The organism is Leisingera sp. ANG-Vp (assembly GCF_000813725.1).
Classification (GTDB): Bacteria; Pseudomonadota; Alphaproteobacteria; order Rhodobacterales; family Rhodobacteraceae; genus Leisingera.
The window spans coordinates 56,017-109,318 of record NZ_JWLD01000008.1 but is presented as its reverse complement, the minus strand read 5'-3'; the positions used below and the strand labels follow the sequence as shown (position 1 = coordinate 109,318).

At 64.0% G+C, this 53,302-nt stretch carries 62 protein-coding genes, 1 tRNA gene and 1 pseudogene (1 of these 64 cut by a window edge); 24 read left to right on the top strand and 40 right to left on the bottom strand.

The window, feature by feature from the left end; genetic code table 11:
- The first annotated feature begins 63 nt into the window (after window positions 1-63).
- Window positions 64-1,182 (top strand): alanine dehydrogenase, encoded by a 1,119-nt coding sequence (gene ald, locus RA20_RS04255; protein ID WP_039124938.1) that lies wholly within the window; start codon window positions 64-66, stop codon window positions 1,180-1,182.
- A gap of 104 nt (window positions 1,183-1,286) precedes the next feature.
- On the opposite strand, the gene RA20_RS04250 is transcribed toward ald, so the two are convergent.
- Window positions 1,287-1,664, bottom strand: a complete 378-nt coding sequence (locus RA20_RS04250; protein WP_039124936.1) for a VOC family protein — start codon at window positions 1,662-1,664, stop codon at window positions 1,287-1,289.
- Window positions 1,665-1,703: 39 nt separating this feature from the next.
- On the opposite strand from RA20_RS04250, the gene RA20_RS04245 reads away from it, so the two are divergent.
- Window positions 1,704-2,249 (top strand): winged helix-turn-helix transcriptional regulator, encoded by a 546-nt coding sequence (locus tag RA20_RS04245; RefSeq protein WP_039124934.1) that lies wholly within the window; start codon window positions 1,704-1,706, stop codon window positions 2,247-2,249.
- Window positions 2,250-2,413: 164 nt separating this feature from the next.
- A complete protein-coding gene (locus RA20_RS04240; protein WP_039124932.1) occupies window positions 2,414-3,220 on the top strand; it encodes a mechanosensitive ion channel family protein in 807 nt (268 codons plus the stop codon).
- Window positions 3,221-3,316: 96 nt separating this feature from the next.
- Here RA20_RS04240 and RA20_RS04235 read toward each other — a convergent pair whose 3' ends face one another.
- The 5 genes from RA20_RS04235 to RA20_RS04215 all read right to left on the bottom strand — a co-directional run bounded on the left by RA20_RS04235 (window position 3,317) and on the right by RA20_RS04215 (window position 6,441).
- The gene (locus RA20_RS04235; RefSeq protein WP_052248819.1) at window positions 3,317-3,853 is read right to left on the bottom strand and encodes a hypothetical protein; all 537 of its coding nucleotides are present in this window, start codon (window positions 3,851-3,853) and stop codon (window positions 3,317-3,319) included.
- A gap of 273 nt (window positions 3,854-4,126) precedes the next feature.
- Entirely contained in the window at window positions 4,127-4,657 is a 531-nt protein-coding gene (locus RA20_RS04230) for a GNAT family N-acetyltransferase (RefSeq protein WP_039124930.1), read from the bottom strand.
- On the bottom strand, window positions 4,654-5,103 hold the full coding sequence (locus RA20_RS04225; protein WP_039124928.1) for a YtoQ family protein: 450 nt from the start codon (window positions 5,101-5,103) through the stop codon (window positions 4,654-4,656). The genes RA20_RS04230 and RA20_RS04225 overlap by 4 nt, the downstream gene beginning before the upstream one ends.
- Window positions 5,094-5,756: a phosphoribosyltransferase gene (locus RA20_RS04220; protein WP_039124926.1), complete on the bottom strand. Its 663-nt coding sequence runs from the start codon at window positions 5,754-5,756 to the stop codon at window positions 5,094-5,096. Before RA20_RS04220 ends, RA20_RS04225 begins: the two co-directional genes overlap by 10 nt.
- Before the next feature lie 49 nt (window positions 5,757-5,805).
- Window positions 5,806-6,441 (bottom strand): class I SAM-dependent methyltransferase, encoded by a 636-nt coding sequence (locus RA20_RS04215; RefSeq protein ID WP_039124925.1) that lies wholly within the window; start codon window positions 6,439-6,441, stop codon window positions 5,806-5,808.
- Window positions 6,442-6,528: 87 nt separating this feature from the next.
- On the opposite strand from RA20_RS04215, the gene RA20_RS04210 reads away from it, so the two are divergent.
- Entirely contained in the window at window positions 6,529-7,407 is an 879-nt protein-coding gene (locus RA20_RS04210) for a LysR family transcriptional regulator (protein ID WP_039124923.1), read from the top strand.
- 93 nt (window positions 7,408-7,500) lie between these two features.
- Here RA20_RS04210 and pheT read toward each other — a convergent pair whose 3' ends face one another.
- The 7 genes from pheT to RA20_RS04175 all read right to left on the bottom strand — a co-directional run bounded on the left by pheT (window position 7,501) and on the right by RA20_RS04175 (window position 15,190).
- Entirely contained in the window at window positions 7,501-9,897 is a 2,397-nt protein-coding gene (gene pheT, locus RA20_RS04205; RefSeq protein WP_039124922.1) for a phenylalanine--tRNA ligase subunit beta, read from the bottom strand.
- 92 nt (window positions 9,898-9,989) lie between these two features.
- Window positions 9,990-10,763: a type 1 glutamine amidotransferase gene (locus tag RA20_RS04200; protein WP_052248817.1), complete on the bottom strand. Its 774-nt coding sequence runs from the start codon at window positions 10,761-10,763 to the stop codon at window positions 9,990-9,992.
- Window positions 10,764-10,843: 80 nt separating this feature from the next.
- Entirely contained in the window at window positions 10,844-11,659 is an 816-nt protein-coding gene (locus RA20_RS04195; protein ID WP_039124920.1) for an alpha/beta hydrolase family esterase, read from the bottom strand.
- 332 nt (window positions 11,660-11,991) lie between these two features.
- Window positions 11,992-12,291: a hypothetical protein gene (locus RA20_RS04190; protein WP_152618432.1), complete on the bottom strand. Its 300-nt coding sequence runs from the start codon at window positions 12,289-12,291 to the stop codon at window positions 11,992-11,994.
- Window positions 12,292-13,365 carry a phenylalanine--tRNA ligase subunit alpha gene (gene pheS, locus RA20_RS04185; protein ID WP_039124917.1) on the bottom strand — a complete coding sequence of 358 codons (1,074 nt, stop codon included), beginning with the start codon at window positions 13,363-13,365 and terminating at the stop codon, window positions 12,292-12,294.
- A 152-nt stretch (window positions 13,366-13,517) separates the two neighbouring features.
- Window positions 13,518-14,159 carry a hypothetical protein gene (locus tag RA20_RS04180; protein ID WP_039124915.1) on the bottom strand — a complete coding sequence of 214 codons (642 nt, stop codon included), beginning with the start codon at window positions 14,157-14,159 and terminating at the stop codon, window positions 13,518-13,520.
- A gap of 107 nt (window positions 14,160-14,266) precedes the next feature.
- Window positions 14,267-15,190, bottom strand: coding sequence for a GlxA family transcriptional regulator (locus RA20_RS04175; RefSeq protein ID WP_039124912.1), 924 nt, complete (start codon window positions 15,188-15,190; stop codon window positions 14,267-14,269).
- A 97-nt stretch (window positions 15,191-15,287) separates the two neighbouring features.
- Here RA20_RS04175 and RA20_RS04170 point away from each other — a divergent pair, with 97 nt between their 5' ends.
- The 4 genes from RA20_RS04170 (at window position 15,288) to RA20_RS04155 (ending at window position 17,427) form a co-directional block, all read left to right on the top strand.
- Complete coding sequence (locus RA20_RS04170) at window positions 15,288-15,836, top strand: cysteine hydrolase family protein (protein ID WP_039124911.1); 549 nt, start codon at window positions 15,288-15,290, stop codon at window positions 15,834-15,836.
- A gap of 287 nt (window positions 15,837-16,123) precedes the next feature.
- On the top strand, window positions 16,124-16,381 hold the full coding sequence (locus RA20_RS24895) for a YjhX family toxin (RefSeq protein WP_082017909.1): 258 nt from the start codon (window positions 16,124-16,126) through the stop codon (window positions 16,379-16,381).
- 13 nt (window positions 16,382-16,394) lie between these two features.
- Window positions 16,395-16,841, top strand: a complete 447-nt coding sequence (locus RA20_RS04160; protein WP_039124907.1) for a GNAT family N-acetyltransferase — start codon at window positions 16,395-16,397, stop codon at window positions 16,839-16,841.
- A gap of 64 nt (window positions 16,842-16,905) precedes the next feature.
- Window positions 16,906-17,427, top strand: a complete 522-nt coding sequence (locus RA20_RS04155) for a GNAT family N-acetyltransferase (protein WP_052248816.1) — start codon at window positions 16,906-16,908, stop codon at window positions 17,425-17,427.
- A gap of 67 nt (window positions 17,428-17,494) precedes the next feature.
- Here the strand turns inward: RA20_RS04155 and RA20_RS04150 are convergent, their stop codons facing one another.
- Complete coding sequence (locus RA20_RS04150; protein ID WP_193748765.1) at window positions 17,495-18,388, bottom strand: LysR family transcriptional regulator; 894 nt, start codon at window positions 18,386-18,388, stop codon at window positions 17,495-17,497.
- A 102-nt stretch (window positions 18,389-18,490) separates the two neighbouring features.
- On the opposite strand from RA20_RS04150, the gene RA20_RS04145 reads away from it, so the two are divergent.
- The 3 genes from RA20_RS04145 (at window position 18,491) to RA20_RS04135 (ending at window position 20,126) form a co-directional block, all read left to right on the top strand.
- Window positions 18,491-18,943, top strand: a complete 453-nt coding sequence (locus RA20_RS04145) for a PACE efflux transporter (RefSeq protein WP_082017908.1) — start codon at window positions 18,491-18,493, stop codon at window positions 18,941-18,943.
- Between the two features lie 88 nt (window positions 18,944-19,031).
- Entirely contained in the window at window positions 19,032-19,667 is a 636-nt protein-coding gene (locus RA20_RS04140; protein WP_039124903.1) for a DUF1326 domain-containing protein, read from the top strand.
- 105 nt (window positions 19,668-19,772) lie between these two features.
- On the top strand, window positions 19,773-20,126 hold the full coding sequence (locus RA20_RS04135) for a GFA family protein (RefSeq protein ID WP_039124901.1): 354 nt from the start codon (window positions 19,773-19,775) through the stop codon (window positions 20,124-20,126).
- A gap of 32 nt (window positions 20,127-20,158) precedes the next feature.
- Here the strand turns inward: RA20_RS04135 and RA20_RS04130 are convergent, their stop codons facing one another.
- On the bottom strand, window positions 20,159-20,926 hold the full coding sequence (locus tag RA20_RS04130; RefSeq protein ID WP_052248815.1) for an AraC family transcriptional regulator: 768 nt from the start codon (window positions 20,924-20,926) through the stop codon (window positions 20,159-20,161).
- Window positions 20,927-20,992: 66 nt separating this feature from the next.
- On the opposite strand from RA20_RS04130, the gene RA20_RS04125 reads away from it, so the two are divergent.
- On the top strand, window positions 20,993-21,595 hold the full coding sequence (locus RA20_RS04125; RefSeq protein ID WP_039124899.1) for a pyridoxamine 5'-phosphate oxidase family protein: 603 nt from the start codon (window positions 20,993-20,995) through the stop codon (window positions 21,593-21,595).
- A 77-nt stretch (window positions 21,596-21,672) separates the two neighbouring features.
- Here the strand turns inward: RA20_RS04125 and RA20_RS04120 are convergent, their stop codons facing one another.
- Window positions 21,673-22,626: a catalase gene (locus tag RA20_RS04120; RefSeq protein WP_039124897.1), complete on the bottom strand. Its 954-nt coding sequence runs from the start codon at window positions 22,624-22,626 to the stop codon at window positions 21,673-21,675.
- 118 nt (window positions 22,627-22,744) lie between these two features.
- Between RA20_RS04120 and RA20_RS04115 the strand changes: the two genes are divergently transcribed.
- On the top strand, window positions 22,745-23,200 hold the full coding sequence (locus RA20_RS04115) for a MarR family winged helix-turn-helix transcriptional regulator (RefSeq protein WP_052248814.1): 456 nt from the start codon (window positions 22,745-22,747) through the stop codon (window positions 23,198-23,200).
- 237 nt (window positions 23,201-23,437) lie between these two features.
- Here RA20_RS04115 and rplT read toward each other — a convergent pair whose 3' ends face one another.
- The 4 genes from rplT to pyk all read right to left on the bottom strand — a co-directional run bounded on the left by rplT (window position 23,438) and on the right by pyk (window position 25,913).
- Window positions 23,438-23,803 carry a 50S ribosomal protein L20 gene (rplT, locus tag RA20_RS04110; protein ID WP_008206278.1) on the bottom strand — a complete coding sequence of 122 codons (366 nt, stop codon included), beginning with the start codon at window positions 23,801-23,803 and terminating at the stop codon, window positions 23,438-23,440.
- Window positions 23,804-23,818: 15 nt separating this feature from the next.
- Window positions 23,819-24,019, bottom strand: coding sequence for a 50S ribosomal protein L35 (gene rpmI, locus RA20_RS04105; RefSeq protein ID WP_039124893.1), 201 nt, complete (start codon window positions 24,017-24,019; stop codon window positions 23,819-23,821).
- A gap of 116 nt (window positions 24,020-24,135) precedes the next feature.
- Complete coding sequence (locus tag RA20_RS04100) at window positions 24,136-24,357, bottom strand: hypothetical protein (RefSeq protein WP_039124890.1); 222 nt, start codon at window positions 24,355-24,357, stop codon at window positions 24,136-24,138.
- A 110-nt stretch (window positions 24,358-24,467) separates the two neighbouring features.
- Window positions 24,468-25,913 carry a pyruvate kinase gene (pyk, locus tag RA20_RS04095; RefSeq protein ID WP_039124889.1) on the bottom strand — a complete coding sequence of 482 codons (1,446 nt, stop codon included), beginning with the start codon at window positions 25,911-25,913 and terminating at the stop codon, window positions 24,468-24,470.
- Between the two features lie 120 nt (window positions 25,914-26,033).
- On the opposite strand from pyk, the gene RA20_RS04090 reads away from it, so the two are divergent.
- On the top strand, window positions 26,034-26,771 hold the full coding sequence (locus tag RA20_RS04090) for an N-formylglutamate amidohydrolase (RefSeq protein ID WP_039124887.1): 738 nt from the start codon (window positions 26,034-26,036) through the stop codon (window positions 26,769-26,771).
- 51 nt (window positions 26,772-26,822) lie between these two features.
- Here the strand turns inward: RA20_RS04090 and RA20_RS24535 are convergent, their stop codons facing one another.
- Both RA20_RS24535 and RA20_RS04080 read right to left on the bottom strand, forming a co-directional pair.
- Window positions 26,823-28,082 (bottom strand): glycosyltransferase family 2 protein, encoded by a 1,260-nt coding sequence (locus tag RA20_RS24535; protein ID WP_052248813.1) that lies wholly within the window; start codon window positions 28,080-28,082, stop codon window positions 26,823-26,825.
- Between the two features lie 2 nt (window positions 28,083-28,084).
- On the bottom strand, window positions 28,085-28,612 hold the full coding sequence (locus RA20_RS04080) for a dTDP-4-dehydrorhamnose 3,5-epimerase family protein (protein ID WP_039124885.1): 528 nt from the start codon (window positions 28,610-28,612) through the stop codon (window positions 28,085-28,087).
- Between the two features lie 219 nt (window positions 28,613-28,831).
- Here RA20_RS04080 and RA20_RS04075 point away from each other — a divergent pair, with 219 nt between their 5' ends.
- Window positions 28,832-29,071, top strand: a complete 240-nt coding sequence (locus RA20_RS04075; protein WP_039124883.1) for a DUF6868 family protein — start codon at window positions 28,832-28,834, stop codon at window positions 29,069-29,071.
- Between the two features lie 82 nt (window positions 29,072-29,153).
- Window positions 29,154-29,468: a DUF1244 domain-containing protein gene (locus RA20_RS04070; RefSeq protein ID WP_039124882.1), complete on the top strand. Its 315-nt coding sequence runs from the start codon at window positions 29,154-29,156 to the stop codon at window positions 29,466-29,468.
- On the opposite strand, the gene RA20_RS04065 is transcribed toward RA20_RS04070, so the two are convergent.
- A complete protein-coding gene (locus tag RA20_RS04065; RefSeq protein WP_039124880.1) occupies window positions 29,452-30,327 on the bottom strand; it encodes a DMT family transporter in 876 nt (291 codons plus the stop codon). The two genes, RA20_RS04070 and RA20_RS04065, sit on opposite strands and share 17 nt — an antisense overlap.
- Window positions 30,328-30,590: 263 nt before the next feature.
- Between RA20_RS04065 and RA20_RS04060 the strand changes: the two genes are divergently transcribed.
- On the top strand, window positions 30,591-31,433 hold the full coding sequence (locus tag RA20_RS04060) for a calcium-binding protein (protein WP_082017907.1): 843 nt from the start codon (window positions 30,591-30,593) through the stop codon (window positions 31,431-31,433).
- A 70-nt stretch (window positions 31,434-31,503) separates the two neighbouring features.
- Here the strand turns inward: RA20_RS04060 and RA20_RS04055 are convergent, their stop codons facing one another.
- The 7 genes from RA20_RS04055 to RA20_RS04025 form a co-directional block, all read right to left on the bottom strand.
- Window positions 31,504-32,685, bottom strand: coding sequence for a CaiB/BaiF CoA transferase family protein (locus RA20_RS04055; RefSeq protein WP_039124878.1), 1,182 nt, complete (start codon window positions 32,683-32,685; stop codon window positions 31,504-31,506).
- A gap of 245 nt (window positions 32,686-32,930) precedes the next feature.
- Window positions 32,931-33,695 carry a hypothetical protein gene (locus RA20_RS04050; RefSeq protein WP_152618431.1) on the bottom strand — a complete coding sequence of 255 codons (765 nt, stop codon included), beginning with the start codon at window positions 33,693-33,695 and terminating at the stop codon, window positions 32,931-32,933.
- A 185-nt stretch (window positions 33,696-33,880) separates the two neighbouring features.
- Window positions 33,881-34,741, bottom strand: coding sequence for a D-amino-acid transaminase (locus RA20_RS04045; RefSeq protein WP_039124875.1), 861 nt, complete (start codon window positions 34,739-34,741; stop codon window positions 33,881-33,883).
- Window positions 34,742-34,751: 10 nt separating this feature from the next.
- Window positions 34,752-35,717, bottom strand: coding sequence for an N-acetyl-D-Glu racemase DgcA (dgcA, locus tag RA20_RS04040; RefSeq protein WP_039125017.1), 966 nt, complete (start codon window positions 35,715-35,717; stop codon window positions 34,752-34,754).
- Window positions 35,718-35,771: 54 nt separating this feature from the next.
- Window positions 35,772-36,773: an N-acetyltransferase DgcN gene (gene dgcN / locus RA20_RS04035; RefSeq protein WP_039125015.1), complete on the bottom strand. Its 1,002-nt coding sequence runs from the start codon at window positions 36,771-36,773 to the stop codon at window positions 35,772-35,774.
- Window positions 36,774-36,887: 114 nt separating this feature from the next.
- Entirely contained in the window at window positions 36,888-38,159 is a 1,272-nt protein-coding gene (locus RA20_RS04030) for an MFS transporter (protein ID WP_039124873.1), read from the bottom strand.
- A 94-nt stretch (window positions 38,160-38,253) separates the two neighbouring features.
- A complete protein-coding gene (locus tag RA20_RS04025) occupies window positions 38,254-38,631 on the bottom strand; it encodes a hypothetical protein (RefSeq protein WP_039124871.1) in 378 nt (125 codons plus the stop codon).
- Between the two features lie 177 nt (window positions 38,632-38,808).
- Between RA20_RS04025 and RA20_RS04020 the strand changes: the two genes are divergently transcribed.
- A complete protein-coding gene (locus RA20_RS04020) occupies window positions 38,809-39,768 on the top strand; it encodes an L-malyl-CoA/beta-methylmalyl-CoA lyase (RefSeq protein ID WP_039124869.1) in 960 nt (319 codons plus the stop codon).
- Window positions 39,769-39,841: 73 nt separating this feature from the next.
- Window positions 39,842-40,444 (top strand): hypothetical protein, encoded by a 603-nt coding sequence (locus RA20_RS04015; RefSeq protein WP_039124867.1) that lies wholly within the window; start codon window positions 39,842-39,844, stop codon window positions 40,442-40,444.
- A 401-nt stretch (window positions 40,445-40,845) separates the two neighbouring features.
- Here RA20_RS04015 and RA20_RS04010 read toward each other — a convergent pair whose 3' ends face one another.
- Complete coding sequence (locus RA20_RS04010) at window positions 40,846-41,298, bottom strand: Lrp/AsnC family transcriptional regulator (RefSeq protein ID WP_039124865.1); 453 nt, start codon at window positions 41,296-41,298, stop codon at window positions 40,846-40,848.
- Between the two features lie 73 nt (window positions 41,299-41,371).
- Here RA20_RS04010 and RA20_RS04005 point away from each other — a divergent pair, with 73 nt between their 5' ends.
- A complete protein-coding gene (locus RA20_RS04005; RefSeq protein ID WP_039125013.1) occupies window positions 41,372-41,968 on the top strand; it encodes a LysE family translocator in 597 nt (198 codons plus the stop codon).
- 100 nt (window positions 41,969-42,068) lie between these two features.
- Here RA20_RS04005 and RA20_RS04000 read toward each other — a convergent pair whose 3' ends face one another.
- Complete coding sequence (locus RA20_RS04000; RefSeq protein ID WP_039124864.1) at window positions 42,069-42,902, bottom strand: AraC family transcriptional regulator; 834 nt, start codon at window positions 42,900-42,902, stop codon at window positions 42,069-42,071.
- Window positions 42,903-42,956: 54 nt separating this feature from the next.
- A complete protein-coding gene (locus RA20_RS25295; RefSeq protein ID WP_152618430.1) occupies window positions 42,957-43,796 on the bottom strand; it encodes a hypothetical protein in 840 nt (279 codons plus the stop codon).
- Between the two features lie 95 nt (window positions 43,797-43,891).
- Between RA20_RS25295 and RA20_RS03990 the strand changes: the two genes are divergently transcribed.
- Window positions 43,892-44,854, top strand: coding sequence for an acetyl-CoA carboxylase carboxyltransferase subunit alpha (locus tag RA20_RS03990; protein ID WP_039124860.1), 963 nt, complete (start codon window positions 43,892-43,894; stop codon window positions 44,852-44,854).
- Between the two features lie 158 nt (window positions 44,855-45,012).
- Here the strand turns inward: RA20_RS03990 and RA20_RS03985 are convergent, their stop codons facing one another.
- From RA20_RS03985 to RA20_RS03970, 4 genes are all read right to left on the bottom strand, one after another.
- Window positions 45,013-45,909: a hypothetical protein gene (locus tag RA20_RS03985; protein WP_039124858.1), complete on the bottom strand. Its 897-nt coding sequence runs from the start codon at window positions 45,907-45,909 to the stop codon at window positions 45,013-45,015.
- 273 nt (window positions 45,910-46,182) lie between these two features.
- On the bottom strand, window positions 46,183-46,836 hold the full coding sequence (locus tag RA20_RS03980; RefSeq protein ID WP_039124856.1) for a GntR family transcriptional regulator: 654 nt from the start codon (window positions 46,834-46,836) through the stop codon (window positions 46,183-46,185).
- Window positions 46,837-46,926: 90 nt separating this feature from the next.
- Complete coding sequence (locus tag RA20_RS03975) at window positions 46,927-48,765, bottom strand: adenylate/guanylate cyclase domain-containing protein (protein WP_039124854.1); 1,839 nt, start codon at window positions 48,763-48,765, stop codon at window positions 46,927-46,929.
- Between the two features lie 86 nt (window positions 48,766-48,851).
- On the bottom strand, window positions 48,852-49,538 hold the full coding sequence (locus tag RA20_RS03970; protein ID WP_039124852.1) for a M48 family metallopeptidase: 687 nt from the start codon (window positions 49,536-49,538) through the stop codon (window positions 48,852-48,854).
- A 101-nt stretch (window positions 49,539-49,639) separates the two neighbouring features.
- Between RA20_RS03970 and RA20_RS03965 the strand changes: the two genes are divergently transcribed.
- Complete coding sequence (locus RA20_RS03965; RefSeq protein ID WP_039124850.1) at window positions 49,640-49,966, top strand: TIGR02300 family protein; 327 nt, start codon at window positions 49,640-49,642, stop codon at window positions 49,964-49,966.
- A gap of 184 nt (window positions 49,967-50,150) precedes the next feature.
- Window positions 50,151-50,226: transfer RNA gene (locus RA20_RS03960), tRNA-Ala, on the top strand.
- Between the two features lie 265 nt (window positions 50,227-50,491).
- On the opposite strand, the pseudogene RA20_RS03955 reads toward RA20_RS03960, so the two are convergent.
- Window positions 50,492-50,927: pseudogene (locus tag RA20_RS03955) on the bottom strand ((2Fe-2S)-binding protein).
- On the opposite strand from RA20_RS03955, the gene RA20_RS03950 reads away from it, so the two are divergent.
- Window positions 50,898-51,392, top strand: a complete 495-nt coding sequence (locus RA20_RS03950) for a TetR/AcrR family transcriptional regulator C-terminal domain-containing protein (protein WP_152618429.1) — start codon at window positions 50,898-50,900, stop codon at window positions 51,390-51,392. The pseudogene RA20_RS03955 and the gene RA20_RS03950 overlap by 30 nt on opposite strands.
- A gap of 130 nt (window positions 51,393-51,522) precedes the next feature.
- Here RA20_RS03950 and RA20_RS03945 read toward each other — a convergent pair whose 3' ends face one another.
- A complete protein-coding gene (locus tag RA20_RS03945; protein ID WP_039124846.1) occupies window positions 51,523-52,629 on the bottom strand; it encodes a dimethylsulfoniopropionate demethylase in 1,107 nt (368 codons plus the stop codon).
- Window positions 52,630-53,302, bottom strand: the end of a protein-coding gene (locus tag RA20_RS03940; protein WP_152618428.1) for an AMP-binding protein. It continues 947 nt past the right edge of the window; only the last 673 of its 1,620 coding nucleotides appear in the window; its start codon lies beyond the right edge, outside the window; the stop codon is at window positions 52,630-52,632. It abuts the gene before it with no gap.

Genomic DNA, 53,302 nt, shown 5'->3' with positions numbered 1-53,302 from the left:
AGCAGCACATTTTGTCGCAGCTCCCCCAGACTCGCAGGCAGAGAGTTTTGAGGAGATACTCACATGAAAATCGGCTGCCCCACCGAAATCAAACCCCAGGAATTCCGCGTCGGCATGACCCCGGATGCGGCCCGTGAAGCCGTCAACTGCGGCCACGACGTCGTCATCCAGAAAGGCGCCGGCATGGGCGCTGGCTTCACCGACGAAGACTACGCCGCCGCCGGCGCTGTCATCCTGGACACCGCAGAAGAGATCTTTGCCACCGCCGACATGATCGTGAAGGTGAAAGAGCCCCAGGCGGTTGAGCGCAAGATGCTGCGTGAAAACCAGCTGCTGTTCACCTACCTGCACCTGGCACCCGATCCGGAGCAGACCCACGACCTGCTGGACTCCGGCTGCACCGCCATCGCTTATGAAACCGTCACCGATGACCGCGGCGGCCTGCCGCTGCTGGCGCCGATGTCGGAAGTTGCCGGCCGCCTGGCACCGCAGGTCGGCGCCTACACCCTGCAGAAGGCCAACGGCGGCCGCGGCGTGCTGATGGGCGGCGTCCCCGGCGTTGCTCCGGCCAAGGTTGTTGTGATCGGCGGCGGTGTTGTTGGCACCCACGCAGCCAAAGTGGCTGCAGGCATGGGCGCAGACGTCACCATCCTGGACCGTTCGCTGACCCGTCTGAAGTACCTGGACGACGTCTTTGGCCGCGAGTTCAAGAATCAGTACTCCACCGCCGGCGCCACCGCCGAGCTGGTCCGTGAAGCCGACATGGTGATCGGTGCGGTTCTGATCCCGGGCGCCGCAGCACCGAAGCTGGTATCCCGCGCACAACTGTCCGAAATGAAGCCTGGCGCAGTGCTGGTGGACGTCGCAATCGACCAGGGCGGCTGCTTCGAGACCTCCCGCGCCACCACCCACGCCGAGCCGATCTACGAAGTCGACGGTATCATGCACTACTGCGTGGCCAACATGCCGGGCGCCGTGGCGCGCACCTCGACCCAGGCTCTGGGCAACGCCACCCTGCCCTTCATGCTGAACCTGGCCAACAAAGGCTGGCGCCAGGCGTGCGAGGACGATGCGCACCTGCTGAACGGCCTGAACGTGCACGCCGGCAAGCTGACCTACTACGCCGTCGGCGAAGCTCTGGGCCTCGACGTTCTGTCGCCGAAACTGGCGCTGAAAGCCTAAGCTGCCTCCAGCACTGTAAATTGCAAAGCCCCGCCTCTCCGGCGGGGCTTTCGCGTTTCCGGGCAGCGGTAGGGGGCTAGGAACCCAGCCGGCTTTGCCTGCTGTCAGCTGCCGCCGGTCAGATCTTCGGCAAGCATCAGCGCATTGCCATCCGGGTCGAAGAACGTGGCGGTCTTGACCATGCCCTCGATAACCTCCGTCGGTCCGTCAAACCCAACTCCCGCCTGCTCCAGCACGCGCCTGGCGCTGTCCAGATCGCCAATCCCAAAGACCGGCACGCAGTTTCCGGGAGCTGGTTTCGCCTGTTCCGCTAGCCCCAGCGTCACACCCGCCGTCCGGGTTTGCAGCTCAGTCCAGCCGGCCTCGTCCGCATGGTACAGCGTCTCAAACCCCAGCGTGTCTTCATACCACCGCGCGCTGGCGTGACGGTCGGTGGCGGAAAGGGCGATTGTAATGGTGTCTTCAAGCGGAATCAGCGGCATGGTCTTTTCCCATATCTAAAAATATACTAACTATACTTTATGTACATAGGATCTCTTGTCAACATCACCGCCCGCGCCTGGGCCTTGCCCATTCTGGCCGCCATGCACGACGGCGCGGCCGGTCGGCAGGCCCCGTTGCTGGCAGCCACCGGCGCAGGCCGGACGGCATTTGCCCAAAGCATGGACCACCTGATCGCAATGGGACTGGTGCAGCGCAATCCCGGCTACGGCCACCCTCTCAGGCCCGAGTTCCGCCTCACATCAGCGGGAGCCGGCGCCGCCCGCTTCGCCTGCCTGGTGCAAGGGGTGGTTCCGGACGGGGACCGCGACCTGCTGCGCCGCTCCTGGACGCTGCCGGTGCTCGCCGCCCTGCAAGCGCCCGGGCACTTCAATGGCATCAAACGCAGCCTGGGAACGATTACGGACCGTGCCTTGTCGCACTCTTTGCAGCACATGGAGAACCGCAATTGGGTACAGCGCGATGTAGACAGCGCCTTGCGCCCGCCAAGGCCGCTTTATTGCGCCATCAATGCTGGCGGCCGGATCAGCAGGCTGGCGGCTGCAGAGATTACCTTTGCCGAATGAATGCGCTGAACCAGCCAGGCCGGCTGCAGAACGGCCATGCAGCGCCCCGGCTCCCCTGAAAGTTGAGCCTCTGCCGCCAGAACTTTCCCCTACGCGGCCTATTGCCACAGCGGCTCAGTTCCGGGACAGTCAATCCAGCAAACAAAGCGACAGGGACAGCGCATATGCAACAGATGATTGACCAAGCGGGCGCCTATTGGCCCTTGATGGTAAGCGGCGCCAAGGCACTGGCAGTCTTGATCCTCGGCTGGATTGCCACCGGCTGGATCAGCGGCGCGGTGCGGCGGCGCATCAACAAGACTCCGCAGATTGATCCGACACTGGGCAATTTCGCAGCCAGCGTCATCCGCTGGGTGCTGCTTTTGGTGGTTCTGGTTGCGGTACTGGGCATCTTCGGCATTCAGGCCACCAGCCTGGTCGCCATGCTCGGCGCCGCTACCCTGGCGATCGGCCTGGCGCTGCAGGGCACGCTCAGCGACCTGGCCGCGGGCTTTATGCTGATCCTGTTCCGCCCCTACAAGATCGGCCAGTATGTGGACATCGGCGGCACCGCGGGCACCGTCAAGGACCTGAATCTTTTTGTGACCGAACTGGCAACGCCGGACAATGTGCAGATCATCGTGCCCAACGGCCAGGCCTGGGGCTCGATCATCACCAATTTCTCGCACCACCCCACCCGCCGCGTCGACATGGTGTTCGGCATCGACTACGGCGACAGCGCCGACGCCGCCAAGGAGATCATCCTGGCCCAGGCCAAAGCGGATGAGCGCGTGCTGCAGGATCCCGAGCCCTGGGTGCGGGTCACCAACCTGGGCGACAGCTCGGTGGATCTGACCGCGCGCGTCTGGTGTGATGCAGCAGATTACTGGGAAGTGAAATTCGCTCTGACGCAAGGCGTGAAAGAAGCGTTTGACGCCAAGGGCATCTCGATCCCCTATCCGCATTCGGTGGAAATCAAAAAAGAGGGCTGAGGCCCTCCCGCCCGTCTTCGGCCCTGACGGGCCTCATCCCGTTGGGCCCGGCGCCCCGCCTGCGGCGGGGCGATTGCGCTCTCAGCCGATGGCGGCTCAGCGGCTCCGGGCAGCCTGCATTGCACGCACTGCCGCATTGCGCGCCCGCGCCTCCCGTGCGCGATCCAATGCCCGGTCCTGCGAAACTTCCGGAGGGTGCCCGGACAGCACCGTATTTCCATCCAGATCGGTGAATGCCCATTGCGCGGCCAGCAATTGATAGGTCTTGAGATCCCAGCCCGACTCATCCGCAATGAAGCGCAGACGCCAGGTCCCGCGGATCTTGACCGGCAGCCGCAGGCGCCGGACCTGCGCCATGGCTTCATGCCCGGTCACCGCCGTCCGCACCCCCTGGGCCCGGAGATGCTTCATCCGCTCCACCAGCGCCGCGGCCTCCCGTGTGCGGCGGCCGGCAAAGACCACCTCGACCTCGGCCTCAGGCTTGACGATCCCCTTCACTACCAGATCGCCGCGGTTGTTGCGGCTGAACACGGGCACCAATTGCACATCCACATCCCGCACCTCGCGTTTGAACAGCCCCGCATCCTCGGAAAGCGGTGTGATTTGCGATGCAGGTCTGCGCCGGTTTGCCATGTAAAATCCCAGGCCCGCTGCCAGCAGCAAGGGCCGTTGCCTTAATTCGTGCGTTATCTGCCAGTTAGCCCGCCTGCCGTTAACGAAGCGTTGAAGCCGCCCCCGTCCGCAAAATTTCGACAAAACCGGACCGCGCAAAACCGTTAAAAACGCCGCGGCCAGCCCGTCCGCGGCTGCCTGGCCCGCGCCGCGCGGCAGCGCGGCGCCACGCCCAACGCTGCAATGCGCTTCGCCAGAAGCGCCTTCAGGGGCGGGAGAGCCCCGGGCGCAGCGTCACCGCCCGCCGATGGGACGCATATGCACGGCAGAGGTACCGCCCCGGTATTGCACGTCCTGGCGGAACACATAGCCTGCCTTCCGGGCCAGTTTCAGCGAAGCGGCATTTTCCGGGTTGAGCAGGCAGAGCGTCTCAGGCCAAAGCCGCATCTCATCCGCCCAGGCGTGCGTCCGCAACACGGCCTCTGCAGCGTATCCTTGCCCCTGCGCCTCCGGCGCCAGCACCCAGCTGGCTTCCACCGCATCCCCTAGCGCAGGCGCGCATTGCCGCGGTGTCACAAAGAACCCGGTCTCACCCAGGTAACGTCCGCTCTGCCGTTCGGTGATCACCCAGACCCCGAACCCCAGAGCCTGCCAATGGCCATGATGGAACAGCAGCTTGGCCCAGGCCCCCTCGGGCGTTTCCACCCGCGGCTGGATATAGCGCACGGTTCCAGGCTCTGCCCACAGGGCCGCCACATCCGCAAAATCCTGCACCCGGTGCGGGCGCAGGATCAGCCGTTCCGTCTCCAGAACCGGAGGCGTCATCCCGGCAGCTTGCCGGTCAGCACGTAGTTGAGAATCTCCACCACCTGGCGCGGCTCTTCCGCCACCGCCAGCGCCGCCGCATGCACCTCTTTCAGCGCATGCTGATGCTCCGGCGGGCTGAGAACAATGATCGATTTGCCCAGCGCCGCCGCATAGCCCGCATCAAAGGCCGCGTTCCACTGCTTGTACTTGTCGCCAAAGCGCACAACCACCACATCCGCGTCCGCAATCCCCTTGCGGGTGCGGATCGCATTGACCATCGCGCCCTTGTGGTCGTGCCAGTACTTGTTCTCTTCCGCGCCCAGCACGGCAACGCCGCAATCATCGCTGGCATCATGATCGGTGACCGGCGCGCTGAAGCTCACCTCCAGCCCCTTGGATCCTTCGATAATCTGCTCCCGCCAATCGGTGTGAATTTCGCCCGAGAGGTAAACTTTCAATGCCACGTCGTGTCCTTTCCTGCGCCAGCCTCCGGGGCGGCCGCCAGGGCGGCGGCAACCTCTTCGTCGCTGGTTTGCGTAAAATCCCTGTAATGCGCGCCGACCGCCCAGAACTCCCTGGGGCTCAGCAGGCAGACCAGAGTATCTACCAGCGGGCGCAATTCGTCCACCGCTTCCGGCGGCGCCACCGGCACCGCCAGCACCACCTGCGCGGGCTTGCGCTCCTTCAGCCAGAAATGCGCCGCCATGAAGGTGGCCCCGGTGGCAATCCCGTCATCCACCACAATGGCCGTGCGCCCTTCCAGCGCAATCTGCGGGCGCCCGCGCAGATACAGTTCGCGGCGGGCAGCGTTCTCCTCCCGCGCCTGGGCCACCAGCGGCGCAAAATCACCGGGCTTCATACCGGTCGCCTCCAGCAGAGCACCGTTGAAAATGGGGTTGCTGCCCTCGGCCAAGGCGCCTGCTGCCAGTTCGGGATTGGAGGGCATGCCGATCTTGCGCACCAGAAGCAGATCCATCGGCGCCTGCAAGGCCTGGGCAATGGGCAGTGCCACAGGCGCCCCGCCCCGTGGCAGCGCCAGCACCACAGGGTCCTTCAGCGGCATCTCAGCCAGTTGCGCGGCCAGCTGAAGCCCGGCGGTGATCCGGTCCTCGAACATCTGCAGCCTCCACCCCGTTACCTAGCGCGGCCCGGGCAAAGGCAAAGGATCAAACGCGGCGCGCCACCAGATAGCGGCTGGGCGCTGCGGCCGGAAAATTGCCGGCCTCGATGATCTTGAACCCGGCCCGCTCAACCGCAGCTTCCAAGGTGCGGATACCGATGAACTCCACATGGCTGGGCGCCTGTCCCGCCAGCCGCATCAGCGGGATGGCCGCCTTGAACAGCCAGTACTTCCAGCTGCCCCGCTTTTCTCCCAAACAGGGGGTTTTCGAGATGAACAGCCCGCCGGGCTTCACCCGTGCCGCCGCACCCTCAAGAACCGCCACCAGATCCGGCAGCAAATGCAGCAAGTTATGCGCCAGCACTGCATCGTACGGCCCCTCCGGCGCCGCGCCGGCGCTGCAGCAGCGGAACTCAATATTGTCTGCGCCCGCATCCCAGGCACGCTCCCGGCCGACCTCCAGCATGGCCTCCGACAAATCGGTTGCGGTGATCCTGCCGGCACTGCGCGCCAGCTCAATCGCGGTGGAGCCGGTGCCGCAGCCCAGCTCAAGCACACTGTCCCCACCCCCCAGATACGAGCGGGTCCGCTCCAGCGTATAGCGGTAGGCCTCTTCATCGCGGATCTTCGATTTGGCGTATTTGGGGGCAATTCTGTTCCAGAAACGGGCGTCAGCACTCATCACAGCTCTCCTTGGATGCGCCGACCCTACCCATGCAGGAACCGCTGATAAATTGCCGAAATCCGCAAGGTCGTTATACATATTTGCATGAATGATCCCGACTGGAACCACATCCGCGCCTTTCTTGCCACCGCTGAAACCGGCTCGCTCTCTGCTGCAGCCCGGCAGCTTGGCCTGACCCAGCCAACCCTCTCGCGCCAGGTCGCCGCCCTGGAGGCGCAGCTCGGCGTTCTCCTGTTCGAACGCCTGGGCCGCGCCCTGGCACTGACTGAGGCGGGACATGAGCTGCTGGCGCACAGCCGCAAGATGGGCGAGGCAGCCCAAGGGCTCAGCATCGCGGCCACCGGCCAGGCGCAATCCATCGAGGGCACGGTGCGGATTACCGCCTCGGACATGACGTCAGCCTACATACTGCCGCCTGTGCTGCAGCAGCTGCGGCAAAGGGCGCCAAAGCTCACCGTCGACGTGGTGGCCGCCAATGACATCCGCGACCTGATGCGGCGCGAGGCCGATATTGCCATCCGCCATGTCCGCCCCGAACAGCCGGAGCTGATCGCCCGCCTGGTGCAGGAAGCCACCGGGCATTTCTATGCCGCCAAGACCTACCTGGAGCGGCGCGGGCGCCCGTCTTCGCTGGCGGAACTTGCAGATCATGATTTTGTCAGCTTCGGCGACGCAGAGCGGATGATCGGCTACCTGGTGCCCTTGGGCATTCCGGTCACCCCCGGGAACTTCCGCATCGGCTCCAACAGCGGTCTGGTCGCCTGGGAGCTGGTGCGGCAGGGGTTTGGCGTCACCCCGATGTCGGATGAAGTGGCCGCCGCCGCGCCGGAAGTGGAGCGGCTGGTGCCGGGCAGCGATGCCATCACCTTCCCGGTCTGGCTGACCACCCACCGGGAGCTGCACACCAGCCGCCGCATCCGGCTGGTATTCGATCTGCTGGCAGAGTTTTTCGCCGAAAGGTGAAGAATGATAAAGGCAGCGCTCCGCAAGGAGCGCTGCCCAAAAGTTTTCCAAAAACTTTTGCCAAGACTTTTCAGGAAAAGTCTTGGTCCCGCCTCACCCGCGTAGGGTGCCGCCGGTGGCCTTGGTCACCTTGGCGATGATCTTTTCGCTCACCGCTTCGATGTCCTTTTCCTTCAGCGTCTTGTCGCTGGGCTGCAGCCGCACGGTGATCGCCAGCGACTTTTTGCCCTCCCCCAGGGAACCTCCGATGAATTCATCAAAGACGCGCACGTCCTCGATCAGCACCTTGTCGGCACCGGCTGCGGCATTGACCACAGTCAGTGCCTCAACGCTGTCGTCCACCACAAAGGCAAAGTCCCGCTCCACCGCCTGCAGGTCGCTGATGTTCAGCGCCGGACGGGTGGCGCCGGATTTGCGCGGCAGCGGCACTTCGTCAGGCCAGATGGTGAAGGCCACGGCTGCGCCCTTGATGCCCATCTCTTTCAGAACCTTGGGGTGCAGCTCGCCAAAGACGCCCAGCACTTTCTTCGGGCCAAGGCAGATCTTGCCGTGACGGCCCGGGTGCCACCAGGATTGCGCGCCGCGCAGGATCTGCACCTTGGCCGGCGCGCCGATGGCCGCCAGAACCGCCTCGATATCCGCCTTGGCGTCATAAAGATCCACCGCACGCGAGGCGCCATGCACGTCCTTGGGACCGGTGCGGCCGACCAGCAGGCCGGAGATCAGGTTGTGCTGCTCGCCCGGCTCGCCGCCGTGGAAGGCAGGACCTGCCTCAAACAGCGCCAGATCCATATAGCCGCGCGCCTGGTTGCGGGCGGCGGCCTGCAGCAGGCCCGGCAGCAGCGCGGGGCGCATATGCGACATCTCGGACGAGATCGGGTTCGCCAGCATAGTTGCATCGTCACCGCCGCCGAACAGCGTGGCAGAGGCTTTGTCGATGAAAGTGTAGCTGACCACCTCGTTGTAGCCGAGGCTGGCGCAGGTGCGGCGGGCCATCTGCTGGCGGCGCTGCTGCGGCGTCATCACCGGCTTGGGGATGCCATCGGTCAGCCGCGGCAGCGGCTTGCCCTGCAGCTTGGTCAGCGAGGCAATCCGCGCGACCTCTTCCACCAGGTCGGCTTCCCCCTGCACATCCGGGCGCCAGCTGGGGACATGCGCCATATTGCCTTCCAGGCGGAATCCCAGGCGGGTCAGGGTCTGGCGCTGGTCGCTTTCCGGGATCTCCATCCCCACCAGCGACTGCACCCGGTCAGCATCCAGCTTGTAGGCGCGGGAATGATCCGGCACATCGCCCGCGATCACCACCTCGGACGGCTCGCCGCCGCACAAATCCAGGATCATCTGGGTCGCGCGGTGCAGGCCCTCGATGGTGTACTCCGGATCCACACCGCGCTCAAAGCGGTAGCGTGCGTCCGAGTTGATCTTGAGCGCGCGGCCCGCCATGGCGATCTGAACGTGATCCCAGAACGCGCTCTCCAGGAACACATCCACGGTTTCCTCGGTGCAGCCGGTTTCCTCGCCGCCCATGATGCCGCCGATGCTCTCGGGGCCATTGGCATCGGAAATCACCATCTGGCCTGCGCCAAAGGTGTATTCCTTCTCGTCCAGCGCCTTCAGGGTCTCGCCGCCAGCCGCGCGGTGCACCCGCAAATCGCCCGAGACCTTCGCCGCATCGAACACATGCAGCGGCCGGTTCTGATCGAAGGTGAAGAAATTGGTGACATCCACCAGCGCCGAAATCGGGCGCAGGCCGATGGCCTTAAGCCGGTCCTGCAGCCACTGCGGGCTGGGGCCGTTCTTCACACCCTTGATCAGGCGGCCGGCAAACAGCGGGCAGCCGTCCAGAGTATCTTCGTCGATGGTGACCTTGACGGGGCTTTCGAAATCGCCCGGGATCGCCTCAAACGCGCGGGTCTTCAGCGTGCCCAGGCCGCGCGCCGCCAGATCGCGGGCGATGCCGTAGACGCCCAGCGCATCGGGGCGGTTCGGAGTGATGGCAATCTCGATGACCGGGTCGACCTTGGCCGGGTCGTTCTCGGCCAGCCAATCGACAAAGCTGTCGCCGACATTGCCCGAAGGCAGCTCAATGATGCCGTCATGCTCTTCCGACAGCTCCAGCTCGCGCTCAGACGCCATCATGCCAAAGCTTTCCACGCCGCGGATCTTGCCGACGCCGATGGTGATGTCGAGGCCGGGGATATACATGCCCGGCTTGCAGACCACCACGGTGATGCCTTCGCGCGCGTTCGGCGCGCCGCAGATGATCTGCAGCTCACCCTCGTCGGTGTCCACCTTGCAGACCCGCAGCTTGTCGGCATCCGGGTGCTTTTCGGCGTGTTTCACATAGCCGAGCTTGAAATCCTTCAGCGCATCCGCAGGGTTCACGACCCCTTCAACCTCAAGGCCCAGGTCGGTCAGGGCATCGGTGATTTCCTCGACGCTTGCGTCGGTGTCGAGGTGGTCTTTCAGCCAGGAAAGCGTGAATTTCATCGGTCAGAATCCGCCTGTAATCTCGGGTCCATTGGCGTGTAGCGGATTATCCCGCGGGGTGGAAGAGGCCGCTTGCCGCGCCAGGCCCGGCGTTAGCCGGGCGTTACCAGAGCAACCCAGCTGGCCAGTTCCCGCAGCCGGTTTTCCGGCGCCAGTTCCTCCGGCGCGGTACCCAGCCGCGCCGCAGCCGCCGCATCACGGTCCGCCACTGCGCAATCCTCGGCCATCCCGGCGTGGCCTGCAAAAATCCCGCGGGCTGAAACATAGCCGCCAACGTCGCTGATTCTGAGCTCCGGGTGGTACTGCGCGCCCCAGAACCGCACCCCGCCCTGCTCATAGGCCATCGCCTGCACCGGCGAATGCGCATTGCCTGCCAGCAGCACCGCCCCCTCGGGCAGCCGCTGCACCTCGTCACGGTGCACGCAAGGCACCGCCCAGCCGTCCTGCCGCCCTGCCAGCATCGGATGGCTGCGGCCCGCATCGGTCAGCTGCAGCTCCCGGGCCATGCCCACTTCCATGCCATTGGGCGAGGCGCCAATCCCGCCGCCCAGCACCGCGGCGGCCAATTGCAGCCCGTTGCAGGACCCCCAGATGGGCCGGCCGCACGCCAATGCCAGCTCCATTGCTGCCTGCAAAGGCGCGGCCTCAGGCGCATCCGCGGACCAGCTGACGCCGGAACCGGTGAAGACAATGCCATCCGCCGCGGCAAAAGCCTCATTGGCAACGGGCCCGGCATAGGGCGCAGCCACCCGGATCTCCGCCTGCGGCGCCAGCCCGGCAAAACTGCGGATGAACCCGGCCGAGGCCGCCTGGCCCGATGCAACCATCTCCGGCGTGTTGCTTTCAACGATCAGAATGACTGTCATGGCGCCCTGCTCCCTTCATGCCTGCCAAAAGCCATGCAGCGGCAGCCCCGCGGAAAAAACGCGCCCAAATGCGACATCCCTCAGGGATAAGAGGGCTCCAGGCCCAAAAGCTCATCCAGCTGCCGCCCGATCCAGCCATGCGGAATGAAATGGCCGCCCGGATGCGTGTCCAGCACCACCTGCCCGGCAGCGCAATCGCGCCATTCAGTGCGGTGCAGCTTCAGGAAATCCACCACCTGCCAGCCGCCTGCATCCCGGCCCGTGCCGCAATCCAGCCGGGCCCGCCACAGCCCCATCGGCACCGTCCCGCCTCCGTAGGCATCGTCCGGAAAGGGCATCACCGTGTCGCTGACCCCATGCACATGGCGCACTTCGCGCGGCGCCTCGGGGCAGGTTTCGCCCGGCGGAAACGCCCCGGCAATCCCCAACAGCGCCGCCACATGATCGCCGCTCTGGCACACGTAGCGCCAAGCCATGGCTGACCCATAGGAATAACCCGAGACAAAGATATTCTGCATATCAACCGGATAGCGCCTGGCCACATCCTCCAGCACCCGGTTGGTGAAACCCACATCCTGGGTGTCAGCGGTCCAGAAATCCCAGCTCTTGCGCCGCCCGTTCGGTGTCACCAGCAGCACCCCGCGCCGCTGGGTGGAGGCCCCCACCCTATCGCTGCGCTGCGCATTGACCCCGGTCCGCGCCCAGCCATGGAAGTGCAGAAGAACCGGCAAAGGCGAAACTCCGTCCCACCCCTCCGGCTCCAGCACGTGATAGGAGCGGTCCTCAAGCTGGCAAGGCGTCTCGCCATGGCAGCCCGAGGGCTTCCACGGCCCCATGGCAGCGGCTGAGGTGGCCCACAACAGGGCGGCGGAGAGGGAAAGAACGGTCCGGATCATCTGCCCGAGACTAGCCAGGGAGGCCCAAGTGTCACGTCACATGTTTGTGGGCCGCGAGCCGCGCCATCGCCTGACTGCGGGGAGGCGATCCCGCATTGGTGTATGGCAATTTATCCCGGCAATCGTCCAACCGTTGCGCTCGACTCACCAAATCGACGAGAGGTAAGCGATGACGCGGCGGCCTACGGCCTCTTTTCCGCGTTGGCGATCTAATTCATCCGTTAATGACACTCACGGAGCATTGCGCCGGACCCGAGGGTGGGCGTATCGCGCCCGCCCTGGGGGGCGGGTCGGGCGCGATGCGGGGCTGCGCCCCGCGGAACCTCACATATCTAACGCTTGAAGCCCTTCAGCAGCTTCTTTGTCTTCAATGCGCCCGCGCGCTGATCCGCTTTGATCTGGTCCCGCCGCTGCCAAACTTTCGAATGTGCATGCCAAAAAGCTGCAGCTGCCGGGCCCGCAGTGATCAAGTAGACCAGTGCCAGCGGCACCGGAGCCTTGAAGGACATCAGCAGCCAGGCCGGCACAACGGCCAGGAACAGAATTGGCAGCAATATCCATCTCGGCCTTCTTTCGCAAAACGCAGTACACCAGTCGATGTAGCCCGCGAAAATTATGCCGATCAGATACATTTACCGCGACAGGCCGCCATGCAGCGCCGGCATGTCCAGACTCTGGAAGCCGTAGTGACGCAGCCAGCGCAGGTCGCTGTCGAAGAAGGCGCGCAGGTCGGGGATGCCGTATTTCAGCATCGCCAGACGGTCGATACCGATGCCGAATGCAAAGCCCTGGTAGATCTCCGGGTCGATGCCGCCGGCCGCGATCACCTTGGGGTGCACCATGCCGGAGCCGAGGATTTCCATCCAGTCGTCGCCCTCGCCGATTTTCAGCGTGCCGCCTTCCCAGGAGCAGCGGATGTCGACCTCTGCCGACGGCTCGGTGAAGGGAAAGTGCGAGGCACGGAAGCGCAGCTCGACATCGTCCACTTCGAAGAATGATTTGACGAATTCCTCCAGCACCCACTTCAGGTTCGCCATCGAGATGTCCTTGTCCAGCGCCAGGCCTTCGACCTGGTGGAACATCGGCGTGTGGGTCTGGTCATAGTCGGCGCGGTAGACGCCGCCCGGGCAGATGATGCGCAAGGGCGCGCCCATCTTCTCCATCGAGCGAATCTGGACGGGGCTGGTATGGGTGCGCAGCACATGCGGCGGGCGGTCGTCGCCTTCGGCACGGTGCATATAGAAGGTGTCCATCTCGGCGCGGGCCGGGTGGTGGCCGGGGATGTTCAGCGCATCGAAGTTGTACCAGTCGGTGTCGATCCGCGGCCCTTCGGCAACCGAGAAGCCGAGTTCCGCAAAGATTGCGGTGATCTCTTCCTGCACCTGGCTGATCGGATGCAGCGAGCCCGCGCGACGGGCGCGGGTCGGCAGGGTCACGTCCAGCCATTCGGTGCGCAGGCGCTCATCCAGGGCGGCATCTTCCAGGCCGGCCTTCTTGGCGGCCAGAGCCGAGTTGATCTCATCCTTCAGCGCGTTCAGCGCCGGGCCCGCCACCTGGCGCTCTTCCGGGGTCATCTTGCCCAGCTCGCGCATCTTCAGCGCCACTTCGCCCTTTTTGCCCACGGCAGCCACGCGGATCGCCTCCAGCGCGGCTTCATCCGCGGCATCCGCAATCTGACCCAGGTATTTGGCTTTAAGATCGTCCATGACGGCCCCTCGAGTTGTGCTGACGCCCTGCTATCACAAGGGCCGCCGAAAGCAAGAGGGCCAAGGCGGATGTATCGGGGGGTGTGTTGCGGGCGGCAAAGGAGTTTCGGCAAGTAAAGCTTGGGACACAGACCGGATTAAACTTTGCCTGCCTAAACCAGCTTTGCTTCCCAGTCTGAAGACACGGCGCGGCTGAAGAACCCCGGAACGCTAACCTCCAGTTCAATGGGTGACATGCAGCGCTCCATAAGCGGGGACCAGGCCCATTGCCCCTCCGCTTTCCCGATCAACCCTGCGTTCTTGCAAAGCTGCGCAAAGCCAGGCTCCAGCTCAACCACTGAAGATGCCACCGGCCCGTCCGGCCCCTCCAAACTGGCCGCGCCCCATTCATCCTGATTTTCGCACCCGAAGAAGGCGTAGACCATGTATTCGAACTCTTCCGCTCCAAGAGTCCGGCTTTCCAGCAAGTGCTGCCGGATTTTGTCGCGCGGCACCGTCACTTTGTAAAAAGCGGTTTCTTTGTGCCTGATGACTATCCCCAACTGCTCCAGCCCCCAGGCCGCGCGGCTGTATGCTGCCACATTTGCCCAAATGAGCGCGCCAGCAAGGCCGCTGAACTGCGCAAGGCTTTCAAACGCCCCGCTCTCGTTTATCTCCCCTCTCTCGCCGGACAAAATTTCCTTCCAGTCGTCAAAATCTGGTTGCGAGAAAAACCGCGTGAGCCTGAGCAGCACATAGCCCGCCATTTCAGCGGCCAGTTCAAACTGAGCTTCAGAAACCTGGTCTTTGTACATGGTCGGAACCGCCCGGAATAGAAATCTTCATCAGCTTGATATGCTGCCTGCCTTCAACTTCCTGATACCTGAGTATTTATCCTCTGCCCACAAAAGGCTCTGCAAGCTCACCCCCGCGCGGGCGCAAAGCGCTTGCGGTATTCACTCGGCGACAGGCCAACAATCCGCTGGAACAGCTTGCGGAAGGCGGAGACGTCCAAGTACCCCGCCTCCACCGCAATGCTCTCAATACTGGCGGTTGACAGCTCCAGCCGCTCCCGTGCCTTGGCGACGCGCAGCTGCTGCAGGTATTCCGAGGGCTTATGCCCGGCGGCGGCCTGGAAGCGGCGCAGAAAGGTGCGCTCCTCCAGCCCGGCGGCGGCGGCCATCCGCGGTACTGTCACCGGTTCAGGGTAATGCGCCTGCAGCCAGTGCTGCGCCTTCAGCACCGGGGCGTCGCCGTGGCTCAGGTCAGGGGAAAACAGGTTGTAATAGCTCTGCTCGCGCCCGCCCGGGTCGATCAGGAAGAACCGCGCCGTTTCCAGCATCACCGCCAGCCCCAGAAACCGCGCCACCAGCCGCAAGCCAAGGTCGGTCCAGGCCATCAGCCCGCCTGCAGTGATCACATCGCCATCGTCGATCAGCAGCCGCTCGGCCTGCAGCTGCACCTGCGGATAGGCCTGGGCAAAGGCCGGCGCCAAGGCCCAATGGGTGGTCGCCTGCCGCCCGTCCAGCAGCCCGGACTCCGCCAACGGGAAAGCACCCGCGCAAATCGAGCAGACCAGCGCCCCGCCCTCATGCTGCCTCGCCACCCAGGCTGAAACCTCCGCCAGCGCCTCACCCTCCGGGCGCGCGCCCAGGCAGGGCGGCAGGATCACCGCATCAAACTGCTCATCTCCCGCGAAATCCTCGGCAATCTCCACCCGCAGACCCCGTGCCGCTTTCTCCAGCCCGCCGGCCGCCTGCAGCAGGTCCTGCAGCCCCAGCACTGCCGCCCGCTGCGCGCAAGGGTAGGCTGCCAGCCCGATCCGTATCTCTGTGCCCGATGCCATTTGTCCAATCCAACCCGCTTTATGTCATTTCCGCCAATCACATCTGGGCACGCCGCGGGCCTATACCAACCCCATACCCAGAGAAACGGAGATACAAATGACAAAATCCGCATTGATCCTGATCGACATCCAGAACGACTATTTCCCCGGCGGCAAATGGGAGCTGCACGGCATCACAGCCTCTGCCGCCAACGCCCGCCGCCTGCTGGACCAGGCCCGCGCCGACGGCCGGCTGGTGGTGCATGTGCATCACGAGTTTGCATCGGACGACGCCCCCTTCTTTGCCCCCGGCAGCGAAGGCGCGCAGATCCATGCTTCGATGCAGCCCGCCGATGGCGAACCCGCCGTGCTCAAGCACCATGTGAACGCCTTCCGCGAGACCAGCCTGAAGCAGCTGCTCGACGAAAACGGCATCACCAATGTCACCATCGCCGGCGACATGAGCCACATGTGCATCGACGCTGCCGCCCGCGCCGCCGCCGACTATGGCTACGCCGTCACCGTGGTCGAGGACGCCTGCTCCTCCCGCGATCTGGAGTTCAACGGCGAGACCATCGCTGCCGAAGACGTGCACAAGGCCTATATGTCGGCGCTTGGCTTTGCCTATGCCGCGGTTGTGACCACCAACACCTATCTTGCGGCCTGACCCGGCTGCACCAAATCCGGCACCCCGCCCCGCAGCAGAAAGCGGGGTGCCGCTGCATCACCCGGCCATTTGCCGGATAGGCAGATCTTGACGCTCTTCGCGTCATTGACTAGCTAACCCTTGCGCTTGAGGCAGACCGCCTCCCGCAATGGAGATTTTATGAAAGAGTCCCGGGGCTAACGCCCGTTCCTGGCGGCACCCACACAGGAACACCAGCAACAAAGGCACACTCACGCGGCACGCTGAGTGAACCTGTTCTTGCACTCTCATAAAATCGAGACACTCCGTTGAATATCTCAAAGCACGAGCAGCGTGTTTTGCATGAACTCGCCCTTGGCGGGTCCATCCATTACGAACGCCTGGAAAGCGGCAAAATACGCCACGTCACCTGCTACACGCGCAATGGCCATGTGCTGTCCGACTGCACCCTTGCCGTGTTCCAGCGCCTCCTGAAACGGCGCTTCATCCGTTCGCAAAACGGCAGCCCCTACCGCGCATCGCAGCTGGGGATCAAATCCGTGCGCGCGCAAATGAACCAAAGATAGAAAGCCCATAGCTATGGCAGATACTCATTTTTCAATCCGGCCCTATCACCCCGGCGACACAGAGGCAGTTATCGTCGTCTGGCAAAAGGCAAACGCGCTTGCGCATCCCTTCCTCGCCGCTGAATTCGTGACCGAAGTGCAGCAGGCCATGCGCGATCTCTACCTGCCTAACGCCGAAACCTACGTCCTCGAGGAGAAGGGCTCCGTCATCGGCTTTATCGCCCTGCTGGGCAATGAAATCGGCGGCCTGTTTCTTGATCCGTCCAAGCACGGGAAAGGATACGGCAAGGCGCTGACCGATCATGCTTTCGCTCTCAAGGGGCCGCTTAAGGTCGACGTGTTCCGCGGCAATGCCATCGGGCGCCCGTTCTACGAGCGCTACGGCTTCCGCCTAATGGAGGAAGTGCTTCACGAACCCTCCGGCCAGATCACCTGCAAGATGGCCATGCCCGGCGCCTGATCCTCATTCAACAGGCCGCCCTTGCGCGGGGCGGCCAATTCAAGACTTCACAAGGAGACTGAACATGAACCGTTCGGAAACAGAAACCATAGCAGAGCTGCACCGCCAGGCCTTTGGTCCAGAAGAAGGCCCTGAAATTGCCCGGCTTGCCACGGCGTTCCTGGCACAGCCGGACACGGTGTCCGTCAGCGTGCAGCGCGGCGGCACGCTTGCCGGCAATGTGCTGTTCACACCGCTTGTCTTTCAGGACCATCCGGACGCGGCCTGCTACCTGCTGGCCCCCTGCGGCGTGCTGCCCGGCTATCAAGGGCAAGGTATCGGCAAAGAGCTTATGGAGACCGGCATCGCCCAGCTGAAATCCCGCGGCGCGGATGCAGTATTTGTTTTGGGCGTGCCCGGGTTCTACCCGCGCTACGGGTTTGCGCCGACGGACAAGCAAACGCCCTACCCGGATCTTCTGACCCTTCCGGAATCCTGGATGGCGCTTGAGCTGACGCCAGGCGCACTGCCGCCGCTGAGCGGCAGGACAATTGCGGTGGCGCCGTTCATGCGGCCCGAATTCTGGGACACATCCGCTTACGGCTGACCCCCCAATCACCGACCCGAAGGCAGGCCGGACACCCGGCCTGCCTTTCAGAACCTCTCACCGGCGGTCAGCACCGCCACGCCTCCTGCGGCAGCTTCAGCAGATGCTGCTGCAGCCATTGCCCGGCCTGCCCCAGCACCCGCTGCGAGGTCCAGACCACATCAACCCCAGCCAGCGCATCGCTCTGCTGGAAGCCATAGTGCAGCCGCACCAGGGCGCCGCTTTCCAGATGCGCCTTAACCGCAGGCAGCGGCAGCTCGGCCCAGCCCAGCCCCTGCAGCAGCAGCGCCACAATCACATCCGGGTTGCCGGCGCACCAGACCGAGGCGCTGTGCGCCTCGCCGATCAGCCATTCCGCCTCCTGCGAGCGGCTTTGCAGCACCAGCTGACGGTGTGCCCGCAGGTCGCGGTGCGCCAGCGCTCCTTGTCCCGCCAGAGGATGCGCCCGCCCGCAAACCGGCACCACCACCGTGTGGCCGACACCGCGGAACTGGAAGCCGCCGGGGTAGCTCTCCTGCTCGGTCATCAGGCCCAGATCAGCCCGCCCCTCCTTCAGCAGCTTGGCGGTCTCATTGGGACCGGCCGGCAGGATTTCCAGCGCCACATGCGGAAAGGCTTCGGCAAAACCGCGCAAAGCCGCCCAAAGCGGCGCCAGGTTCAGCCCCTGCTCCACCGCCAGGCACAGGCTGTCCTCCACCCCTTCGGCCATCGACGCCGCCTTGGCTTCAAACTCGCGGTGCCCCAGCAGGATGCCGCGCGCATGCGGCAGCATCTCGCGGCCCGCTTTCGTCAGCACCGGCGACCGGCCGCTGCGGTCAAACAGCTGCAGCCCGCAGTCGATCTCAAGATTGGCAATAGCGGCGGAGACCGCCGACTGCGCCTTGCCCATCCGCCGCGCTGCCGCCGAAAAGGATCCAAGCTCAGCCGCCAGCACAAAGGCCTGCAGGCTCTCAGGAGACATCATCGCCCACCTATCGGAATATCAGATACATACTGACTGGAAGTACCACTGATTCCGGATAGAACAAAGCAAAACACCCAGACTCACCGATGGAGGCCCAAGGTGGCAGGCAACGTTGCAATGCGCACAGCCAAGGACCGGCTGCGCTATACCATCAGCTTCGAAATCTTTCTGATGGCCATCCTGGTGCCGGTTGGCGCCGCATTCTTTGACAAGCCGCTCAGCGATATCGGTCTGCTGGGCGCGTTCCTGTCGGTCAAGGCGATGCTGCTGAACCTGCTTTACAACTGGATCTTCGACAAGGCGGATGCAAAGGCGGGCCGGGTCAGCAGCGACCGGTCGACCCTTGGCCGCCTGCTGCATGCCACCGGGTTTGAGGCCACGCTGCTGATCACCTCGCTGCCGGTCTATATCTGGTGGCTTGGCCTCAGCCTCTGGCAGGCGCTGGCGACCGATCTGACGGTCACCTCTTTTGTGGTGCTCTACACCTACGGCTTCACCCTTGCTTACGACCGGCTGTTCCCCGTCGCCGCGGCACCGGCAAGCGGGTCCTAGCCCGCAGCCCGGCGCCTCCGCCGGTTCTGTGCTATACTGGGCAGGCGCGGCACAGCGCGATCCCATCAGACAGCACCGGAGGACAGCCATGGCACATGTGGATTGGTATATCGAAGGCCGCAGCTTCGGGAACTGCAACTGCAACTACGGCTGCCCCTGCCAGTTCGAGGATCTGCCCACGCACGGCAATTGCACCGGGTTCGAAGTGATCCATATCGACAAGGGCCATTTCGGCGAAACCGATCTGGCCGGCACCCGCGCCGCTTTGCTTTATGCCTGGCCCGGCCCGATCTTCGAAGGCAAAGGCGCGCTGCAGGCCATCATCGACGACCGCGCCACCGAGGCCCAGCGCGACGCCCTGAGCACAGTAATGCTCGGCGGTGAAACCGACGAAGAAGCCACCCACTGGTGGGTGTTCCGTGCCATGTGCGACACCGTGCATGAAACGCTGGTCAAACGGATCGGCTACGAGGTGGACATCGAAAACCGCACCGCTAAGGTCGACATCGACGGCCTGCTGCAGGCTTCAGGCCGTCCGATCCAGGCCCCGCACGGCGGCGGCGAGCACCGGGTCCGCATCGACATCCCCGGCGGCATCGAGTTCACCCTGGCGGAGATCGGCAGCGGTTCCACCAAATCCACCGCCGCCATCCCGCTGGACCTGGACGACAGCTACGGCCAATGGGCCATCATCCGCCACGGCCCGCACGGGATTGCGGCCTGAGATCAGGTTCAGGCCTGCAAGCAAGCCTTGAACACGGGGGGCTTGTCCTTGGTTTGTACGCGGCCAAGCAGCATCTGGCCGCCCGGAAGCAGCAGGAGGCCAACCATGCAGACCTACTCCGGCAGCTGCCATTGCGGCGCTGTCCGTTTCACCTTCCGCGCGCCAATAATCACCAGTGCGATGCAATGCGACTGTTCGATCTGCCGCCGCAAGACCGCCTATCTGACAGCCTTCACGGTGCCGCAGGAAGAGATGGAAATCACGGCAGACAGCGGCGCGCTGAGGACCTACCGCTTTGGCAGCAAGGCCGCACGGCACCATTTCTGCGGCATTTGCGGCATCCACACCTTTGTCGAACCCCGCCTCACCCCCGGCACCTGGCGCGTCAACCTGGGCTGTATCGAGGAGCTGGACGCCCTGCGGCTGCCGGCAGAGATCTTCGACGGCAAAAGCCTGTAAGCCCCGGCACCCGCGAGGCGCCTTGCCGCCCTTTACATGCGCCGTTGCATCATCACCTGCAGCGCCCGGCGGCTGGCATAGCCCAGTTCCTGCGCCACCCGCTCCATATCCCCGCCCTGCGCCCGCGCCCGCAGCGCAAGCTGGCAGCGCAGACGCTCGCGCCACCGGCCGAAGCTGAAACCGGTCTCCTGGGAAAAACTGCGGGTGAACGACCGGCGGCTCATCCCCGCCAGCGCCGCCCAGTGATCGATCGTGCGCACCGAGCCCGGCGCCGCCATCAGTGCATCGCAAACCCGGCGCAGCCGCCCGTCGCGCGGATAGGGCAGCGCCAGCGGCGTGTCCGGCGCCGCAGCCAGTTCAAGCAGGATCAGGCGGCTCAGGTGATGCGCCCGCGGCGGCAGCGGCCAGGGGTTGCCCATCGCGCACAGTGCTTCGATCAGCCCCGCCAGCAGCGGCGAAACCGCCACCGCCCGGCAGGCGGCCATCGCCTCTGCCCCTTCTTCCCCCGGCGCCACATACAGCGACTGCAGCTGCACCTCGCCCGCCATCCGGATCTCATGCAGCATCCCCGCAGGCACGATCAGCCCCGATCCCGCAGGCACTGCCCAGGCGGTGCCATCCGCCTCGGCCATCATCAGCCCTGCCACCGCATAGACCAGCTGATGGCGCGGGTGGTCGTGCCAGGTTGAGACATAGCCGTCCGCATAGCGGCGCGCATAGGTTGCCACCCCGTGCGGTAGCGCCTGCACCGCGTCGGACGAGGACCAGCCCCGCCGCCGGATATCCGCATTTTGGCCCATTTGCACCGAAACTGGCCCCATCAGTGCAAAAGGGCAAGGTAGCGTGCCCGCAAAAGGAGGCGCCCCATGCAGAAAATCACCGATACCGCGACCCTGGAAACCCTCTACGAGGCCGCTGTGCCGCGCTCGCTGACCAAGGTCGCCACCCGGCTCACGCCGCTGTACCAGCAGTGGATCGAGGCGTCCAAATTCCTGATCCTGTCCACCATCGGCCCCGAAGGCACCGACGCCAGCCCGCGCGGCGATGACGGCCCGGCGGTGAAGATCGCAGACAGCAAAACCCTCTGGCTGCCCGACTGGCGCGGCAACAACCGGCTCGACAGCCTGCGCAACATCGTCCGCGACCCGCGCGTCAGCCTGATGTTCATGGTGCCGGGCTGCAACAACGTGGTGCGCGTCAACGGCACCGCTTTCCTGACCGCGGACGAGGACGCCCGCGCCGCCTTTGCCCGCAAATCTCTGCTGCCTGCCACTGTTGCGGTGATCACCGTGGAAGAGCTTTACTTCCAATGCGCCAAGGCTCTGATGCGCTCCCGCCTGTGGGATCCGGAGGCAGACCGCCCCGCCGTTCCCACCGCCGGCCAGTTCCTGAAGGAGCAGGAAGCCGGGTTCGAGGCCGACGCCTATGACGAAGGATACGCGGAATACGCCAAGACGCGGATGTGGTAGCCCCCCGCTCCGGCGCCGGAACGAAAAAGAGGCGGCAAACCTGCCGCCTCTTCCGCCTGAAGGTGTCCGCTTTGCCGTTAGTCCTGCTCGGACAGGCGCTTGCCGACCCCATGAGCATAGATCAGCGAGCGCACTTCCAGCATCGGATCCTCAGAAGGCTCAAACCCGTCGCTCAGCACTGTCGGATCAAAGTTGATCGCGTCGCAGCGCCCGTCAGCTTCGGACATCGCGGCGGTGGCGGTGAAACGGGCCGCGACGATCTCGGTGTGATCGCCGGTCCATTGCACCGAAGGGTCGGCAATGGCATCGCCCGGATTGGCCAGCGTAATGACCATATCCCAGGACACGCCGCCGCCAGCGATATTCGCCTGCATGTTCTCCAGGAAGAAATCCGGGTGGGTCTCCACCACAATGCCTTCTGCGCCGGACGGGCGGAAGGAAAAGCGCATGGGTGTCTTTTCGCCCGCGCCGTTCACCAGATAGAAGGCGTTCACGCTGTTGTAAGTGGTGCCCTCATAGGGCCGCAGCGTCTTGTCCAGCGCCCCGTGATAGGCCTTATAGGCCTTCAGCGCAGGATGCGCCGCCGCAAAGGCCTTGACCGCATCGCCCCCTGCCGCCTTGGCGCGCAGCAGCTTGATAAAGGCTTCGCTGGTGGCCACCGGGAAGAAATGCTCGGTGTTCATCGCAATCACATGCAGGTCGTCATCCGCGGTGGTGATCTCCATCGCCATGCCAAGCAGGCCGTATTTGTCGTCCGCCGGATTGGCTTTGCCGCCCTTGTGGGACACCCGTGCAATCACCGTTGATGTGCCGGTGAAAAGCGGGCTGCTGGAATAGGCTTTGACCGCATCATCAACCGGCGTCAGCACCCCTTCGACACAGAACCCCTTGGTGTGGTTGCGGCGCTTCCCTTCGGTCACGCCGAACAGCTCCTCAAAAGCCGCAAATCCGTCTTCGGTGTTGAACTCGCCTTCGGCAGCGGCCGGGAGGGCCGCAAGCGAAAGGCAGATGGCGAATAAGCTGGTCCGCATGGCTGGGTGCTCCTGTTTTTGGTAAGTTCGATACCTAATAGTTAGCTATCAAACTATTTGCAAGCAAAACTTTCAGTGCTACTGAGGAACCCCAGCGCAACAACGAAAGCCGCAAGCCGTGCCGGACCAAACCAAACCATCCCCGCAGCCGGACGTCCGGCTGGACAATCAGCTCTGCTTTGCGCTTCACGCCGCCTCGCACACGGTTGAGCAGCACTATCAGGCCCTGCTGAAAACCCAGGGGCTGACCTACTCGCAGTATCTTGCGCTGATGGCCCTGGCCGAAGAGGACCGCATCTCGATCTCAACCCTGGCCAGCCGGCTGCAGGTCTCCAAGGCTACGATGACCCCGATGCTGCGGCGGCTCGAGGAAAAAGGCCTGCTGATGCGGGAGGTGCAGGAGGGGAACGAGCGCCAGAAGATCGTCTCGCTCACCGAAGCCGGGCGCAGCATCTGGAGCAAAAGCTGCGGCGTCTCCTCCGAAGTGTTCAGCCGCATCGGGCTAAGCCAGGCAGATGCGGATGAGATCATCCGGATCTGCACCCGGATCGCCCGGGGGCCGGCGCCGGGCTGAGCCACCCGGCCCGATCCCCGGATTGAAGCCTTTGTGCAGGACCGGCTGCGGACGGAGCTGCATAAATGCTCCTCAGCCGCTCATTTGAAGCCCTGCGCGGCCTTAGGCTAAACATCCAGAACCTGCGGCCACAGGGGAATACCCTGCAGTCAGAGTTTCAGGCCGGCAGGCCCTAGAAACAGAAAAAGGCCGCCCCGAACAGGGCGGCCTTCTTTGAATTCAGATCCGTCTGGCGCCTTAGGCAGCCAGCGCGTCCTGTGCCTGGCGGACGATGGCACCGAAAGCTTCGGGCTCGTGCACGGCCAGGTCGGCCAGAACCTTGCGGTCCACTTCGATGCCGGCCAGGTTCAGGCCGTTGATGAAGCGGGAGTAGGTCAGCGCTTCGTCGTGCGAACGGACAGCAGCGTTGATACGCTGGATCCACAGCGCGCGGAAGTTGCGCTTGCGGTTCTTGCGGTCGCGGGTTGCGTACTGGTTCGCCTTGTCGACGGCCTGACGGGCAACCTTGAAGGTGTTCTTGCGGCGGCCGTAGTAACCTTTGGCTGCCTTGATGACCTTCTTGTGACGGGCGTGAGTCGTGGTACCACCTTTAACGCGGGACATATCTCAGATCTCCTCTTAGCGGTCGTAGGGCATGAAGCCCTTGACGATCTTTGCGTCCGGTGCGGACAGGGTGGTGGTGCCGCGGGCGTCGCGGATGAATTTCTTGTGGCGTTTGATCATGCCGTGGCGCTTGCCGGCCTGACCTGCGATGACCTTGCCAGTTGCTGTCACCTTGAAGCGCTTCTTGGCGCTCGACTTTGTCTTCATCTTGGGCATTTCCGTCTCCTTCAATGCGGGTTCGCTAGACGCGCGACTCGGCATGCCTCGACGGCCGGCCGCGCGGAACAGAGCTGCCCAATAAGCAATGCCGGCGGGATGAGCAAGCAGATTCTCTACAGAAGCCGCCCGACAACCCGGAAAAACGCATCCGGGATCTCGCCCACCGAATAGCCGCCCGGCTTGGCGATCACCGCATAGGTGACCAGGCCGATGGCGATCAGCACCGTCACCGCCGACGCCCGCGGCGGCCGCCGCTCGCTCAGCGCCGATAGAATCGACGGGATCGTGAACCCGGCGATCACCAGCCCCAGGATCAATGCGAGATCCGTATCCATGAACCGCTTCCCTCGTTAACAGAAACACCTTGGGAAATGGTAGGGCGCCTGCGGAGGGATATCAAACAGCGCCCCTGCCCCGTCCGCAAACAACACGGCCGGAGTGCCGATCACTCCGGGTCGGTGCTGTAGATCAGCCGCTCGTCGCACGGCGCAATGCGCAGGATGTTGGTGGTGCCGGGCACGTTGAAGGGCACGCCGGCGGTTACCACGATCTGGTCGGTCTCCTCGGCAAAGCCGCCGGAACGCGCCGCGCGCGCCGCACTTACCACCGCCCCCTTGAAGCGGGTCAGCATCGGCGTCATCACGCATTTGCAGCCCCAGCTGAGGCAGAGCCGCCGCGCCGTGGCCTCCACCGCGGTCAGCGCGATGATCGGCACGCCGGGGCGCTCGCGCGCGGTCAGCAGCGCGGTGGTGCCGGACTGGGTGAAACAGCAGATCGCCTTGATCTCGGTTTTCTCGGCAATCTCCCGCGCCGCCGCGACAATACCGTCGGCCACGGTGGTGCCCTTGGCCGAGCGCGAGGCGGTGATGATCTGGGTATAGGTCGGGTCGGCCTCCACTTCAGTGGCCACCCGGTCCATGGTTTCAACCGCCTGCACCGGATACTGGCCGGCCGCGCTCTCGGCGCTCAGCATGATGGCATCGGTGCCCTCGTAGATAGCGGTTGCCACATCCGAGACTTCGGCCCGGGTCGGCATCGGGCTTTCGATCATGCTCTCCAGCATCTGGGTCGCCACGATCACCGGCTTGGCCGCCGCCCGGCACTTGCGCACCAGCCGTTTCTGGATCGGCGGCACCGCTGCCACCGGCAGTTCGACGCCGAGGTCGCCGCGCGCTACCATGATGCCGTCGGAGGCATCCAGAATGGCCTCGAAATCCTCTACCGCCTGCGGCTTCTCGATCTTCGACAGCACCGCGGCGCGGCCATCTGCCAGCGCCCGCGCCTCAAACACATCCTTGGCCCGCTGCACGAAAGACAGTGCCAGCCAGTCAACGCCGAGAGAGCAGACAAACTCCAGGTCCGCCCGGTCTTTTTCCGACAGCGCCGCAAGCGGCAGCACCACGTCGGGTACATTCACCCCCTTGCGGTTCGAGATGGTGCCGCCGGTCTCTACCGTGCAATCGGCAAAATCCTCGCCGCAGCCGTCCACCACCAGGCGGATCTTGCCGTCATTGACCAAAAGATGCGCCCCCGGCTCCAGCGCCTGGAAAATCTCAGGATGCGGCAGGCAGACACGGGACACATCACCCTCCGCCTCATCCAGATCGAGGCGGAACTTGGCGCCTTCCTCCAGCTCTTCCTCGCCATTGGCAAAAACGCCCACCCGCAATTTGGGGCCTTGCAAGTCCGCCAGAATGGCAATCGGGCTGTCCAGATCCTGCTCCACCTGGCGGATGATCTTGTGCTTTTCTGCAATCTCAGGATGGCTGCCGTGCGACATGTTCAGGCGGAACACATCGGCACCAGCCTCATGCAGGGCCCGGATGGTCTCATAGGTCTCGGAAGCCGGCCCCAAAGTGGCGACAATCTTCACATTGCGCGAACGTTTCATTGGGGGTCTCTCCTCCGGCCCGAATTTCTGTTACCGCAAACAGCGCTTGAGGTGCTTATCCCCCAATTCCCATTCTGCCGCAACTCCCGTAAACAGCTTGCGGCAAAACATATCAGGCTCATGACATACACACCCTTTTTTGTTCACGGTGAAGACCGTCCCGCCCGCTGGCTGATTACCTGCGATCACGCAACCAACCACGTGCCGGAATTTGCCGGCGGCGGCGACCTCGGCCTCCCGCGCGAGGACATGGAGCGCCACATCGCCTATGACGTTGGCGCCTATGAGGTGTCGAAACTGCTGGGCGAGATGCTGGACGCGCCGGTTGTGGCCTCCAATTTCTCCCGCCTGGTGATCGACCCGAACCGCGGCGAGGACGACCCGACGCTTTTGATGAAGCTTTACGACGGCACCATCATCCCCGCCAACCGCCACGCGGGCGAGGCGGAGCTGAAGGAGCGGCTGGAGGCCTGCTACCGCCCCTACCACCGGGCGCTGGCACGGCTGGCCGAACGCCCCCGCACGGTGATCATCTCGGTCCACAGCTTCACCCGCCAGCTGCGAGGGCGGCCGCCGCGGCCCTGGGAGATCGGCATCCTGTTCCCAGAGGGCGAGCGTTTCTCGCCTTATGTGATTGAGGAACTGAACCGCCCAGGCGATCTGTGTGTCGGCGTCAACGAACCCTACACCGGCTACCTGCCCGGCGATGCGATTGAGACCCACGCCACCAAGCCGGGCCGCCCCAACACCCTGATCGAATTCCGCAATGACCTGATTGCCGAACATAGAGGGCAGCATGAATGGGCAGAACGGCTGGCCGCGGTATTGCCAAAGGCGCTGGCGGCCTCGGGGCTCTGAACCCGGCAGACGCCTGAGTTTTCCATATGAAAACGGCGCCCTTGGCCGGGCTCAGCCTCCCGCCACGGGCACAGCCTGCACCGCCGCCACCGCAATCCCGCGGCGGACCGCGCCGGAGGCGAACTTCTCGTCCAGATGCTCGAGCGTCAGCACCGAGGCCCGGTCCGCCCGCAAGCAGCCGCGCAAGACAAGCTCGGCGAAATGCCCGCCATCGCGGCTCTCGAACCCTGCCAGCCGGTGGCGGATCCGGGTGCCGTTCAGCCACAGCCGCAGCCTGTTGATCAGCCGCGGCCGCGGCGCCTTGACCTGCAGGCGCAGCTCAACCTCGCCCTCGGCCAACAGCGGCAGCAGCATCTTGGGCCGCGGGTTCGGCCCGGTGAAACGGTAACGCTCCCCCTGCTGGAACCGCTGCCAGTCCGGCGTGCGCGGCTCACCGCTTTGCAGCAGCGAGATCCCCTGGCCGACCGCCAGATTGCCCGGAAGGCCGGCAATGCCGCGCACCTGCGCCAGCCGCGCCAGCCGTTCGCGGTTCACCTCCTGACCGCCCGGCCGGGTGTCCTCGGCCATGTAATCGCCGGTGGACCTGGCCTTGTCCACGATCTCCGCAAGCTGCTGCGGCCAGTCCGGCGCCTGCAGCCGCTCCAGCATCACCTCCTGCTCGACGCAGGACACATCGAAATAGGAAAGGTAGCGCCCTGCGGCAGTGAACTTGTGCACGGTGACCCGGCCCGAAGCGGCAAAGCCTGCCCCCGCCGCCGCCAGCTCGCGCTGCAGGTGCAGATCGACCGGCAGCCCCACATCCTCGGCCCGCGGCCAGGGATGCCTGCGCACCAGCGCGGTGCGGTGCGCCGTGGCGCTTGGCTGCACAAAGCAGCGCTCGGCCTCGGCTGCGCCGCCCTGCAGCAACCCGCAAACCGCATAGGGGCGCGCCGCGTTCAGCCGGTGCACCACCAGACCTGACACGGCCACATCAACGCCGGGATTGTCCTGCACCGTCTGCCACAGCGCCGCCAGGTGGTCCGGCGCCCAGATGTCGTCATGGCCGCAATAGGCCACCCAGGGGGCCCGCGCCTCGGCAATGCCGCGGTTGTTGGGGCCCGACTGGGTGCGCCAGCGCGGCGCGTTGTTGATCCAGCGCAGCCGCGGATCATCTATCCCGGCCAGATGTTCCGCGGTGCTGTCGGTTACGTCATCGCCGATCACCAGCAGCTCGAAATTCCGGTGGCTCTGCGCCAGCACCGCGCGCACCGAGGGCAGGACATGCCGCCCCCGGTTCCAGGTGGCCATGATGACCGTGAAGTCCGGCTGCATGATCAGCCGAAGGAATAGGGGATGCGGGCATCCGGATACGGCAGCCGCGACTTGTCCGGGTTGGCCGGGTCATAAAAATTGGTCGGGATGTTCACAAAGGAGGCCAGCGTATCGCCCACGTTGGCCAGGCCGTGCACCACATAGGGCGGGATGGTCACCCGGCAGGGGTTCTGTGCGCCCGCGTCCACCACGTTCAGCCTGCCGAACGTCGGGCTATCCTCGCGGATGTCATAAAGCACCAGCCGCAGCTGGCCGTTGGTGTAGCACAGCCGGTCTGACTGCCACTTGTGATATACCCAGGCCCGCACCGAACCCGGCTCGGCAAAGACCTGGTACACATGCGGCGCCGTCACCTCCGGCGCGTCGCGGGTGGTCAGCAGTTCGACCAGAGCGCCGCGGTCGTCGCGGCGCAGCACCAGCGGCTCCACCAGCACCCCCTCGATCAGATCTTCCGGCACCCGGGCCGCGGCCTCGCCGCTGTCGGTCCAGGGCTTGTCCTGCACGAACTCCTCAGGCTTGGGGGCTTGCATCGTCTCTCGTCTCCTTAGTCTTTTGCCGGAGCGCCGCGCCTCCGCACCGGCGCGCACCCTATCCGCACCCCGGCAGGGGGTAAAGCGCGTCTCCCGCTGCTTGCGCGGTTGTGATGGCTGCCGCGGACCGCAGGCGCGGGGCGCGCGGATTGCAACCGCCCGGCCCGCTTCCCATATATGTTGCAGGGAACGCGGACCGGAACCGGAAAAGGAGACCGCATGACCCCCGACACACTGTCTGCCTTCTTTGGCTGGCTGACCGTTCTTCACATCGGCCTGTTCACCCTCTCCGCCATCCTGCTGATGGCGCTGCAGGACTGGGTGGCGCGCCTGCACGGCCGCATGTTCGGGCTGGCACCGGCTGATGTCAGCCTGACCGTCTACCGCTGGCTCGGGACCTACAAGATCGTGATCTTTGCCACCGCACTGGGGCCGTGGCTGGCATTGAAGCTGGTCTGACCCGCCATCCGCACCCATTGCCCGCCCCTGCCCTGGCTGCTAGGCCTGTGCCAACGCGCCAACTCACACCGGGAAACCAGCGATGGACAAGCAAACCGAGATCGAAATCCAGGCCGCCGCCTTCCGCCGCCTGCAGAAGCACCTGATGGAAGACCGCACAGATGTGCAGAACATCGACCTGATGAACATGGCCGGCTTCTGCCGCAACTGCCTGGCGCGCTGGTACCAGGAAGCCGCCAATGAACGCGGCATCGAGATGGACAAAAACGCGGCGCGCGAGGTCTATTACGGCATGACCATGGCCGAGTGGAAAGCCAACTACCAGACCGACGCCAGCGCCGAGAAACAGGCCGCCTTCGAGGTTGCGTTCAAAGAGAACGTCACGGACAAGCAGTAGGCGCCGCCGCCTTCCGCGCGGGCCGCTGCGACCACAGGACAGCGGCAAAAATCACCGCCCCGCCTGCCGCCGTCTGCAGGCTGGGCCGCTCGGCCAGGATCAGAAACGCCAGGAGCGGCGCCAGCGGCGTCTCCAGCGCCGACAGCAGCGCCGTCTCGGCGGCAGGCAGCCGCCGCGCGCCCTCGCACAGGGTGACCGAAGCCACCGCAAAGACCAGCCCGAACAGGACCAGCACCGGCATCTCGCCCTCTGGCACAGCCATGACAGGCGTGCAGGCCGCCGCCGCCGGCAGCAGCATGAGCGACGACACAGCATTGGGCATGGCGGCCTTCACATCCGGCCATTTGCGGTAGGCCGTCATGATACCCGCCATCATCAGCGTCATGAACAGCGCCAGCAGATCGCCCCTAAGGCTGCCGCCTGCCAGCCCGCCCTGCAGGATCAGGGCCACACCGCCAAGCGAGGCCGCGCTGGCCAGCAGAACCCGCCGCCGCGGCATCTCCCGCAGCACCAGCCAGGCAAGCCCCGCTGCCGCAAAAGGCGCCGCCGCATAAATCAGCGCCACATTGGCCACGCTGCTGAGCTTGAAGGCGGGGATGAAAGCCGCACTGCCCGCCGCCCCCATAACCGCAATCAGCAGCGAGCGGCGGTCAAAACTGCGCAGCTCCTCCGCAAGCTGTCCGCGCAGCGCCAGCCACCCCAGGGTGAACCCCGCCGCCGCCAGCCCGCGCCAGAAGATGACAACCCAGGCCGCGGCAGTGACCGAGCGGGTGAAGATCCCGGCGCTGCTGAAGACAGCAGCCGAAACCGCGACCAGGGCAATGCCCATCAAATGCCGATTTTGATCAGGTGCCGCCATGCCTTGCTCCCCTTGGCCATTCAGGACCCGCTTAGCACCGCGCTGCTGCCAGCGGAGTGTCAGCAATCAGGATTCGCCGTGCCATTCAGCGGCTGGCCGAAATCTCGCAACGTGAACAATTTGAGGAAAATCCCATGATTGCCCTGCACGCTTGCACATTGCTCCGGAAAAACAGCGCTGCCGGACCGTGAAGCGGCCTGCTCTCTTTACTCCAGCCGCACGGCCGCTAGTCTCGCGATGATTGTATTTAGGGGGATTTCCAAATGATGGGTTTGCTTGTGCTGACCGCACTGCTCGGGACAGCGTTTCTGGTCGTTGACAATCAGGACGATGACGGAGGCACGGACAGCGGCCCCGAGGTGGACGAAACGGTCACTCTAACTGACGGGGACGACACTTTCGAAGGCGCTGCAGATGCTGAACGCATCTTGGGCGGCGGCGGCAGCGATCGGCTCAGCGGCGGCGGTGGCAACGATATTCTGTCAGGCGGCGACGGCGTGGATTTTCTGTCCGGGGACAACGGCGATGACACGATCTATGGCGGCAACGGGAATGATGGCGCCCTGGGCGGGGCCGGTGATGACTCGCTGTTTCTCGGCGATGGTGACGACGTTTCGGAAAGAGAGGATTCCGAGGCTCAGGGAGCTGGCAACGACTTGCTGCGCGGCGGCGCCGGCAACGACATTTTAACCGACGGCAATGGCGCGGATATGATTTACGGCGACACTGGCGACGACTTACTCGGCAGCATTGACCACCCTGATGAGACCGGCGGACAGGACACTCTGAATGGCGGCCTCGGCAATGACACCCTGACTGGAGACAATGGCGACTTGCTGACCGGCGGCGACGGCGCGGATACATTCGTGCGGTGGTACAATGCCGCCGCCGAAGCAGGAGACCCGGTGCAGATCGAGGATTTCGACACCTCGGAGGATGTCCTGTCCTTGTATGTCTATGGTGGAACTGAAGAGGAGACCGCAGTGACCGCTGAATTCGACGGATCGGCTGGGGAAATCAGGATCACCGCGGGGACGGAAACAATCGCCATCCTACGGAATATGGAGGATAGCGATCTGGACAGCCTGAACATCGTCTTCCCATAGGTTACCGGACCCAATTGCTGGGGATGCATTTTCCGGCGGGAGGGAGTGCCCTGCCTGGCCTGCGGAACCTCTAGCCCGCGATCCCGCGGGTTTTCAGCGTTTCGAACTCGGCGGCGGAGACCCCGATATCCGCCAAGACAGCAGCACTGTCGGCGCCATGCTCCCGGGGCGCGCGGTCCAGCCCTGGGCTGCCGTGATCGTAAGCGAAACCGGCAACCGCCAGCCGCTGCCCCTCCACCTCCTGCACCGCACCGCGGGCCTTGTAGTGCGGCTCGTCCAGGCTCTCCTCCAGAGTGCGCACCCGGGCGGCGGGCACATGGTGGGCGTTCAGCAGATCCTCCCATTCAGCCGCGGTGCGGGTCTTCATCACCTCGGCCAGGATATCCGCGTCCCATGTCCGGCGCGCGGCAATCTCCGGCCGCGGCGTCCTTTCAATTGCTTCTGCCTCTGCCGGGCGCCCTGCGCTGCGCATCAATGATGCCATCTGCCGGTTGGTATAGGCGCCGATCATCAGCGTGCCTTCTGCCGTCTCATAGGCCGAATAGCCCGCAAGCGACGGGTCCTGATTGCCATGCGGGCGCGGGCATCTGCCGGTTGAGAGGGTTTGCATGGTGCCCGAGTTCTGCAGCATCAGCGCCGCATCCGCCATCGCCACATCAATCCGCCGCCCCTGCCCCGTCACCGCCCGCCCGTAAAGCGCCGCGGCGATGGCAAAGGCCGCTTGCGCACCGGTGCCGTAATCCACCATCGCAGGCCCCACCCGCACCGGGTCCTGCCCGGCATCACCATTGGCCGCCATGATGCCGCTGAAGGCCTGGATCACGGTGTCATAGGCGGGATGCTCCGCCTTGGGGCCCTCCTGCCCGAAACCGCTGATCGCACAGTAGATCAGATCCGGTTTCAGCTCCGCCAGCCGCTCATAGCTGAGGCCCAGCCGCCGCACTGCGGGCAGCGTATAGTTCTGCACCACCACATCCGCGGTCTGCACCAGGCGGGCAAAGATCTCCTGCCCCTCGGGCCTCGCCAGATCCAGCGCCAGGCATTTCTTGCCAGCCCCCTGCGCCTGAAAAGCCAGCCCCATGCCCTGCGCATTCAGCTCCGGGTCGGCGCCCTCGCTGCGGGTCATGTCGGGCCGGTCCACAGGCTCAATCTTGATTACCTCGGCCCCCAGCACCGCCAGCTGGTAAGCCGCGAAAGGCCCGGCAAACACATGGGTCAGGTCGAGAACCCGGATACCTTCGAATGGGCGCATGGATAAACCTCCCTGTTACCGGGAGGCTAGGAGCTATGGGCAAGACTTACCGGCCCGTTTCCGCCATCGCCCGCGTCGTTTTCATGCGGCAGCGGAAGGGGCGCTGCCCCGCAGTTTTGATTGGAAGAGGGGCGCTGCCCCTCTTGGCCTGGCGGCCAATTCACCCCGGAGTACTTGGGCAAAGGTGAAAAGCCGGGCAGAGCGGGCAAGTCAAACAGAGGATGCAATGCACGAGCTGCAGAGCGTCAGTCCCGCCGGAAGATTCTCTCAGCTTTGGCTCCAAAAGACTTGGCAAGGTTAAAGCTCACAGCGCTATTTCCATCGCTATGCCGCATCGCGGTCACATACATATGCACCTGCTTCGGCAGTTTCGCCCGCAGTCCGATACCAACGGTGCCGTCATCTCTGTTGTTCAACATTGGCTTAGAACCAAATGCTCTGCCATACAGCCTGCTTTCACGGCCGAACTCACCAAGCAGATGCTCACCCTCGACAGTCAGCCACCTGTTATCTCCGGCACTGGTTAGCTCTTGGAGGGCTACACCGAATGAGCCGTTTTCACCGTAGTAGTCGTAGCTGACAGAAAGAGTTTCGGATTCGAGCACATCTTTTTTCATCGCAATCCCACCGCCGGTTAAATGCCAATACGAGAGGTAGTGCCTGTAGCTGTCGTATTGCACTCCAATAGTATGTGCCTTGGTGATGTCCCAGTAGACGTCAACACCATACGAGGCCGTGTAGGTCTCATGATCCAGGCTGCCATTTGAGGCTATTTGGTTCCCGCGCGCCAGACTGCCGATGAGCCTGACGCGCTCACCCAATTGGAACCCAGCCCGGCCGGCGATGCTGACCTCATTCCGGGAGGATCTGCTCCAGCTATCAATGTGACGATTGAATCCGGCTGCCACTTCCACCGCAACCCGGTCTTTCATCGATTGCGCATGAGCAGAAGCTGCCGAGACAGCGGCGAGGGCTCCGCAGAAAATTGCGGTCAGAAAATGCAGTTTCAAAATCCGGTCCTGAAATGAAGGTGTCTTTCTGCAGGCCACATCCCCGAAATCCGCTCTGAATTGCAAGGCGGATGCCAAACACACGCCGGCCGCAAACGGAATTGTTGCTCCCCCGCAACCCGCGCCACGAAAAACGGGCTGGAAAATCCAGCCCGTTCAAAAACTTGCAAATTTTGCAGCCTGCTTCAGATCGCCTTCTTGCGGCTTTCTTCCAGGTAGATCTCGCGCAGGCGCTTGGCGATCGGGCCCGGGGTGCCGTCGCCCAGGGTGACGCCGTCGATTTCCACCACCGGCATCACAAAGGCCGAGGCCGATGTGGTAAAGGCTTCATCCGCCTCTTTCGCTTCGTCGATGGTGAACAGGCGCTCTTCGATTTCCATCTGCGCTTCTTCCGCCAGGCGCAGCACCGCGGCGCGGGTGATGCCGTGCAGGATGTCGTTGGACAGCGGACGGGTCACGATCTTGCCGTTCTTGACGTAATAAGCGTTGTTGGAAGTGCCTTCGGTCACATGGCCGTCTTCGATCAGCCAGGCGTCATCGCAGCCCGCTTTCTTGGCCATCATCTTACCCATGGAGGGGTAGAGCAGCTGCACGGTCTTGATGTCGCGGCGGCCCCAGCGGATGTCCTCGATCGAGATGATCTTGGCGCCTTTCTTGGCAGCCGGGCTGTCGGCCAGGCCGGGCTTGTTCTGGGTGAACAGAACGAGGCTCGGCGGAGTGTCCGCGGACGGGAACACAAAGTCGCGGTCGCCGTCGGAGCCGCGCGACACCTGCAGGTAGACCAAGCCTTCTTCGATGCCGTTCAGCTCCACCAGCTTGCGGTGGATTTCCAGCAGTTCGTCCTTGGTGCAGGGCGACGGCATGTCGAGCTCGTTCAGCGAGCGCTCCAGGCGCACCGCGTGGCCTTCGAAGTCGATCAGCTTGCCGTCCAGAACCGAGGTCACCTCGTAGACCGCATCGGCAAACAGGAAGCCGCGGTCAAAGATCGAAACCTTGGCGTCGCCCTCGGGCAGGTATTCGCCATTCACATAAACGGTACGGGTCATGGTATTCTCCTCAGCCCCAGAGTGCAGCCACAGGCGGGTGCACGCCGTCGGCATCAAATGTCAAAGGTTCCTCGCGGTCTTCGGCCAGCAGGAGCGGCCCGTCAAGATCCGTTACCGCCGCACCCTGCGCCACAAGCGTCGCCGGCGCCATTGCCAGCGATGAGCCGACCATGCAACCGACCATCACCTGATAGCCCTCGGCCAGGGCCTGCGCGCGCAGTTTCAGCGCTTCGGTCAGGCCGCCTGTCTTGTCCAGCTTGATGTTGACCACATCGTATTTGCCCTTGAGCTTGGGCAGGCTTTCGCGGTCGTGGCAGCTTTCGTCGGCGCAGACCGGCACCGGGCGCTCCATGCCGATGAGGGCCTCGTCCTCGCCTGCGGGCAGCGGTTGCTCCACCAGTTCCACGCCAAGGCGCACCAGATGCGGCGCCAGGTCGGCATAGACCTCTGCCGACCAGCCCTCGTTGGCGTCGATGATGATCTTGGCATCCGGCGCACCGGCGCGCACCGCTTCCAGGCGGGGCATGTCGTCGGGGGTGCCGAGCTTGATCTTCAAGAGCGGGCGGAAGGCGTTTTCCGCCGCCTGTTTCTGCATGTTCTCAGGCGTATCCAGCGACAGCGTATAGGCGGTGATCTCCGCCTTGGGCTCCGGCAGGCCTGCCAGTTCCCAGACGCGTTTGCCGGCCTGTTTCGCCTCCAGATCCCACAGCGCACAGTCGACCGCATTGCGGGCGGCGCCGGCGGGCAGCAGCGACTGCAGCTCTTCGCGGGTGAAATCGGCGGGCAGGCCCTCGATCTCGGCGGTCACGCTTTCCAGGGTTTCATTATAACGGGCATAAGGCACGCATTCGCCCCAGCCGGTCACGCCGTCCTTCTCGACCCGGACGGTCAGGACCTTGGCTTCGGTGCGCGAGCCGCGCGAGATGGTGAAGACCTGCGCCAGTTTGAAGACGTCCGGCGTCACGGTGACATTCATATCCATTCCTTTCGACGGAAAAAGGGCGTCTGTTGCCAGACGCCCCCTTACAAATCAGACTGCGGCCAGCGCGTCTACCAGGCGGCCTGCGCCGTGGCGGTACGGGTCAACGGCGGGCAGGCCCATGCGCTCTTCGACTTCGGCCAGGTATTTCACGGCTTCGTCTTCGCTGAGGTGCTGGGTGTTCACCGAGATGCCGACGATCTTACAGGCCGGGTTGGCGCGCTGCGCCAGCGGCAGAGCGACGTCGCGCAGCTCTTCCAGGGTCGGCACGTCGTATTCCGGCAGGCCGCGCATATGGGTGCGGGTCGGCTCGTGGCACAGGATCAGCGCGTCCGGCTGGCCGCCGTGCACAAGCGCCATGGTGACGCCCGAGTAGGAGACGTGGAACAGCGAGCCCTGGCCTTCGATCAGGTCCCAGTGGTCTTCGTCGTTGTCCGGGGTCAGGTACTCGATGGAGCCTGCCATGAAGTCCGCAATGACCGCGTCCAGCGGAACGCCGTGGCCGGTGATCAGGATGCCGGTCTGGCCGGTGGCGCGGAAGGTCGACTTCATGCCGCGCTCGCGCATCTCGTTGTCCATCGCCATGGCGGTGTACATCTTGCCGACCGAGCAGTCGGTGCCGACCGCCAGGCAGCGCTTGCCGGTGCGGGGCTTGCCGTTGGCAATCGGGTAGCCGACGGTGGGGACGCGCACGTCGTGCAGAGTGCCGCCGTGGGTCTGGGCCGCGGCCACCAGGTCGCCCTCGTCGCGCAGCAGGTTGTGCAGGCCGGAGGCCAGGTCATAGCCCATTTCCAGCGCTTCGATCAGGACTTCCTTCCAGGCCTCGGAGATCACGCCGCCGCGGTTGGCAACGCCGATCACCAGGGTCTTGGCGCCGGCTTCCTTGGCTTCGGCCAGGGTCAGGTCTTTCAGGCCCAGGTCTGCGCCGCAGCCCGGCAGGCGGATCTGGCCGACAGCGTGGTCAGGACGCCAGTCGCGGATGCCGATGGCAACCTTGGCGGCCAGCATGTCAGGCGCGTCGCCCAGGAACAGCAGATAAGGGGTCTCGATCATCGCGCTCATCCTTCGAGTTTAACAGGTCGCGCTAATTTCAGGCCAATTTCGCGCAAAGTCCTCTCGAAATCGCGCAAGAAAGTTACTCTCGCGCGATTTTCTTCGCAAAACCGGTCAAACAGCCGAAGAATCTTCGCCAGGCTTGCTGCTTGCAGGTGTTTCCTCCTCCGGCAGCCATGATTCCGCCTGCAGCACCCCGGGCTGGGCAACGCCGATCACGCCCATCGCCTGCACCTCGCCCGTTTCCTCCGGCGCCGCCTCCTGCACCCGGCGCGCCATGGCGATAACCGCCACGCCGCTGCCGACAATCGCCAGCAAGAGCGGCAGCCCGCGGCCGTCCGCCATGCTGATGGCGTTCGGGCCCAATAGCGTGCCCGCAAGGAGGCCCACATTCAGCAGGAACACCATGGCGCCGCTGGCCGGCACGACCTGCGAAGGCTTGAGCTGGTCATTGGCATGGGCCGTCAGGATCGAATAGGCGGGAAAAGTGCCCATGGCGATCACCGCAAAGCCGATCACCGCCCGCGAAGGCGAGCTCTCCAGCGCTACCCAAGCGCTGGCTGCAGCGGTCAGCATGCCCAGGCCGAACACCACATAGCGGCGGTCGGTATGATCCGAGATCCAGCCCACCGGGTACTGCACCAGCGCGCCTGCGATCAGCGCAATCACTAGCGCCCCTGATGCCTCCGCGGTGCTGAAGCCCATCGGCAGCAGATACAGCGGCAGCGAGATGAAGGTGGCCGAGACCGCAACACTCATCAGGAGGATCCCCATCACCGCCATCGGCGAGACGCGGTAGAGCCTGCGCACCGGCATCCGCTCCGGCGCGGTGTAATCCGGCGCCCGGTTATCCGACAGCAGCAGCGGCACGATCGACAGCGAGATCAGGATCGACACCAGCCCGAACAGCAGGTTGCCGCTGGGGTCCGGAAAGCCCACCAGCGCGGTGCCCAGCGCCGGCCCCGCCAGCTGGATCACAAAGTAGACCGACAGGACCTGCGCCCGGATCCGGTTCTCTGCCTTGGCGTTGAGCCAGCTCTCGGTGACCACATAAAGCCCCGGGAAACAGATACCGCCCAGAAACCGCATCGCCGACCAGCTGTAGGGGTCCGAAGTCAGCAGGTGCACGATGGCGGCAATCGACACCAGCGAGGCCAGCGCCGAAAACACCCGGATGTGCCCGACCTTTTCCACCATTCTTGGCGCAAGCACTGTCCCCGCCAGCGCCCCCAGCGGATAGCAGGCCTGCATCACCGAAATAGTGAAATCGGAAAACCCAAGGCTGTTGCCGCGGATGGTCAGCAGTGTCGCCAGAAGGCCGTTGGCCACCATCAGCATCAGCATGCCCAGGAACAGGGCCCAATTGTCGATCAACGCGCGTTTCATGCGCTTTCACTGACCGAACCTTTTTTTGCAATCGCGTCAGGACGCGACATGTTAAGGCAAACGCGACACATGCAGCGCAAATTACGGCGCCGGACTACCTAACTTTGCCCTCAAAACGGCCGCCTTCGCGGTTGATCACAACCAGCTTGCCATTGTTGACTACGTAGAGATCATACCGGAGGTTGGAGTACCCGATGCAGCGAACTCCGTCCGCATAAAACTTGTACGATCCGGCATTATAATTCTGCCCGCCTGTGCTATACCGGTATCCGCCGTCCTTACGGTATTGCTCTGTGCCTGCACTTCCAAACTTGACCTTCTTTCCGGACAGCAGCTTGGTCAGGTACTGGCCGCTCACTCTTTGGTCACCCGCTTGCAGGTTCCAGTTCTGCTTGGGCGCTTTCCCAGGGCATGCAGCACTTGCACTGCCGGCAGCGAACAGCGCAGCGGCAAAAACAATAAAACTCTTCATTGAACGTCCTCCCTCTTCGCCAGCCTAGGTTGAACCCGCCACGCCGACAACAGTCTTTCCGCTACTGCAGCGCAGCAAGAATTGCTGCAGCCGCAAAATTCACTTGCAAGCTTCCACGCAATTTAATAACTCGAAGGGCGAAAATTCTGCAATTTCCTTACCCCGGGAGGTTTCCGCATGTCATTCCGCATCCAGCCCGCAGCCCCTGCGCGCCCCAACCGCTGCCAGCTGTTCGGCCCTGGCTCCAAGGTCAAGCTGTTCGAAAAGATGGCGGCCTCGGCGGCGGACGTCATCAACCTCGACCTTGAGGATTCGGTGGCCCCCACCGACAAGGACCAGGCCCGCGCCAATGTGATCGAGGCGATCAACGGCGTCGACTGGGGCAGCAAGTACCTGTCGGTGCGGATCAACGGGTTGGATACGCCTTACTGGTACCGCGATGTGGTGGATCTGCTGGAGCAGGCCGGTGACCGGCTCGACCAGATCATGATCCCCAAAGTCGGTTGCGCCGAAGACGTCTATGCAGTGGACGCGCTGGTCACCGCCATCGAGCGCGCCAAGGGCCGGACCAAGCCGATTTCCTTCGAAGTAATCATCGAATCGGCGGCGGGCATTGCCCATGCCGAGGACATCGCAAAATCCTCCCCCCGCCTGCAGGCGATGTCGCTGGGCGCGGCGGACTTTGCCGCTTCGATGGGCATGCAGACCACCGGCATCGGCGGCACTCAGGAAGATTACTACATGATCCGCGACGGCCAGAAGCACTGGTCGGACCCCTGGCATTGGGCCCAAGCGTCCATCGTCGCCGCCTGCCGCACCCATGGCATTCTGCCGGTCGACGGGCCGTTCGGCGACTTCTCGGACGAAGACGGCTATATCGCCCAGGCGAAACGCTCGGCAACGCTGGGCATGGTCGGCAAATGGGCGATCCACCCCAGCCAGATCGCGCTGGCCAACCAGGTCTTCACCCCGTCTGACGAAAAGGTCCAGGAAGCGCGCGAAATTCTCGCCGCAATGGAAGAAGCCAAAGCGTCTGGCGCCGGTGCCACCGTGTACAAAGGCCGTCTTGTCGACATCGCCTCGATCAAGCAGGCTGAGGTGATTGTGGCGCAGGCCGAACTGATCGCGGGCAGCTGACGCCGGCCTGTGATACAAGGTTTCTGAAGGGCGTCCCGCTGGGACGCCCTTTTTAGTTTGAGGAGGCAGTTTCATGAGCAAAGCCACATTGCTGCACACGGCTGCAGTGCATGCCGCCACCTTTGATGCGCTGGCGCCTGAAGCAGACTTCGACCATCAGGTCCGCCCCGACTGGCTGGAGCGTGCCCAGGGCGGGATTGACATCTCCCTGCGCCGCGAAATCACCGAAGCGGTGCAGTCAGCGGACGGCACGGTGCTGTGCTCCTGCACCACAATCGGCGAGGCGGCAGAAGACGCCGGCGCCATCCGCATCGACTGGCCAATGATGCAAGAGGCCGCGCGTTTGGGCGGACCGGTGCTGATGGCCTACTGCCTGGACAGCACCGCGGAGCCTTCGGCCGCACTGCTGCACCGGGCTTTCGGAGATCAGGATCCGCAGCTCGCCTGCCTGCAATTGGGACGGCACTGGCCGCTGTTTGAAGCCGGAGACAGCGGCGGATTTGCCCAAGCCATTGCCGCGGATGTGCTGCAAGCGCTGGAAGGGGGCACCTTCGACTGCGTGGTGCTGGCGCAGGCCTCGATGGCGGGTGCAGCGGAATATGTCCGCGCAGGCACAAATGTGCCGGTTCTGGCTTCGCCGGACCTGGCGGCAGCCTACCTGCTCGCACAAGGCTAGCTGCCCGGCCAAGGCCCCTGCCCTGCCGGTTCTTGCTGTCTTTGTTGCATGACCCTGGGCGTCAAAGCTGCCAGGCAATCAGGAAGTGGCGGCGCCGCCAAAGGGCGGAAATGGACGGGCGTATCCGCCCGCGTGCTAAACGTTGTCTCTGCACGTCCCCCTGGTGTCGGGAACCTGTTCCTGGAGTGCCAGGGGTGTCAGGCCCGGCGTTGACCGCGATCACGGGACACAATGAACCGGGCCGCTTAAGATCAGGAAAGCGGTGCGTGCGCCGGATGCGCAACACTTGCGGCCGCGCGCCTGCAGAAAAGGCAGCGCAGTGAGTATTTGAACAAAGAAGAAGCGGACAGTTTTTGCTCTTCTTCTTTGTAAAAATACTCAATTCCCCGGCAGGCCGGGGATCACGCCCGCATGTCCTTGGGCGACCCCATCACCACATAGGTTGTGATTCCGGTGACATAGGGGGATGTGCCCAGAATATCGGTGTGGAACCGCTTGTAGCTGGGCAGATCGGCGCATTCGACGCGCAGCAGGTATTCGATGGTGCCGGTGATATTGTGGCATTCCACCACTTCCGGCGCGGCCTGCATGGCGCGCTCGAAGGCCAGCTGCGCTTCCTTGGTGTGCTCGCCCAGGCCGACGCCGATGTAGGTGACAAAGCCGTGCCCCATCTGTTCGCGGTCCAAAACGGCGCGGTAGCCGGTGATGATGCCCGCGCGCTCCAGCTCCTGCACCCGGCGCAGGCAGGCGGAAGGGGACAGCCCGACCCGCTCGGCCAGCTCCAGGTTGCTGATGCGGCCGTCGCGGGAGAGTTCTTGCAATATCTGCTGGTTTATCCGGTCTGTTTTCGCCATTAGTTGCGAAAATAAGCTGCAAGCGCTGCAGAACGCAATTACATTTGGCCGGTTTCGCGCAATGCTTTTGCGCATGACTTATGAACTTCTCACCGCGCTGGCACTGTTTGCCTTTGTCTCCTCGATCACTCCGGGGCCGAACAACCTGATGCTGATGGCGTCCGGCGCGAACTTCGGCTTCCGCCGCACCATCCCGCATATGCTGGGGGTGGCGCTGGGGTTTGTGTTCATGGTGCTCTTGGTCGGGGCCGGGCTGGTGCAGGTGTTTGATGCCTTTCCGGTCAGCTACACGGTGCTGAAGGCGGTTTCGGTGGTGTACCTGCTGTGGCTGGCCTGGAAGATTGCCAATGCCGCACCGGTGGAAGCCAAGGGCGGGGCTGGCACTCCGATGACCTTTCTGCAGGCGGCCGCGTTTCAATGGGTGAACCCCAAGGCCTGGGCGATGGCCCTGACCGCGATCAGCGCCTACACGCCGGATCAGACCCTGACGGCAATTCTGCTGGTGGGCGTGATCTTCGGCGCCATCAACCTGCCCTCGGTCGGCTCCTGGACGGTGCTGGGCCAGCAAATGGCGCGGTTCCTGACCAGCCCGCGGCGCCTGACCCTGTTCAACTGGACCATGGCAGTTCTGCTGGTGGCTTCGCTTTATCCGGTGATCTGGCCGCAGTAAGGCGAAACGCCCTCTCGGCCCGCAGGGGCGGAGCGCCCGCCCGCTGCACCGGGGCGGGCGCTGCCCTGCCAGCGGCAGGGCGGCGGTTCCCAGCAGGCGCTTACTTCAGCGGCAGGCAGATCTCGGTCAGCAGCTCCTCAGGCGCGGTGTCGCGCGGGTTGTTGAGGTAGATTTCGAAACAGGGCTGGTCAGCCGGTTCCTCGCCCGACTGCGGCAGCCAGTTGCCGAACAGGCTGTCATAGGCGGCGTGGATGCCTGAGTACGGCCCCTTGAAGGTCAGCACCGCGGTCTTGCCGCCTGCAAGCGTGACCTCCTCCATGCCGTCCGGAACCGCATCACCGGAAAACTCGGCGCCGGCGAAACTGCGCAGGTCCGCCTCGGCCACGACGTCCGGGCTGTCGAAATAGACGCCCAGAACCGCGCCGACCTGCGGCCACAGCCCGCGGCTTTCGCAGATGGCGCCGAATGCTTCAAAGCTCTTGCCGATTTCATAATAGGCGCCTTGGTGCGGCAGCCCTGCCAGACGGCGGGCGGGCTCAGTGCGGGTAATCACATCATGCATGGGGTAGCTTCCTGTTTTCAGATCGGGGTTGGGCAGCCGCAATTGCCCGGCGCGGCGGAAGGCCGCCGGGCTGCTGCCGTAAGCGTCAGAGAAAGCACGCGAGAAGCTGCCCTGGCTGGGATAGCCCGCCTGGGACGCGATCTGTGCAATCGTCAGCCCGTCCTGCACCAGCCAGACCGCGGCCCGGTGCAGCCGGATGCGGCGCACGGCCTGGGCGCAGGTCTCGCCGGTCAGGGCGCGGAACACCCGGTGCCAGTGGAACCGCGACATCGCCGCCACATCGGCCAGCGTGTCCAGCGACAAGTCGCCGTCCAAATGGTCGTGGATATAGGCCAGAACGCGCAGGATGCGGTCTTCGTAGCTGGCGGCCATTGGCAGTGTCTCCAATAGTTTTTCTCTGCCCTCAGGTGATGGCATGGGTGCAGATCACAAATCTTGCTGAGTTACAGTGTTTGACCTGAGCGGTCTGAGATCCGCTATTAACTGGCGGGTTTTCCTGGCGGCTTCCAGCGACATTGACACCGCCCAGCCCGTATCAAGCGACCGCTGCTCCAGAACGGCGAATGAATATCTGTAGCGAAGCCCAGTCTTGAAATCGGCAATCAGAAAATCGCACGCCCATCGCCAGCCATCCGGCTCTTCAAGCCAAATGGGTACAGATGATGTACAGCTGATGTCAGTCCGGAACCCGTCCCGGCTTCTGCCGCGCATGGCCAGGCCTACGGTTTCGGCTTCCGAGCCCTTGCTTACCGGCCGCCTGCGATAGATTACTGGCTCCGCCGGATTGACGGCACTGCGCTCTTCATCCGGAGCGGCTAAGAGGTCAGTGCCAGCATACACTTTAAGCAAGAAGAATTCCCCGGGCATGCCGCGGGCCTTCGCAAACGCGCCAAACTCGCCCCCGAAACCGAGGCTTAGAAAAGCCGCAGCCATTGGTTCAGACTGCGGGCCATCCAAACAGAATGAAGGCCTCCTGCTGCCATTGGCGTTTGGTCCTTCAGGGGTTTCATGGCGGAAGCGGACTCCGTCTACGGTTCGGAATCTTGCTGAGAACCGTGCTGGAACTTCGATAAGGTTGCCCTCAATATCCAGCACCGCTGTTTCGGAGAAATGGCAGGCGGCGAGACGCGCCTCTTTAGCAGCTCGGGATTGCCCGGACGTCCAGTACAGCCACCAGACAAACAACGTCAGCAAAACCAAACCGATCAGCAGGATAGTGCCCGCAACTGTTGCTGCGCCTTGTAAAAAAGCCTTCAATGCTGACATCTCAAAATTCCCGCCTAATCCACCGGCTGACGCGGACAGTTGCATCCCGGGCGTCCTAAGTCCATATAACGGCAAACCTGCAGAGCAGAGGCGATATGACCCAGTATCTGGAATTCGAAAAACCGCTGGCCGAAATCGAAGGCAAGGCGGAGGAACTGCGGGCGCTGGCGCGCGCGAACGAGGAAATGGATGTGGCAGACGAGGCCGCGGCGCTGGACGCCAAGGCCGCACAGCTGCTGCAGGATCTCTACAAGGATCTGACCCCCTGGCGGAAGTGCCAGGTGGCGCGCCATCCCGACCGGCCGCACTGCAAGGATTACATCGAGGCGTTGTTCACTGAGTACACGCCGCTGGCCGGCGACCGGAACTTTGCCGACGATCTGGCGGTGATGGGCGGCCTGGCCCGCTTCAACGACCAGCCGGTGGTGGTGATCGGCCACGAGAAAGGCCATGACACCAAGTCGCGGATCGAGCGCAACTTCGGCATGGCGCGCCCCGAGGGCTACCGCAAGGCAATCCGTCTGATGGAGATGGCCAGCCGATTCAAACTGCCGGTGATCACCCTGGTGGACACCGCCGGCGCCTACCCCGGCAAAGGCGCCGAGGAGCGCGGCCAGTCGGAAGCCATCGCGCGGTCGACCGAGATGTGCCTGCAGATCGGCGTGCCGCTGATCTCGGTGATCATCGGCGAAGGCGGCTCCGGCGGCGCGGTGGCCTTTGCCTCGGCCAACCGGGTGGCGATGCTGGAGCATTCGATCTATTCGGTGATCTCGCCTGAGGGCTGCGCCTCGATCCTGTGGAAGGATGCCGAGAAGATGCGCGAAGCGGCAGAAGCGCTGCGCCTGACCGCGCAGGACCTGCAGAAGCTGGGTGTGAACGACCGGGTGATCCCGGAGCCGATGGGCGGCGCGCACCGCGATGCCAAAGCGGCGATGGCAGCCGTCGGCGGCGCGATCCAGGAAATGCTGGACGAGCTGTCGGAGAAAGACGCGGCCGAGCTGGTCAAGGACCGGCGCCAGAAGTTCCTTGCGATCGGCTCCAAGGGGCTGGCGGCGTAAGCGCGGCGCAAGATATGAGACTTTGAAACCCGGCCCTGGCGCCGGGTTTTTTGTTTCAGAGCACGTCTGCTAAGACTTTCAATCGGTTGGAGGCCGTCTGTCTCCGCAAACGCTGTTTGGCCGGCACAAGAAACCGCGTGCGGGTCACTTTTGCTATCTCAATCCCTTGACCTCATAAAGCGGACCGCAGCGGATTTGTTCGAGCTCAATTCTGCGAAGCCGGACTCAAAGGCCTTGAGCTCAACTCCGAAAGCGTTGCGGAATGCCGCCCTCCGGCTTTCGCCTTTGCCAAGCCGCCGCCAGTACGCAAAAATTGCGTCCCCACCGGCCCGTCCCGCCAGCAGCTCTACCGCCAGCAAAGAGACGCGATACTGCTCCAGACTGGTGACCGAACCCGGCCTTTGCATGCCTGTCAGCACCACTCCGGACGACTGCTGTATCTTTTGCAGATCCGAGATACGCGGTCCGGTGAACCCTCGCTGCTTTTTCCGCCAGTACCGCAGCTCAAAATACTCGGCACTGCCTTCGACCAGCCATTCCGGACCAAGCAGCACTTCTCCAGAGGGCGTTCTGCCGCGGCGGCTGGCCTCGTTTGCCAGCACGTGCTGGAGCACATGCATGTATTCGTGAGTGATGAGCGCCCCAAGCTCCATTTTCAAGTCGCGGGTCCAGCGTCTGGGATTCGAACGGTAAACGGCGGTCAGGGGTTTCCAGCACAGAGCCAGAGCATTGTAGTAAGTGATCCCGGAAACGTGCCTGCCCAGGCGGCAGACCATGGCGACACGGCGTTTCAGGTTGCCCGGCACAGGGTGCCCGGACTGGCGCAGCGCGGAAGCCAGTTTCCGGGCCAGGAAATCTGCATCCTCCGAACCATACACGGAAACGGTAGAAGCCGGTCTAATCCCCCACCACTTTTGAAAAAACGTCTCAACGCCAGTGTGCAACTTTTCAACCAGCTCCTGCGCAGCAGGCCCGGCTGCACCGGACGTCTGCACCTCTGCGCTGACTATGGTTGGACAGCAAATGAAGAATAGCCCTGCAAGAAGCGCACGCATATGATGCCTTTCCCAAACATTGCAGTCGAAGATCCGAGGGGCTTGCTTCATGGCGCATCCGCTGCCCCTTCGTCTGTCCCGGCTGCAGGTCACTCATTCATGCCATCAATCTTCTACAAGAGAAATACATGAAAGCGCGGCACTCCCGCGCCCGCGCAACTCCAGCTGGCGCCGACGCCACTGGCGGCCTTGGGCAAGGGCAATTTTTCAAATTGACCGGAGCGAGCAGGAGCCTCCCCTTCCGCTTTCCGAAGCCCCAGCTGGAACCTTGAGCTAGCCCGCCAGCAGCCGCAGCCCCTGTGTCACATCCGAGCGCACCGCCAGCCGCAGGCCGGGCTCGTCGCCGGCTTTCAGCGCAGCAATGATCAGCCGGTGGTTCTGCGGCGGGTCGGTGCGGCGCAGGCGGCCGTAAAGCGCGCGCATAGTGGGGCCAAGCTGCAGCCAGACGGTCTCCGCCATCGCCAGCATGGCCGGCGCCTGGGCGCGCAGGTAAAGGGTGCGGTGGAACTCCAGATTGGTGCGGATATAGCCCACCGCATCGCGTTTGGAGACCATCTCGGCTACGGTCGCATTGATCATCTGCAGCCGGTCGATCAGCGCCATATGGGCGCGCGGCAGAGCGCGGCTGGCAAGCTCCACCTCCAGAAGCGCGCGCAGGGCAGCCAGCTCTTCGATCCGCTCATTGGTCAGTTCCGGCGTCGACACCCTGCCTGAAGTCGAGAGAAACAGCGCGCCCTCCGCTGCCAGGCGCCGCACGGCTTCGCGGGCCGGGGTCATCGAGACCTCGAATTCGCGGCCGATGCCGCGCAGGGTGAGCGCGGCGCCGGGGGTGACCTCGCCATGCATGATGCGGGTGCGCAGGGCACGGTAGACGCGGTCATGGGCCGGCGCGGCAGCGTCGTGGGAAGAGCGGGCAGTCAAATTCATCCCCTCATGTGATCACAAAGCCCGCCGCCGTCAAGCGGGCAGATCCGCACGTGTGATCACGGGGCGCCTTCTGAAGACGCCGGCGGCGGATCACGGCCGCCCCGGCAGCCCGGCGAGGCTGAGACTGCTGCGCAGACGCTGCCGCGCCCCCTCAGCGCTGAAGGCAAATGCACCGGCGGCCTCATCCAAGGTCAGCCCTGCGGCCTGCAGCCCGGCACAGGTGCCGCCGGCCTCTTTGAACCGGCCTGCTCCTGCAAGCCCGGCGCAATGCACGGCTTGCGCCAGCTGTGCCTGCGGCTCCTGCTCCAGCGCCTGGAGCGCCGACGCCATTGCGGCGTCCTCCTGGCCTGCGGAGAAGAGCATAGCCGCGCGCAGATTGTGGTACAGCGGCGGCGGCACCGGGTTGAGCCGCAGAGCCGTGGCATAGGCTGCCTCAGCCGCCGGGCCTTCCCCGGCAAGGTGCAGCAGCCAGGCCCGCAGCAGATGGCCGTCCGCATCATTGGGATAGGCCTGCGCCAGCTTTCCTGCCAGATCAAGTGCCGCTGCGGGGCGGCCGTCGAACTGTGCCGCAACCGCGCGCACGCGCAAGGTTCCGGCGGTTTCCGGCGCGCCCTCAAGCCGCTCAGCCGCCCTTGCGGCGCGCTGCGGCAGGCTGGCAAGCGGGCCGGTCAGAAAGTCCAGCTCCAGCCCGGCCTGCAGCACCTGCGCCTCTGCCAGGCTGGGGTCCAGCAGCAAGGCCTGCTGCAAGGCCAGCCCGGCTGCACCGTTCCTGCCCTCAGCCAGTTTGCTGCGCGCCACCAGCAATTGCATCATTGCCTGGTCCGGAACACGTACTGCCGGCGCTGCGGGCACCGGCTGGCCGAAGTAAGACAGGATATCCGCAGCGGCCGCGGAAACCAGCTCCGGCAGGCCCGCCTGCCGCCGCGCAGGCAGGCCGGCCTGTCCGGAAGCGCCATGGATCCGCAGCCGGATGCCCTGCAGCGGATCACCCGGCAAATGGCCGCTGACAAGATACTGTGCGCCCAGCAGCTGTGCAGCCCGCTCCGGCGGCAGGCCGGCCGCCGCCAGGCTGCTGTCCGGTGCAACCACCGCCAGACCCGGCGCTGCAGACAAGCTGCGGATCACCTCTCCCGACAGCGCCTGAGCCAGCTCCGGCGGCCCCGCCGCTGCGGTGAAAGGCAGCACTGCAATCAGCGGCGGCAGCTGCGCAGTTTCAGCGGAAGGCGGCGGCCGGTCCTGCTGGCTGCGCGGGAGGCCGGGAAGCCCGGCCAGCCACCATCCCCCGCCCGCAGCCGCCAGCACGGCACAGGCTGCGGCGGCAGTTAAAACGGGCCGCCAGGACCGCGTTTGCGAAGGCTTTGCCTGGGCCGTCCGCTGTATCCGGGCCTGTGCGGCAGCCTGGCTCAGGCTGGGCAGCGAGGTCAGCTCCTCGCCCAGCGCATAGGCCTGCACCGGTTCCGGAAGATTCTTGACCTCGTGCAGGCCCAGATCCTCGAACTTGTAAGGGATGCGGTTGCGCACCTGGCCGTAAGCTGCTGCCGACAGCGCCACCCCGCCGACCGGAGCCAGTGCCTCGAGCCGGGCAGCGATATTGACATCATCGCCGTAAACATCGCCCTGCGCGATAATCACCTCGCCCAGATTGATGCCGATCCGGAGTTTCAGGTGGCGCCCCCGGGCGGCGCCTGCCTGGATCTGCGCCGCCGCCTCCACCGCGGAAATCACACTGGGAAAGACCGCCAGCACCCCGTCGCCCATCAGCTTGACGATGCGGCCCTGATGGGCGCGGACCGCCGGAGCGATCAGGTTTTGCTGCTGCGCCAGCACCTGGTTGAGCGTGCCCGCTTCATCCTCGGCCATCATCCGGCTGAAGCCGGAGACATCCAGCACGAAGATGGCAGCAAGGCGGCGTTGCGGTTTGTCTGGCACGGGCGGGGCCTCGGGAACCGGGAAAACGGGAAACAGGAACCTGACCTGAGTTTAGCCCGCCCGGCCCGCGCGGCAAAGCACCGGTTTCAATCGCCGAAGCGGTAGCGGTGCAGGCTGGCGCCGTTTTCGCGCAGCCAGGCGCGCGGGGCCTGATAGCGGCCGTGGATCCGCTCCACCGTGTCCCAGAACGCCTGGGAATGGTTCATCTCCTGCAGATGCGCCACCTCATGGGCAGCGACATAGCGCAGCACCGACGGCGGCGCCAGGATCAGCCGCCAGGAATACATCAGCCCGCCATCCGCAGTGCAGGAGCCCCAGCGCGAGCGGGTGTCGCGCAGCGTGAGGCGGCTGTAGCCCTTGCCGAGCCGCGCGGCATAGAAATCCGAAGCTTCGGCCAGCCGGTTGCGGGCCAGCTCCTTGAGATAGCGCTGCAAGGGCCGTCCCGGATTGTCCCCCGGCACTGCAATGCGGCCTGCGTCCAACTGGATGCGGCGGCCCGGGGCGCGTTCAACAACCCGGTCCTGGCCATCGACGGGCAGCACCGCGCCAAAGGCGGCTTCCACCGCTTCCGGGTGCTTCTTCAGGTGCGAGCGGATCCAGTCCGCCTTTTCCTCGGCAAAGGCGAGCGCTGTGCGCTCGGGCAGGCCTTTGGGCAGGGTCAGCGTCACCCGCCCGTCCAGCGAGGAGATACGCAGGCTGATCCGCCGTGCCCGCGCAGAACGGCGCAGGGTGAGCGGCACCGGCGGCTCCCCGGGAAGGTGATGTTCGGCCATGCAGGCGCCCCTTTCCAGGCTTTGGCTTTGACAGTGCCCCCCTCATATGGCAAGGCACCGGAATCGTCGATACGACTCACCAGTAAATCAAGGGGATCCACATGCCCAAGGAAGAATGGGGTGTAAAGCGCGTCTGCCCCACCACAGGCAAGCGCTTTTATGACCTGAACAAGGACCCGATCGTCAGCCCCTACACCGGCGAGGTGGTCGAGCTGGACACCGGCAAGACCCGGATGATCGAAGCCGATGCCGAAGATGCGGCCACCCTGAAGGCCAAAGAGAACATGGACGCGGATGACGTGGTCCTGGAAGATGATGACGACGTCGATGTCGATCTGGGCGATGACGTCCTGGACGATGACGATGATGATGACAACGTCTCGCTGGACGACATCGCCGACATGTCGTCGCCGGACGACGATTCCTGAGACGGATCAAACGGTTCGGGGCGGCCTCCAGCCGCCCTGGGCTGTCTGCCGGCGGAACCCGGAAAAAATTTGGACCCCGGCGCATTTTCCGCTTGCAGCCTGCGCCGCCGTCCCGTAAACGACGCTCACACCGCAAGACGGGCCGCACCGGAGACGGAACGGACACACCGCAGCGGACAGGTTTGGGGCCTTAGCTCAGTTGGGAGAGCGCTTGCATGGCATGCAAGAGGTCAGGGGTTCGACTCCCCTAGGCTCCACCAAATCTTCAGTGTAAAGCATCAGATACTTTCACCGTTTCCGTCAAAACGTTTGCCTTTGACGTACAGACGGGGGCTGGTTCTCCTTGGAAATTTCTTGCTGTACCGGCTTGCGCCTAAATCATCGATGTTTTTCGGCCTCTTCCAGTTTCAGGTTCGATGAGGGCTGCAGCAAGACCGCCGCTCGGGTTCCATCCAACAAGGAGGACAGCAGCGGAGGCCGCGGCTCCCCTCAGAATGTTTCGGCGGGACGTATTCGGGGTCATCTTCAACCGTCCAGAATTTCAGCAGCACGCAAAACGCTGGCCCGGATGCGCTGGTACGCAGCACACCGGCAGGCAATCCCGGACATGTAATCCTCGGTGCCTTCAGCTGTGGGGCTGGGGTTTTCCGCGAGCAGCCCCACCGCAGAAATGATCTGCCCGGACTGGCAGTAGCCGCATTGAACAACATCCAGCTCCGGCCAGGCCTGCTGCAGTGCAGCCCCCCACAGCACCGCTGCCGATAGCCTCGATTGTGGTGACTTCCAAGCCTTCGGCATCCTCTACGTAAGTCTGGCAGGGTCGAACCCGTTCACCATCCAGATGCACAGTACAGGCACCGCATGAGGCAACACCGCAGCCAAACTTTGTTCCGGTGAGTTTCAGCTCATCAGCTTCCGCAGCAAGAATGAATTGCTGCAAGCCATGGCGGACCGGATCTATTCAAGGATGCTGCCCGCGAGGGACATAAAGGACGAGGATTGGGCCGCCCAGCTCACAGAAATCGCATCATCTGTCCGGAACGTTTATCTAGTGTTCCCGACAATCGGCGTGGAAGTGACCAGCCTGTCCGACTCTGATGCCAGAGCAGCCAGCTACGTTGTTGAGGCGATCTACCACGCTCTGGGCAGATCCGGGCTACCGGATAGGCAAGTCCCTGTATTCGCGGAAGTTCTGCTTTCTATAGCAATTGGCGTTGGCACTGGTGAACACGTGTTCGGCCCCGATCCAGCACACGGCAAGGCGCTGGTCAGGCAAAAGCAGGCAAGGCTCGATCCTGCAGAATTCCCGAGCTTAACCCGCCATCTGGGCAGCCCCATTCCTTCAAACGAGGAAGTGTTCGAACTTGCAGTTCAAATGCTGATCGGCAGGATCTCAGCATGTGCCGCCGCAAGCCCGAAAAGCTGAGCTCTCACGGCGGAAACCGCCGAAGGAACTGCAGCCGCCTGTCAGCGCCCGTCACTGAGGACAGGCAACTGAATGATAAACGTTGCAGAGCAGGTCTTGGATCTGCTGCTGGGCACGTCCAGCGGGTTTCTTAAGCCCAGAACCGCTCTTGCACATGGGCAGCCCGCGGCCCTTGCGGTGTTTCCACGGTCAGGGCGGTTCCATCCTGCCAATGGCCGGCATCCACCATGCCGATGGCCACATTCGTCCCGAAATCCGGCGACCAGGCAGCAGATGTCACCTGGCCAACCCGTACCCCTTCCTTAAGCAAAGGCCAGGCTTTGCGCGGCGGGATCACAGCGCCGCCGGGGATCGAAACCGCCCGGATCTGCCTGGCCGGTCCGCTGGCCAGTTCAGATGCCAAGGCCTCCCGACCGATGAACGCACTGCCTTCCGCAGGCTTGCAAAACTTGCCCAGCCCGCATTCCAGCGGAGTGTTTTCCATCGTCATGTCGTTGCCATAGCTCAGCAGCCCGCCTTCGATCCGCTCAATCAGGTTCGGGCAGCCCGGCCGGACATTCAAATCTGCGCCGGCCTCGAACAGCGCGCCCCACAGCGCCATGCCATGTTCGGAGCCTTCGACGTAGATCTCGAAACCGCCCTGTTTCGAATACCCGGACCGCGCCACGACATAAGACCTGCCCGCAAAGGCCAGCCGCTTCTGGCGGAAGAAGCGGATGTCATGCACCGCGCTGCCAAAGACCCGCTCCATAAGCGCGTCCGCCTTGGGGCCCTGCACCGCCAGCGGCGACACATCAGGCTCAAAGACCCGGACATTCATCCCAGCCCCGATGGCAAGCCCCTTGACCCAGAGCAGCAGATCGCTGTCTGCAATCGAGATCCACCAGCGCGTATCGCTGTGTTTCACCGCCACCGGATCATTGAGCATCCCGCCCCTGTCATCCGTGACCGGAACGTAATAGCACTGGTCATCCTGCATCCGTGACAGATCGCGGGGGGTCAGCATCTGCATCAGGCGCTGCGCGTCAGGCCCGTTCAGCTCAATCTGGCGCTCCACCGCCACGTCCCAAACCTGCACATGGGTCTTCAGGTGGCGGTAGTCGGCTTCGACACTCTCAAACACAGTCGGCAGCAGCATGCGGTTATAGACGGTGTAGGCCTTCACCCCTGCGGCCTCGACGCCAGGCGTGAACGGGGTATCGCGCAGGCGGCGCGAGTGGGAAACAATGTGGTTCATTCAGGTTCTCATGGATTTGGCGGTTTCACGAAGCTGGAACTTCTGGATCTTGCCGGTGGAGGTTTTCGGAAGCTCGGTGAAGACAACGGCCTTGGGCCTTTTGAAGCCGGCCAGATGCGCGCGGCAAAACTGGATGATGCTTTCGGCTGAGGCGTCAGCGCCGGGGCGCAGTTCGACAAAAGCGCAGGGACTCTCGCCCCATCTTGCGTCGGGCATGGCAACCACCGCTGCGGCCTGCACTGCGGGATGGCGGTAGAGGACGGCCTCCACCTCGACCGAGGAGATGTTCTCGCCGCCCGAGATGATCACGTCCTTCAGCCGGTCGCGGATCTGCATGTAGCCGTCCGGATGCACAACAGCGCCGTCGCCGGACCAGAACCAGCCGTCCTCAAAGGCCTTCTCTGTCGCCGCGGCGTCCTTGTAATACCCCTTCATCACGGTGTTGCCCCGCACGGCAATCTCACCCTGTGCCGCACCATTGCGGGCAACCGCCCGGCCGCTGTCCCGGCCGATGACGTCCACCGCTTCCACCATTGGCATGGCTATCCCCTGCTGCGCCTGCAGTTCGGCCTGCCCGGCAGCATCCAGCCCGTCCCAGCCGTCCTGCCAAAGGCAGTTGGAGATATGGCCGAAGGTCTCTGTCAGCCCGTAGACCTGCATCACCTCAAGGCCC

Bases quoted from the DNA above. Each gene is read 5' to 3' on its own strand.
- ald (WP_039124938.1), top strand. From the start codon at position 64: ATGAAAATCGGCTGCCCCACCGAAATCAAACCCCAGGAATTCCGCGTC.
- RA20_RS04250 (WP_039124936.1), bottom strand. From the start codon at position 1,664: ATGCCGCTGATTCCGCTTGAAGACACCATTACAATCGCCCTTTCCGCC.
- RA20_RS04245 (WP_039124934.1), top strand. From the start codon at position 1,704: ATGTACATAGGATCTCTTGTCAACATCACCGCCCGCGCCTGGGCCTTG.
- RA20_RS04240 (WP_039124932.1), top strand. From the start codon at position 2,414: ATGCAACAGATGATTGACCAAGCGGGCGCCTATTGGCCCTTGATGGTA.
- RA20_RS04235 (WP_052248819.1), bottom strand. From the start codon at position 3,853: ATGGCAAACCGGCGCAGACCTGCATCGCAAATCACACCGCTTTCCGAG.
- RA20_RS04230 (WP_039124930.1), bottom strand. From the start codon at position 4,657: ATGACGCCTCCGGTTCTGGAGACGGAACGGCTGATCCTGCGCCCGCAC.
- RA20_RS04220 (WP_039124926.1), bottom strand. From the start codon at position 5,756: ATGTTCGAGGACCGGATCACCGCCGGGCTTCAGCTGGCCGCGCAACTG.
- RA20_RS04215 (WP_039124925.1), bottom strand. From the start codon at position 6,441: ATGAGTGCTGACGCCCGTTTCTGGAACAGAATTGCCCCCAAATACGCC.
- RA20_RS04210 (WP_039124923.1), top strand. From the start codon at position 6,529: ATGAATGATCCCGACTGGAACCACATCCGCGCCTTTCTTGCCACCGCT.
- pheT (WP_039124922.1), bottom strand. From the start codon at position 9,897: ATGAAATTCACGCTTTCCTGGCTGAAAGACCACCTCGACACCGACGCA.
- RA20_RS04200 (WP_052248817.1), bottom strand. From the start codon at position 10,763: ATGACAGTCATTCTGATCGTTGAAAGCAACACGCCGGAGATGGTTGCA.
- RA20_RS04195 (WP_039124920.1), bottom strand. From the start codon at position 11,659: ATGATCCGGACCGTTCTTTCCCTCTCCGCCGCCCTGTTGTGGGCCACC.
- RA20_RS04190 (WP_152618432.1), bottom strand. From the start codon at position 12,291: ATGTATCTGATCGGCATAATTTTCGCGGGCTACATCGACTGGTGTACT.
- pheS (WP_039124917.1), bottom strand. From the start codon at position 13,365: ATGGACGATCTTAAAGCCAAATACCTGGGTCAGATTGCGGATGCCGCG.
- RA20_RS04180 (WP_039124915.1), bottom strand. From the start codon at position 14,159: ATGTACAAAGACCAGGTTTCTGAAGCTCAGTTTGAACTGGCCGCTGAA.
- RA20_RS04175 (WP_039124912.1), bottom strand. From the start codon at position 15,190: ATGGCATCGGGCACAGAGATACGGATCGGGCTGGCAGCCTACCCTTGC.
- RA20_RS04170 (WP_039124911.1), top strand. From the start codon at position 15,288: ATGACAAAATCCGCATTGATCCTGATCGACATCCAGAACGACTATTTC.
- RA20_RS04160 (WP_039124907.1), top strand. From the start codon at position 16,395: ATGGCAGATACTCATTTTTCAATCCGGCCCTATCACCCCGGCGACACA.
- RA20_RS04155 (WP_052248816.1), top strand. From the start codon at position 16,906: ATGAACCGTTCGGAAACAGAAACCATAGCAGAGCTGCACCGCCAGGCC.
- RA20_RS04150 (WP_193748765.1), bottom strand. From the start codon at position 18,388: ATGTCTCCTGAGAGCCTGCAGGCCTTTGTGCTGGCGGCTGAGCTTGGA.
- RA20_RS04140 (WP_039124903.1), top strand. From the start codon at position 19,032: ATGGCACATGTGGATTGGTATATCGAAGGCCGCAGCTTCGGGAACTGC.
- RA20_RS04135 (WP_039124901.1), top strand. From the start codon at position 19,773: ATGCAGACCTACTCCGGCAGCTGCCATTGCGGCGCTGTCCGTTTCACC.
- RA20_RS04130 (WP_052248815.1), bottom strand. From the start codon at position 20,926: ATGGGCCAAAATGCGGATATCCGGCGGCGGGGCTGGTCCTCGTCCGAC.
- RA20_RS04125 (WP_039124899.1), top strand. From the start codon at position 20,993: ATGCAGAAAATCACCGATACCGCGACCCTGGAAACCCTCTACGAGGCC.
- RA20_RS04120 (WP_039124897.1), bottom strand. From the start codon at position 22,626: ATGCGGACCAGCTTATTCGCCATCTGCCTTTCGCTTGCGGCCCTCCCG.
- rplT (WP_008206278.1), bottom strand. From the start codon at position 23,803: ATGTCCCGCGTTAAAGGTGGTACCACGACTCACGCCCGTCACAAGAAG.
- rpmI (WP_039124893.1), bottom strand. From the start codon at position 24,019: ATGCCCAAGATGAAGACAAAGTCGAGCGCCAAGAAGCGCTTCAAGGTG.
- RA20_RS04100 (WP_039124890.1), bottom strand. From the start codon at position 24,357: ATGGATACGGATCTCGCATTGATCCTGGGGCTGGTGATCGCCGGGTTC.
- pyk (WP_039124889.1), bottom strand. From the start codon at position 25,913: ATGAAACGTTCGCGCAATGTGAAGATTGTCGCCACTTTGGGGCCGGCT.
- RA20_RS04090 (WP_039124887.1), top strand. From the start codon at position 26,034: ATGACATACACACCCTTTTTTGTTCACGGTGAAGACCGTCCCGCCCGC.
- RA20_RS24535 (WP_052248813.1), bottom strand. From the start codon at position 28,082: ATGCAGCCGGACTTCACGGTCATCATGGCCACCTGGAACCGGGGGCGG.
- RA20_RS04080 (WP_039124885.1), bottom strand. From the start codon at position 28,612: ATGCAAGCCCCCAAGCCTGAGGAGTTCGTGCAGGACAAGCCCTGGACC.
- RA20_RS04075 (WP_039124883.1), top strand. From the start codon at position 28,832: ATGACCCCCGACACACTGTCTGCCTTCTTTGGCTGGCTGACCGTTCTT.
- RA20_RS04070 (WP_039124882.1), top strand. From the start codon at position 29,154: ATGGACAAGCAAACCGAGATCGAAATCCAGGCCGCCGCCTTCCGCCGC.
- RA20_RS04065 (WP_039124880.1), bottom strand. From the start codon at position 30,327: ATGGCGGCACCTGATCAAAATCGGCATTTGATGGGCATTGCCCTGGTC.
- RA20_RS04060 (WP_082017907.1), top strand. From the start codon at position 30,591: ATGATGGGTTTGCTTGTGCTGACCGCACTGCTCGGGACAGCGTTTCTG.
- RA20_RS04055 (WP_039124878.1), bottom strand. From the start codon at position 32,685: ATGCGCCCATTCGAAGGTATCCGGGTTCTCGACCTGACCCATGTGTTT.
- RA20_RS04045 (WP_039124875.1), bottom strand. From the start codon at position 34,741: ATGACCCGTACCGTTTATGTGAATGGCGAATACCTGCCCGAGGGCGAC.
- dgcA (WP_039125017.1), bottom strand. From the start codon at position 35,717: ATGAATGTCACCGTGACGCCGGACGTCTTCAAACTGGCGCAGGTCTTC.
- dgcN (WP_039125015.1), bottom strand. From the start codon at position 36,773: ATGATCGAGACCCCTTATCTGCTGTTCCTGGGCGACGCGCCTGACATG.
- RA20_RS04030 (WP_039124873.1), bottom strand. From the start codon at position 38,159: ATGAAACGCGCGTTGATCGACAATTGGGCCCTGTTCCTGGGCATGCTG.
- RA20_RS04025 (WP_039124871.1), bottom strand. From the start codon at position 38,631: ATGAAGAGTTTTATTGTTTTTGCCGCTGCGCTGTTCGCTGCCGGCAGT.
- RA20_RS04020 (WP_039124869.1), top strand. From the start codon at position 38,809: ATGTCATTCCGCATCCAGCCCGCAGCCCCTGCGCGCCCCAACCGCTGC.
- RA20_RS04015 (WP_039124867.1), top strand. From the start codon at position 39,842: ATGAGCAAAGCCACATTGCTGCACACGGCTGCAGTGCATGCCGCCACC.
- RA20_RS04010 (WP_039124865.1), bottom strand. From the start codon at position 41,298: ATGGCGAAAACAGACCGGATAAACCAGCAGATATTGCAAGAACTCTCC.
- RA20_RS04005 (WP_039125013.1), top strand. From the start codon at position 41,372: ATGACTTATGAACTTCTCACCGCGCTGGCACTGTTTGCCTTTGTCTCC.
- RA20_RS04000 (WP_039124864.1), bottom strand. From the start codon at position 42,902: ATGGCCGCCAGCTACGAAGACCGCATCCTGCGCGTTCTGGCCTATATC.
- RA20_RS25295 (WP_152618430.1), bottom strand. From the start codon at position 43,796: ATGTCAGCATTGAAGGCTTTTTTACAAGGCGCAGCAACAGTTGCGGGC.
- RA20_RS03990 (WP_039124860.1), top strand. From the start codon at position 43,892: ATGACCCAGTATCTGGAATTCGAAAAACCGCTGGCCGAAATCGAAGGC.
- RA20_RS03985 (WP_039124858.1), bottom strand. From the start codon at position 45,909: ATGCGTGCGCTTCTTGCAGGGCTATTCTTCATTTGCTGTCCAACCATA.
- RA20_RS03980 (WP_039124856.1), bottom strand. From the start codon at position 46,836: ATGAATTTGACTGCCCGCTCTTCCCACGACGCTGCCGCGCCGGCCCAT.
- RA20_RS03970 (WP_039124852.1), bottom strand. From the start codon at position 49,538: ATGGCCGAACATCACCTTCCCGGGGAGCCGCCGGTGCCGCTCACCCTG.
- RA20_RS03965 (WP_039124850.1), top strand. From the start codon at position 49,640: ATGCCCAAGGAAGAATGGGGTGTAAAGCGCGTCTGCCCCACCACAGGC.
- RA20_RS03945 (WP_039124846.1), bottom strand. From the start codon at position 52,629: ATGAACCACATTGTTTCCCACTCGCGCCGCCTGCGCGATACCCCGTTC.